The following is a 57,671-nucleotide window of genomic DNA, read 5'->3' on the forward strand; positions in this document are numbered from 1 at the left end:
GCCGTCAAGGGCCCGTCCGCCTGGCGGGACAGCAGGACCGTGCTCATCGGCATTGTTGTCCTTGGAGCCACGCTGACCGAAGGCGCAGGCAACGACTGGATCGCCAAAGCGTCAGTGGACGGCCTGGGCACCTCCGAATCCACGGGCGCGCTGATGTTCGCCCTCTTTGTCCTGGCCATGACGGCGATGCGCTTCCTGGGCGGCCGCGTCATCGACAAGTACGGCCGGGTTGCCGTGCTCCGGGCGAGCATGGCCGCAGCTGCGGCCGGACTGTGCCTCTTTGTGCTTGCCGGAAACCCATGGCTGGCCGCAGTGGGTGCCGCGCTCTGGGGCATAGGGGCTGCCCTGGCCTTTCCGATGGGTATGTCCGCTGCTGCCGACGATCCCCAGCACGCTGCAGCACGGGTCTCGGTAGTGTCCACCCTGGGATACATTTCCTTCCTGGCAGGTCCTCCCCTGTTGGGTTACCTGGGCGATCTCACGGGTATCCACAACGCATTGCTGGCAATTCTTGCCCCCATCCTGGTGGCGCTCCTGCTGGCTGGCGCTGCCAAGCCGTTGAAGGCCAAGTAGGCCGCAACGCCGGGAACAGCCGCTTCCGTCCCTTGTCCGCGGCGGTAGGGTGAGGGGCATGCAGAGCAAATGGCGGACGAGCCATCGATGGATCAGCCGCACAGATAGATACCTCGTACGGCATGTTTCGCGTTTGCCGGGCGGAAACCATGACGAGTTTTTCCGCAGGCTTTCGGCTGCCGCCAACCACGGAAAACTCTGGATGGGAATTGCAGCGGCCATCGCCATAATTCCCGGCAGGACGCGCCGGGCCGCCCTCCACGGACTCATCGCCCAAGCGGTGGCTTCGGCCGTTACCAACGGAATTTTCAAGACGCTCTTGCCCAGGGCCAGGCCCCTTCCGGAGCACCTTCCGGTATTCCGGTTCGTGCATCCGCAACCCAAAAGCTCATCCATGCCATCGGGCCACTCGGCCTCGGCTGTAGCATTCGCCGTGGGGGTGGGACTGGTGAAGCCGTCCATCGGTGTTGCGCTGGCCCCGGCGGCGCTGGGAGTGGCCTACTCCCGCGTTCACACCGGAGCGCACTGGCCCTCAGACGTGCTTTTTGGGTCTGCGATCGGGGTGGGTGCGGCGCTGATAACGCGGCGGTGGTGGCCTGTCCGTCCGCCCTTTCCGCAGACCAGCAGGACGTGGACCTCTGCCCCCGAACTGCCAGAGGGAGACGGGCTAAGCATTGTCGTAAACACCCTCGGCGGGTCCTTTAAGGAAGAAACGGCCGAGGCCCTCCTGCAGGTATTCCCAAAGGCGTATATAAGAACAGTGGAGCCGGATGAGGACCTCCGGGTAGCGATTGACCAGACGGCAGCCCGGCCGGCGACCCGCGCGCTGGGGGTGTGGGGCGGTGACGGAACCGTCGGAGCCGCGGCCGCGGCCGCCGTCGAACGTTCCCTCCCCCTGCTGGTGCTGCCTGGCGGGACACTCAACCACTTCGCCCGTGACGCCGGTACCGGGAGCCTGAAGGAGGCCCTTGCCGCAGCATCAAAGGGCGAAGCTGCCTTGGCCGACGTCGGCACTGTCACCGTGGAGCGCGGCCTGGCGGGCAAACCGGAAGCAGCAGAAGTGATCATGCTGAACACCTCCAGCATCGGGCTCTATCCCAACCTTGTGCGCCGGCGCGAACACCTGCAGCCGGCATTGGGAAAACCCCTGGCAGGAGTAGTTGCCATGTTCCGCACCTTCGCCGCCGGCACCCCCACCACCCTGACCGTGAACGGCCGCAGCCATAAGTTGTGGATAGCCTATGTAGGACGCGGCCGGTACTACCCCCGCGACCACGCACCGCTGTTCCGGCCCGTTCTCGACGACGGCGTCCTTGACGTTCGGATGATCACGGCAGATGAGTCCTTCGCCCGGCTCCGCCTGCTCTGGTCCGTGCTGACCGGCACAGTGGCCACCTCACGCATCACCCACCTGAGCGAGGCGACGAGCGTGCGGATCGAGGCAGGCGGGTCACCCATGTCGCTGGCCGTGGACGGTGAGGCGGTGGCGGGCGTACGCAGCGTGGAATACAGCGTCCGGCGCCAGGCACTCACGTACTATTCCCCGCGCCCCTAAGACGGCGGTCCGAGGAGGCTGTCATCCAGGGGGACTACCCCGGTTTACCCCTGAATCATCCCTGAGACCGGCGAATTCGGGCAGTTGGATCGGTAGCGTGGGGGGTACACCACCGTCCCAGCAACCTCTCCCCCGCAGGGCACGCTGCCGTCCGAAGGAAACATCCATGATTGAGGCAAAAGGCCTGACCAAGGTTTACGGCGGAAAAACCGCCGTGGCCGGGGTCAGCTTCACCGTGAAACCAGGGCTCGTCACGGGCTTCCTGGGGCCGAACGGTGCCGGCAAGTCCACCACCATGCGCATGATTATGGGGCTGGACCGGCCGACGTCGGGTTCGGTCACCGTCAACGGCCTGCCCTACGCGCACCACAGGGCTCCACTGCACGAGGTGGGCGCACTGCTGGACGCGAAGGCCGTGCACACGAGCCGCAGCGCCTACAACCACCTGCTCGCCATGGCTGCCACGCACGGCATTCCCAAGGCCAGGGTGCGGGAAGTCATTGAAATGACCGGCCTGGAGGCGGTGGCGCGCAAGAAGGCGGGCGGCTTCTCCCTGGGCATGGGCCAGCGGCTGGGCATCGCCGCGGCCCTGCTGGGCGACCCCCAGACCCTCATCCTGGACGAACCAGTCAACGGCCTGGACCCGGAAGGCGTGCTGTGGGTCCGGAACCTGGTCCGGTACTTGGCCAACCAGGGCAAGACCATCTTCCTGTCCTCGCACCTGATGAGCGAGATGGCCCAGACAGCGGACCATCTGATCGTCATCGGCCGCGGCCGGATTATCGCCGACGCACCGGTGAAGGAAATCATTGCCGGAACCCGGCAGGCCAAGACGCTGGTCCGCACCGGCGCCGCCCTGGAACTCTCCGCCCTCCTGGCCGGCGACGGAGTCACCGTTGACCAGAGCGAGCCGGAAACCCTTGAAGTGACCGGAATGGATTCACGGCAGATCGCCCGGATCGCCCTGGACAACCGGGTGCTGCTCTACGAGCTGACGCCGCAGCTGTCCTCACTGGAAGACGCGTACTTCGACCTCACTAAGGACGAAGTGGAATACCACTCGCACCTGGCCGGCGGGCCCGCAGTATCCGCCCCGGCAGCGGCAGGAAAGTAAGGACGATGAGCACCATGACTGAAACCCGTACCGCCCCCACCCGTTCCTCCGCAGGTTCGCGGGGAGTGACCTTTAGCGGCGTCCTGCGGTCCGAATGGATCAAGCTGTGGTCCTTGTTGTCCACCCGCATCCTGCTGCTGCTGACGCTGCTTGCCATCGTGGGCGTGGGCGCACTGGCAGTCCTGATCCGCTACACCTACCTGGACGAGATGATCCGCCGGGCCAGGGACCAGGGGCAGACGATGACCCCCGACATGCTGGAAAAATCGTTTCCCCCAGGCTCCGGTTTTGACCTGTACAACCTGCCCAACGCTGGGCTGCAGATCGGCATCCTGATCCTCGGCTCACTCGCGGTCCTTTTTATGTCCTCCGAATACGCGACTGGAATGATCCGTTCCACCATGAACGCCGTCCCCCGCCGTACCCCCGCCTTTGTGGCCAAGGCGATCATCCTCGCCGTCATCTCCTACGTCATCACCACCATTGCCGGGGTTGCAACCTTCCTGATCGCCATGCCGGTGTTCCAGGGGATCGGCTTCGACCTGGACTGGTCCACCGACGGCGTGCTCTACAGCATCTTCACCGGCGGCCTCTACGTGGCCGGCGTTGCCCTGATCGGACTGTCCCTGGGAACGCTGCTGCGCAATTCGGCCGGCGGCATCACCGTCCTGGTAGCGATGTTCTTCGTCCTCTCCATCGCCGCAAGCTTTATGACCCTCATTCCGGGTGAATTCTGGAAGTACGTTCCGCAGTACATTCCCAGCGAAGCGGGCGGCCGGTTCCTGTCCATCGGGCATACGGACGGCATCATCGACCCCTGGCACGGCGGCCTGATCTTCCTCGGGTACGTGCTGCTGTTCCTGATCCCGGCGATGATTGTGCTGAAGAAGCGCGACGTATAACCCAGCAGGAATACAGGCAGGAATGACAGAAACGGCAGTAGGAAGGGACGCGCCGGCCGGCCAGGCCGACGCGTCCTTTGCCGAGCTCACCGCCAGGCGAAGGGGACTCATCCGGCGCTACCTGCATGACCACCCGCGGGTTATGGATACGGTGGTGGTGCTCAGCTACGGCCTGCTGGTGGCACCCACGGTGGTGGACGCCGTCGGGTCCGGCAAGTGGATTGCCGCACTCCTGCTGGCGGCCGTGGCGGGGGCGTTGTTCCTCCGGCGTTCCTACCCGGTAAGCCTCGTTGCCTTCGTGGCAGTGGCGGAGGTGGCGGTGACGCTGCTGCATCCATGGGGTTCCAACGTCTCGGCGGGGCTGTGGTTTTCGCTCTACGCCGTGGCGGTGGCCCGCACCCGGCGCTTCGCAATCATCGCGACGGCCGCGGCAACCGCGCCGCTGGCACTCCTCTACCTCCTGGCCGCCGTGGGGCCGATGCAGGTAGAGGTTGTCCACAGCCACGTCAATCCGGACGATTTCCACCTCCTGACCAGCATTGCCACCGGTGCAACGATCGCCCTGTCCAACGTTATTGCCACGGGGATCGGCATCTCCGTGCGGCAGCGGCGTGAACACGAACAGGAGATCGCCGCCTGGGCGGCGAGAACCGCGAGCCTGGCGTCCGTCAGTGAACGGAACCGGATCGCCCGGGAAATGCACGACGTCGTGGCCCACTCGCTGACAGTGATGGTCAGTTTGTCCGATGGTGCCGCCGTCGTGGTCCGGAAAAGTCCGGAGCGCGCCGGCGAGGTGCTCCGTGAACTGTCCCGGACGGGCCGCACGGCCCTCGCCGATATGAGGCGGGTGCTGGGGGTCCTGCGCGACGACGGATCAGCGGCACCCCGGCTGCCGCTCGCTTCAGGGGACAGCCTGTCCAAGCTTCTTGAGGGGTTCCGCACCGCAGGCCTGCCCCTGCATTTCTCCCACACCGGGCCCGCGTTGCCGGACGACGCCGCCTTCCAGCTCACGGTGTACCGGATCGTCCAGGAATCGCTGACCAATGTGCTCCGCTATGGCCGTTCACTGGGCCGGGTGGACGTTTCGATCATCCGCTCAGGTTCCACGGTCACCATTGACGTGCTCGACGACGGTGCGGGAGTTCCCGGGGATGTCCCACCCGACGGGGTCATCATTTCGGCCGCCGGGAACGGCTCCTACGGCACCTCTTCCGCCACCTCCTATGGCACCGGCCAGGGAATCACGGGAATGACCGAGCGTGCCCGCATTTATGCCGGCAGTGTGGAAGCCGGCCGCAGCGGCCGCGGCTGGCGGGTGCACGCCGTCCTTTCCTGGCCCGGCGACGAGGTTACCGAATCCATCCGCCCGCACCAACTGCAAGGGAAAGCATGACGATCAACCCGGCCATCACGGTCCTGCTGGTGGACGACCAGCCCCTGCTCCGGATGGGGTTCCGGCTCATCCTGGAAGGCGAAGAGGATCTGCGGATTGTGGGCGAAGCTTCAGACGGCGCCGAGGCCGTCCGGCTGGTCCGTGAACTCACTCCGGACGTGGTGCTGATGGACGTTCGGATGCCCGTGCTGGACGGCATTGAGGCGACACGGGCCATTACGGCCGCCGGAGCGGGCTCGAGGATCATCATCCTGACCACCTTCGACGTGGACGAGTATGCCTTTGCCGGCCTCCAGGCGGGCGCGTCCGCGTTCCTCCTGAAGGATGCGGCGCCGCAGGACCTGATTAGTGCCGTGCGGGTGGTAGCCAGCGGTGATGCAGTAGTGGCACCCAGGGTTACCCAGCGGCTGCTCGAAACGTACGTGCGCGGCAACACCAGGCCGGCGCCGGTGACAACTGCGCCGGATCCCCTCCTGGCGGACCTGACACCCCGGGAAACCGAGATGCTGGAAGCGATGGCGGAGGGACTGTCCAACGCGGAGATCGCCCACCGGTACTTCCTGTCCGAGGCGACGGTGAAGACGCACGTGCGGCGAATCCTCACCAAGCTCCATCTCCGCGACCGGGTGCAGGCAGTGGTGTATGCCTACGAGACCGGCCTGGTGGTGCCGAGCAACCCGGACTACTGATGCACAGCCTGCGCACAGGAATGCCCTATGCAGGTGACAGGCGGGGACGGTTGGATGGTGGCATGGCAAACAAACTCCCCCATCCCGATCACGACCGCGGATTGGAGTTCGACCTGTCCACGATGATGAGCCGCCGCTCCCTGGGCATGTTCCTTGGCGCGGGCGGCGCGGCCGCAGCCTTGGCTGCGTGCACGCCAGGCGGATCAAGCACAGCCGCCAGCCCGTCGGCGTCGTCCGCTGCAGCCACTGCCAGCGCAACGGCATCCGCGTCTGCTTCGGACACCGCCACACCGGGGCCCACGTTGACCCGGGCGATCGCCGAATGCGGAGTGGAGATTCCGAAGGAAACGGCCGGCCCGTTTCCGGGGGACGGCTCGAACGGACCAAACGTCCTCGAAGCGTCGGGAGTGGTACGGCAGGACATCACCTCCAGCTTCGGCACAGGCACGGCCAAGGCCGAGGGGGTACCGCTGACCTTCACGCTGACGCTGCTGGATAACGCAAAGGGGTGTGTGCCGTTGGCCGGTGCTGCCGTCTACGCCTGGCACTGCGACAGGGAGGGGAGGTACTCGATGTACGACTCCAGCCTTGAGAACGAGAACTTCCTCCGCGGGGTCCAGGAGGCTGACGCGAACGGCCAGCTCACGTTCACGTCCATATTCCCTGGCGCGTACATTGGCCGTTGGCCCCACATCCATTTCGAAGTGTTCGAATCGATGAGCAACGCGACGGCGGCGGGCCAGGTGCTGGCCGTCTCGCAGATTGCCCTCACCGAGGCCGCATGCGAAGACGTGTACGCCACGGCAGGCTACGAGTCCAGCGCACAGAATTTTCCCAGGACCACGCTTAAGTCGGACAACGTCTTCAGGAACGACGGCGGAATCTACCAGCTGGCCACTATGACCGGTTCGGCCGCGGCCGGCTACACGGGGGGCCTGAACGTCACCATCTAGACTCGGGAGCATGCCTTCTCTTTCCTCCGCCGCAGACCACATCCAGGACCTTGGCGCGTATGTCAGCGCGTCGCCGTCGAGCTTTCACGCTGTGCACGAAGCGGCGCGGCGTCTGGTGGAGGCCGGCTTTGTCCGGCTGGATGAACTGGAGCCCTGGGAAGGCGGCGCCGGTTCGTTTTGTGTAATCCGTGACGGTGCGCTCATCGCATGGATTGTACCTGAGGGTGCCGGCCCCACCACGGGGTTCAACATCCTGGGGGCGCACACCGATTCGCCGTCCTTCAAGCTCAAGCCAAAGCCCACCACCGGTGCACATGGCTGGCTGCAGGCGGGGGTGGAGGTGTACGGCGGGCCGCTGCTGAATTCCTGGCTGGACCGGGAACTGCAACTCGCCGGGCGGCTAATGATGCTGGACGGCACCGAGCACCTGGCTGCCACTGGACCCCTGCTGCGCTTCCCGCAGCTGGCCATCCACCTGGACCGGGCGGTGAACGAGGGACTGACGCTGGACAAGCAGCGGCACATGAACCCGGTGTGGGGACTGGGGAACCCTTCTGATTTTGACCTGCTGGCCGTGCTGGCTTCTTCCGTTTCCGGAGCCTCCGTGGATCCCGGGCGGATTGGCGGGTACGACGTCGTGATAGCGGACACGCAGGCGCCTGCGGTTTTCGGGGCGAAGCGGGAGTTTTTCGCGTCCGGGCGGCTGGATAACCTTTCGTCCACGCACGCGGGGCTGGTGGCGCTGATAGCGCACGCTTCTTCGGCTTCCTCTGGCGGCCCAATCGCCGTTCTGGCCGCCTTTGACCATGAGGAGATCGGGTCCAATTCGCGTTCGGGGGCCTGCGGGCCCATCCTCGAGGATGTCCTGGTGCGCATCTCTGACGGCCTTGGCGCCACTGTGAGCCAGCGGCGGCAGGCGCTGGCGGCGTCGTTCTGTGTTTCAGCCGATGCGGGGCACGCGGTACACCCGAACTATGCCGAGCGGCATGACCCCACGAACCACCCGGTCCTCAACGGCGGGCCGTTGCTGAAAATCAACGCGAACCAGCGGTATGCCACCGACGCGGCCGGCGCGGCCCTGTGGGCGCGGCTGTGTGCTGAGTCGGAGGTGCCGTACCAGGAGTTCGTGTCCAATAACGCGATTCCGTGCGGTTCCACCATCGGGCCGCTCACCGCTACCCGTTTGGGAATCCGCACGGTGGACGTGGGGGTGCCGCTGCTTTCCATGCACTCAGCGCGGGAGTTGTGCGGTGTGGAGGATCCGCGGCGGCTGGCTGCCGTGGCGGAGCTGTTTTTCCGGACTGCTGTGTAGGTTCTGGCCGGCTTCCGCCACAAAGGTGGTGCGGAAAGCCACACAGGTAGGCCCCAAGGCCCCGGTGAGGGGTTCCTCCGGCCTACGGTTGGGAAACACGGATGCCGTCGGGTATCCGGCCCATGGTTCCGGGCCGGGTGCCAGCTCCTCGCAGTCCTGCCAACCGATGGCATCCGTCGACAACTGACGGATGCGACAGGTGCCGTGCCGGGTGACCGGTGTGCGGCTGAGACGGGGAGTGCAGACCCCTTTTCCAGCTGATGTGCTCCTGCGCTGTGACTATGGAGCCGGAATGACATCTGCACTTGGACGCCTGCCCCGCAGCATCCACAAACTGGGAATGGCCGGCTTGGTGGCATCGCGGGGAGCCGCAGCCCTCAAGGGCCCACTGAAACGGACCGTCACCCTCGGTGGCGTCAGGGTGGATCTGATGAGCCGGGACGACGCCTTGGCGGTCATCATGGAGCATGCCGCAGGCGACGCCCATGTCCCCTTGGGGGTGCTGTCAGCGAACCTTGACCACGTTAACCACTTCGGGACCGGCAGCCGTTGGCAAGGCACGCTTGAGATTCCGCCGCTGCACTGGCTGACCCTGCTGGACGGGGCCCCCCTTGTGGCCAAGGCGGAGGAGCTCACGGGCCATCGGTGGCCCCGCCTTGCAGGAAGTGACCTGATGGGGCAGATTCTCGACGACGCCGCGGCGCAGGGGCGGTCCGTCGGGTTCCTGGGCGGGAGCCGGGAAGCACAGCAGCTGGTTGCCGCGCGACTCGAAGCAGAGCGGCCGTCCCTTCGGGTGGCCGGGTGGTGGGCTCCGCCCCGCCAGGTGCTAACTGATTCCGCCGCCTCCTCGGAGTTGTGTGCGGACATACGTGCCGCGGGGGTGGACATCCTGGTGGTCTGCTTGGGTAAACCACGGCAGGAACTCTGGATCGGGCAGCACGGAGAGCTAACCGGTGCCAAGGTTCTGCTTGCGTTCGGCGCCGTCATCGATTTCCTCGCCGGCCACATACGGCGCGCTCCTGCCCGAGTAAGCAACTTGGGCCTTGAATGGGCATGGCGGCTGACTTTGGAGCCGCGACGGCTTGCCAAACGGTACGTCGTGGAGGGGCCGGAGGCTTTCCTGAAGCTTCACCGGCACAGTGCCGACAGTGCGCCCGAAGCTACTGTGGGCCGTACCCCTGAACCCGCTTCCGCTGCCTTGCAGGGGGCCCGCGCCGCCGCCAACGGCTTCACCCCTACGGACGTACACGCCGACGTTGCCGCGCTGGTGGTGACCTACAACAATGGCGCGGATGTGTGTGGCCTGCTGGAGAGCCTCCGGCTCCAGACCGGGGATCAGTCCATCAAGGTGGTGGTTGCGGATAACTCGCCGAACCCGGAGACACTTTCCCGCCTGAGGGAGTTTTCGGGTGTGGTCGCCTTCGCTACGGGTGGAAACCTTGGGTACGCGGGGGGAATCAATGCGGCCTACTCGAAAGCGGGAAGCGCGGACGCATACCTGGTCCTGAATCCTGATCTCAGGCTCTGCCCGGGGGCAATCCTGGCTTTGCGGAGGTCCATGGAGAGTACGGGCGCGGGAGTGGTGGTGCCGCTATTGCGTGACGATGACGGAAGCATCTACCCCTCCCTCCGCCGGGAGCCCAGCATTTCGCGTGCTCTCGGTGACGCCGTTCTCGGAAGCAGGTTACAAGGGCGTCCGGGGTGGCTTTCGGAGATGGACTTCGACGCGGAAAGCTACGCCCACGCGCACAAGGTGGACTGGGCCACGGGGGCCGCGCTGCTGATCCGCGCCGACATCGCGGAGCAGGTTGGGGGCTGGGACGAGTCCTACTTCCTGTACTCCGAAGAGACCGATTACCTGCACCGGGTCCGGGACCTCAAGTCAGCCGTTTGGTTCGAGCCCGCGGCAGCCATGGTCCATTCCCGCGGTGCGTCCGGGAGTTCGCCGTCCCTCGATGCGCTCATGGGTGCGAACAGGATCCGATATGTCCGCAAATTCCATCACGGAAGCTACGCGCGCGCTTTCCGTGCCGCCGTCCTGCTCTCTGCCCTGCTGCGGGCACCGCTGCCGGCCCATTGGGGAATCCTGGGACTCATTGCCAGGGAATCCCGCTGGGCCGACCTGCCCCACGCTGTTGCCTATCCGGGGCGCCCGGAGCGGGACGAAGAGGAATTTCCCTCCGGCGCCGTCATCATTCCGGCCCACAACGAGGCTTCGGTGCTGGGACGGACGCTGGAAGCACTCAAAGCGCCCATGGCCAGCGGGAACGTGGACGTGGTCGTTGCCTGCAACGGATGCACTGACGGGACAGAGGCCGTCGCCGGTTCCGTGCCCGGCGTCCGGGTAGTTCACGTGGAGGAGGCGTCCAAGACTGCTGCCCTCAACGCCGGCGACCAAGCCGTCAACTGCTGGCCGCGGCTATATGTTGACGCGGACATCGAGGTGCCTGCAGCGGCGCTTCGCGCAACACTGGAGGCACTTTCCGGTGATGACGGGCCCCTGTGCGCCCGGCCCGCCTTCACCTACGACACCGCTGGCGCCTCATGGACGGTTCGCGCCTACTACAGGGCACGCAGCCGTCTTCCACAGGCATCAGCGTCGATGTGGGGCGCCGGCGTCTACGGCCTGAACCGCAAGGGCCATGAACGGCTGGTTGAATTCCCGCCCGTCACCGCCGACGACTGTTACATTGACCGACTATTCGCTGCCTCCGAAAAGGAGACCATCGCCTGCCAACCGGTGACTGTTCGCACACCGCGGACCGGCAGGGCACTGCTGGCCACGCTGAAGCGCGTGTATCGCGGGAATAGCGAACTCCGCGATGTTCCAGGTGCCCACGCCGGAAGGACGGTATGGCAACTGGCACATTCAATCAAGAGCCCCGGCTCTGCGATGGATGCCATCGTGTATGCCGCCTTCGCCCTTGCCGGCCGTGCGGCCCAACGCCGAAAGAACCCCGTATGGGAGCGGGACGACAGCAGCCGCAATTATGAATTGCGGCCACGGGGAGTGGGCTGTGGCTGAATTACAGGAATTACTCTGAATAGTTTTTTATTCCGTTTCCTAAAAGGCCGCCTATTTCCTTGATTCGGGTAGTGGCAGGCACCTGGCACCCAATGGCTATTCACGTCTCGAACTGGAGTTAAAGTGTTTGCAAAATCAAAGCCCGCTGAAGGCAGGCTACGTGCCGCAGCAAGTTTTTCCGTACTATTCCTTATCGCCGCGATGCTGTCTTTCAGTTCCACGCTTTCCCAGGCGCCTGCGGCCCATGCCGACGCCTGCACTCCCCCTGTTGCCAGCGCCGTCGCCTGTGAAAATTCCCTGCCCGGCACGCCTAACTCGGACTGGGAGGTCACCGGATCCGGCGACTCGTCCATCCAGGGGTTCGGAACGGCAATGAGCGTCAACCTGGGCGAATCCATCAGCTTCAAGATCAAGACCACCGCCAGCGCCTACCGCATCGATATTCTTCGGTTTGGCTACTACCAGGGAAACGGGGCGCGGAAGATAGCCGCAAGCATTCCACTGACGGCAAAGCTGCCCCAAGCCCAGCCCGCTTGCCTGACCCAGTCCGGCACGGGTCTCGTTGACTGCGGAAATTGGGGAGTTTCGGCGTCCTGGACTGTGCCGGCATCCGCTGTCTCGGGCGTGTACTTCGCCCATCTCGTTCGGAACGATACCGGCGGGGACAGCATGATTCCGTTCATCGTCCGCAATGATGCCAGCAGGAGTGGCATCGTGGTGCAGACCTCGGATACGACATGGCAGGCCTACAACACATACGGCGGGAACAGTCTTTACCAATGCACCGTGGCGTGCCCCACCGGCAACCCGCAGGCCTACAAGGCAGCGTTCAAGGTGTCCTACAACAGGCCGTTTCTTTCAACGGGCGACCAAGGCCACAGCTGGCTGATGGACACCGAGTACCCGATGATCCGGTTCCTTGAGGCGAATGGTTATGACGTCAGCTATATAAGCGGCCTGGACACGGCAACGCGCGGTCCCCTGCTGCTCAATCACAAGATGTTCATGTCCTCCGGACACGACGAATACTGGAGCGGAACGCAACGAACCAATGTGGAGGCCGCCCGGAATGCAGGAGTCAACCTGGCGTTCTTTAGCGGCAACGAAGCGTTCTGGCGCACACGTTGGGAGGCTTCGATTGATGGCAGCCAGACTGCCGGCCGGACAGTGGTGTCCTACAAAGATACCCACTACAACACGCCGGTAGACCCCGTGGAATGGACCGGCACCTGGCGTGACCCGCGTTTCGGCACCGCGTCCGGCGGCGGAAACCCGGAGAACTCCTTGACCGGCCAGTTCTTCCTGGTCAATTCCGGCTCGGCGGACATCAAAGTCCCTGCCCAGTACGCCAGCATGCGGCTATGGCGTAACACCGCGGCTGCCAAACTGACCGGAACGCAGTCACTCACCCTCGGAGCCGGCTTGGACACGCTGGGCTACGAGTGGGACATCGACGCCGACAACGGATTCCGGCCCGCCGGCGCCTTCAAGCTGTCGTCAACTACCGTTTCCGTGCCCGAGGCGTTCACCGACTATGGCAGCACCACTGCCGCATCCACGCAAACGCACAATCTGATCATGTACCGCGCTCCCAGCGGCGCGCTTGTTTTTGGCGCGGGTACAGTGCAGTGGGCCTACGGGCTGGACAATTTCACCATTCCCAACAGCACTCCGGACAAGAACATGCAGCAGGCCACCGTCAACCTGTTTGCCGATATGGGCGTGCAACCGACCACATTGTTGACGGGACTCGTGGTTGCGTCAAAGACCACCGACACAACCAGCCCGGTATCGACCATCACGCCGGGACTGAACGGCCAGACCCTGGCCGACGGCTCCAGCGTCACCGCGTCAGGAACGGCGTCGGACGTCGGCGGGGTTGTCGCCGGCGTCGAAGTCTCCACTGACGGTGGAACTACGTGGCGCCCGGCGACCGGCACCACCAACTGGTCGTACACCTGGACAGCCCACGGCAGTCCGGCCGTTGCCGTGAAGACCCGGGCAACGGATGATTCAGGCAATATCGAGGTACCGGGGTCCGGGGCTTCTGTCAATGTTTCGTGCCCTTGCTCGATCTTCGGGTCCAGTATGGTGCCTGCTACACCTGACTCCGGTGATGGCGGAAGTGTGGAAGTCGGTATGAAGTTCACGGCCCAGGCCGCGGGAACCGTCACCGGCGTCTCCTTCTACAAGTCAAGCCTGAACAAGGGAACGCACGTTGGCAGCTTGTGGACGTCGAGTGGAACCCGGCTGGCCACGGCAACTTTCACCGGCGAGACGGCGACCGGCTGGCAAACGGTCAACTTCGCCAATCCCGTGGCCATCACGGCAAACACCGTTTACGTGGTTTCCTACTTCGCTCCGCAAGGCCACTATGCGCAGGCTGCCGGATTCATGTATCCAAACCCCTCGCCCATGCCAGCCGGACACTCATCCCTGGACAGCGGAGTGCTGCACGGGCTGAGAAACACTCCCAGCACGGGCAACGGGGTCTACACTTACGGCGCAAGCAGCGTGTTCCCGCAGTCCTCGTTCAACGCTGAGAACTACTGGGTCGACGTCAAGTTCGTTCCGTCGGCATCAGTGCCGCCGGCAGTGTCTTCAACCGATCCTGCCAATGCAGCCACCAACGTCGCAATCACCAAAGCGCCGTCGGCCACCTTTAACCAGGCCGTTACGGCCGGCAGCATCAGTTTTACGCTCAAGAAGCCGGACACCACGGCAGTAGCGGGCGGCGCTGCCTACAGCTCAGGGACCGTAACCTTCACGCCCTCTGCCGCCCTGGCGTATAACACCACGTACACGGCCACCGTGAGCGGTGCCACGAATGCGGCAGGACAAACAATGGCCAGCCCCTACAGCTGGACGTTCACCACCGGGGCGCCACCTCCCGCCCCGGCCGTTAGCAGTACGTCGCCGGCAAACCAAGCTGCCGGAGTGCCCATCTCCGCGACACCATCGGCCACCTTTAACCAGGCCGTTACGGCCGGCAGCATCAGTTTTACGCTCAAGAAGCCGGACACCACGGCAGTAGCGGGCGGCGCTGCCTACAGCTCAGGGACTGTAACCTTCACGCCCTCTGCCGCCCTGGCGTATAACACCACGTACACGGCCACCGTGAGCGGTGCCACGAATGCGGCAGGACAAACAATGGCCAGCCCCTACAGCTGGACGTTCACCACCGGGGCGCCACCTCCCGCCCCGGCCGTTAGCAGTACGTCGCCGGCAAACCAAGCTGCCGGAGTGCCCATCTCCGCGACACCATCGGCCACCTTTAACCAGGCCGTGGTGCCCACCTCGGTGGTCTTCAATGTGCTGGATCCGTCGCTGAACTCGGTTCCGGGGACAACCAGCTACAGCTCCGCAACCAACACCTCCACTTTCGTGCCCAGCAGCCCGCTGGCCTACAACACCACCTACAGGGCAACTGTCAGCGGTGCCGCAAGCAGTTCCGGCCAGGCGATGGCAAGCCCATACTCTTGGACGTTTACCACCGCAACCGCCCCTGTTCCGCCCGCAGTGGCGTCCACGCTGCCTGCAGACAAGGCGGCGGCGATTGGCGTGAACACGTCACCAAGCGCCACGTTCAACCAAGTGGTTACCGCCAGCAGCATTACTTTCACCCTCCAGGCCGGGACCACAAGGATCACGGGCAGCAGCAGCTACTCCGGCAACACCGTGACATTCACACCGGGCTCCGCCCTGGCCTACAACACCACTTACAGTGCCACTGTCAGCGGGGCGACGAATGCGGCGGGCCAGGCAATGACCGCACCGTATACGTGGACCTTCACCACAGCGGCCCAACCCACGCCCACTTGCCCATGCAGCGTGTTTGCCTCAAGTGCACTGCCCGGAACCATTGACCAGCCGGACGGATCTTCGGTTGAACTCGGCATGAAATTCCGGTCCGACATTGCCGGGAATGTCACCGGTGTCCGCTTCTACAAGAGTTCCCAAAACACCGGGACGCATACCGGAAAGCTCTGGACAAGTGGAGGCCAGTTGCTGGCAAGCGTGACCTTCACCGGAGAGTCGGGGTCCGGCTGGCAGCAGGCAAACTTCTCCACCCCCGTGGCCATCCAGGCGAACACGACGTACATCGTCTCTTACTACGCACCCAACGGCCACTACTCGGCGGACGGAGCGTTCTTCACGAACGGCGTGGACAACTATCCGCTCCACGGCCTCGCCAGCGGGGTGGACGGACTCAACGGCGTGTACCGTTACGGCACCTCCGCGTTCCCTTCCAGCAGCTACAACAACGCCAACTACTGGGTCGATGTGGTGCTGAACGGGTCCTCTTCGGTCAGCGTGCCGACGGTCTCATCCACCTCCCCGGCTCCCGGTGCCACGAATATCGCCGCCACCACAACGGTGAAGGCGACGTACGACAGGGCAGTTGACCCAAGCACCGTGGCCTTCAACGTCAAGGACGCTGGGAACACCAACGTGTCCGGCACCCTCAGTTACGACACGTTGACCAATACCTCGGTGTTCACCCCCACCGCCGCACTGGCCTACAGCACAACATTCACGGCCACTGTATCCGGGGCCAAGGGAAGCAACGGACAGGCCCTGGCATCGCCCTACACCTGGTCGTTCACGACGGTCCCGCAGCCGACGGCCGGCTGCCCCTGCAGCGTCTTCGCACCCACGGCGGTTCCATCAACCGTCACCGCCCAGGACAACTCATCCGTGGAACTGGGCATGAAGTTCTCGTCGGATACCAACGCCACCGTGACGGCCGTCCGGTTCTACAAGGGACCGCAGAACACGGGTACGCATGTCGGCAAGCTCTGGACCTCAGGTGGCCAACTCCTGGGATCGGTAACGTTCACCAATGAGGGCGCGTCGGGATGGCAGCGGGCAACGTTCGCGACGCCGATTCCCATCAGCGCCAACACGGTCTATGTGGTTTCCTACCTGGCGCCTAATGGCTATTACTCCGCAGACGGTGGATTCTTCGCGGGGAAGTCGGCGGACAGTGGCATCCTCCACGGCTTGGCGGACGGTACCAGCGGTCCTAATGGCGTCTATGCCTACGGCGCAGGAGGGTTCCCCGGCAACACTTGGAATGCCACCAACTACTGGATGGATGTGGAAGTCACCACCCCCTAGCAGGCGAGGACTGGAGGCAGGTTGTTTTGAGGGCCCGCGGCGCACTCGGCGTCGCGGGCCCAACCCTGCCGGGGATAGATGAAGAGGATCGTTGCGACCAACCTTCGCCAGATGTTCTCCAAGATGCTGGAAGATGCGGCCTCAGCCAAGACCGCAGGTGTTTCCACCGTCGAGGCGGTAGATGTGCACCGCATCAGCGTCGCTGAAGGTGTCTGCAAAGGCGTGGTTTGCCACTGCTACTGAGCGGTTTTCATCCAGTACCTCTGCCTGGTTTGGCCTGCCACAGGCTACAGAGAAGGTTACCGTTTGGGGACCGGGACGCGTAGATGCCGCAAAGACATAGAAGTGGCCCATACTGGCTTTCACGGAGTACTCGATGTCCTTGCTGCTCGCGGTAACGAGTCCGGTTATCGAATCTGAGTTAAGCACCGGAGCAAGCTTGGTGATGAGGTTATTCACCGCCGTCACTGTAGGACGAATGGCGGTTCCACATTCATCCCGCAGCACATGTTGGGACTGGCACTGGCCACCAAAGTTGTGGTTGAAATAGACGATTCCCCGGGCACCATGGATGAGGCTGCTCCACACCGCCGACCGAAGCTGGGCGGGACTGATGGTGAGCGAATCACTTTCGGAGAACGGGTGGCCCACCTCGACAAACGCCCATACCGGCTTCGAACCTGCGGGCTGGACAAGGGACCGTACCCGGTCAACCGTCCAGCCGTAGTGGGCGCCGGTACGGCATTCCGCGTCGCTCAGGTCGCGCCCTTCTGCGAAGACGGCCCCGCCCTCCACGTGGCTGCAAATGTAGGGATCCGTGAACCAGTAGTTATCCGCGGAGACGACATCCTGGTAGCCGTTGACAAACTGGGCGGCCTGCGGATTCTTCAGCTGGAACGTGACGCCCTTGCCGTAATTGGAATAGAGGAGGGCCTGGGGCGGGAATAGTTTCACCAGGGCCTCCTGGATGGTGTAGCCGCATTCGGAGCCGGCGGGATCACAGATGACACCTTCGCCTTGTGACCTGCCGGTCCACGTCGAGTGCCCCCCACCCGCCCACATGTCCACTTCATCGGAGACCAGGAATCCGGAAGCATCTGGAACCACCGTGGAGGGGAGGGCATGAAGGCCGCTGCTTCGCACGAGCTCCACATTCGAGTCCTCGGTGAGTTGTACGTAGGTGTTCAGGCCGGCACCCCGGTCCGCCGCGACATCCGATTCCTGCAGGACGCTTTCAAACCAAACCCCAATGGGAAAGAAATTTCGGTCAGCCGGCAACGTTGGTGAGAACCTCCCGTAAAAGCCCGGCCCGCCGTCCACGCCCTGGACGCTGATTCCCTCGGGAAGGGGATCTTGGACTATTCCTGAGGGCGCCGTGAAGGCGCTCGACGACATGCATGACGCTCCTAAGAGACAAGTCAATAGAATTGCGGTTTTCTTGAGTAATTTTGTGGAATTGCGCATGTCCTGAGCGGTTAATCCGGGTGCTGCGAACCGGTTTTTCATGGCATTTCCTGTCGTAAAATCATGGGACAAATGGCATACTGGATAAAAGGGAATTATGCGGCGACAAATAACGAATTTTGAAGCTACGCTATCACCCTGAACATTGCGTGTATAAGGTATTTCAACCCCGGCAGGAAGATTGGGGGGTCATGGGAAAACATCTGCCAGCTCCATTCGTGCTGGGCCCGGAAGTCCGGCTGGAGGCCCCCCTGCGTCTTGAAGACCCGGACCAAAATCCACCACTGCTCCTGCGGGTGACGGCGTTGGCCTGTTTTGTTTTTCCCTCCAACTTGGTGTTGGAACCGCTGGGTGCCGCCGGCTATGTGGCACACATACTCGCGTTGCTTGTTTTCGCGTTGTGGGTAACGTCCGTGATGCTGGGCCTGCACAAGACCATCGACCGGGAGCATCCAGGCCGTTTCGTGCTGATCTTTCTCTTCGTGATGTCCTGTGCCTCCTACGCCGCGATGTATGTCGGTATCAGCGGGGAAACCACGGATGCAATGCGGGCGAGTGCGGACCGCTGGATGTTACTGATGGTCGCCTCGTCCGGTCTTGTGCTGGTGACGACTGAAACGACGCGGACGGTTGACGCCGCGATGGTGCTGGTCCGCGCGCTCTTGCGCGGTGCCGTGTTCTGCAGCATCGTGGCGGCATACCAGTTCACCGTGCACGTGGATCCCATGGAGTGGTTCCAAGGGGTACTGCCCGGTTTCAAGGACAACGGCGGAAACCAGCCTTTCCAGGAGCGGGGAAGCTTCCTCCGGGTTGCCGGCAGCACGTTCCATCCCATCGAGCTGGGGGTCCTGGCTTCCATGCTCCTTCCACTGTCCCTGTGGCGGGCGCTGTATGACAGGGCGGGCCGCAAATGGATGCACTGGGCAGGGACTGGATTCATCGTGTTCGCCATCGCAGCGACGGTCTCCCGCTCCGCGGTCCTGGGGGTCCTCACCGTGGCGTTGGTCTTCTTGCCCTTCCTGCCGTCCAAGTCCAGGCAGTGGACAGTCCTGGGGTTCGGAGGGGCTGCCACGCTCATGTTCCTGGCGGTGCCCGGATTCGTTGCAACGCTGTTTGGATCCGTAACAGCGGGAACGGCAGACCCCTCCATCACCGCAAGGCTCGAGGATTATCCCAGGGTGGAAGCCATGGTGTCCGCCCGGCCCTGGCTTGGAATAGGTCCGGGGGCGTACCTGACGCGGAACGCCATTGAGGTGCTGGACAACCAGTACTTGAAAACGATCGTCGAAATGGGCGTACCGGGATTCCTGGCGCTCCTTCTGTACATGGTCGTTCCGGGGGTCGCGGCCTGGCTGGCAGCGTTCAACGCCAAGGAAGAACGCCTCAAGACACTCGCTGCAGCAGCTGCGGCCGCCTGCCTGGCGGCCGCCCCTGCGTCAGCCGCTTTTGACTCCCTGGGCTTCCCTGTGCTCGCACTCGTATACCCGATTTGCGTCGGGCTCTCCGGGACGGTCTGGTTGCTCGTCGCCGGAGAACGGCGCGCGCTTGGCCCGACTACCAAGGAACAAGGCCCCCGCCTTGCAGAATCTGAAAGGCTCCCATGACTCCCGTCTCGGTTCTCAAAATCCTGTGGCGCCACAAGGTCTCGATGATTACCGTCCTGGTGCTCACCCTTGTAGCGGCCGCCTACGTCTTCTTCTACGCACCCCGAAGTTACATGGCTTCCACTGTCTACGTCCTGGTGACGCCGCGGGTGCCCACCGTGGAGGAAATGCGCACCGACCCCGCACTCGCCGCCGCAAACTCGGACAACCCGTACCTGCGCTCGGCGGACAGCTCACTGATTACGCAGGTGATGGCGACGAAATTGAGTTCGACCGACGTCGTTGACTCGCTCAAGGCCACCGGGCTGTCACCGGATTACACAGTGACCCTTCCGGCCACCACTGGTGCGGGCCAACTCGTCCGGATGGAGGCCACGGGATCCAGCCCGCAGTCGGCCATCACAACCGTGGAAGCTTTGGGCCAGCGTCTCACCACCACATTGCGGGACGCACAGAAAGTTAACGGGGCCGATGACCGCTACCTGTTCACAGCCCTTCAGATCGACCCGCCCAGCAAAGCAACAGAACAGTTCTCCAGCCGCCTCCGTTCGATGATTGTGGTGCTGATTGGCGGGGTCATCCTCCTGTTTGGCGCTGTCTCGATTGCCAGGATGCTGGAAGCTTCGCGGTCGGCCAGGAAGGACGCCACGCCCAAGCCCAGGCCCGCTTCCCGGCGCAGGCGCTCGGAGGACCGCCACGTCGCTCCGGCCGGCTCCGGCCAGGATCACGAAAGGGAACCAGATATCAGCACCCCTGTGACGCCGCGGCTGGTGGAGGACCGGAAACCCAGGAAATACACGGCGGCAACGGTGCATGATTCACCCTTCCTGATGCCACAGCACGAGCTACAGGACCATTCCTTTGAGGAACGAGGCTCTGATGTCCCCGTCAAACGTTGACCGGAAGCAGCGGATTCCGGTCTCTGTTGTCTGCGTCTTCAATAACCCCGCAGTACTCCAGGAGTGCCTTACGGCTTCCGTTGAGGCAGGCCTTCCCGAGGCGGTGGACCTAGAATACCTGCCCGTGGATAATACGGAACGGCAGTTTTCCTCCGCCGGCGCCGCTTTGAACCATGGCGCGGCGTTGGCACGGAACCCTGTGGTGGTTTTTGTCCACCAGGACGTATTCCTCCACTCCATCCCCGCGCTGGAGAAGGTCGCCGCCGCCCTCACGGAAGATCTGTCCCTGGGCATGGTCGGGGCAACCGGAATGACCGGAGACGGCCGCCTCCTGGGGCTGATTCGCGACCGGATCGTTTTATCCGGTCGCCTGGAACCCGGCCTTGTTGATGTGGACAGCCTGGATGAAGTCCTTTTCATGGTCCGGCGGGACCAAATCCGCAGGCAGCCGCTCAGCGAGGAGCCGGACCTGTCATGGCACGCCTACGCTGTGGAGTACGGAGCCCGCCTTCGATCCACCGGCAGCCGGGTTGCTGTGGCCAATATTCCCCTGACCCATAACAGCCTCACCGTGAATCTGGACCGGCTGGCTGAGGCACACCTGTGGATAGCGGAAGCGTATCCCGAACAGCTGCCCATTGTGACTACGTGCGGCACAGTGCAGCACCGCGCAGGAGTACCCTCCATCCTTGCCGGCCTGGTGAACGCGCAGAAGTGGCGGTACCGGTGGCTCCGGGAATCCATGTCCGCGCATAAGCTGCGCAGCCGATCCCCGGTGCGCCCGGTGACGGTCCTCGGCGACCTTCGCCGGGACATAGATGACATCTGTAGCGCCGCCGGTGTCAGCACTGCAACCGTGATTAATACGCTTCCCAGCAGTGGCGGAGGGCACGAACTGGACAACCCCTTGGAGCTGAACCGGCGGGGAGTCCTGTTCAGCTTCCTGGCAGTGTCTGAGGGGACCGTAGCTGCCAAGGTGGCCGGTCAGGCGCCGGATTCCACAGTGGCCGTGACCAACATCAGCTTCGACATGGTCGGCGAGGTGGTTGGTGCCCTGGCGGGACGAAAAGTCATGCTGGGATTCCACGAAAATACGGGACCGTGGCTGCTCACCGGGCCAGCTGTCGATGCCGCGGAGGCCCACTACCGCACCCCCCGGTCGACACCTCTGGCTATGAAAATTGGATAAGGCGCCGGCGTGCGTCCGATACCCACGCGCGGCTAGGGTCCGGAACCAACTGTGAGAGGCCCATATGGGGTGACTTCCGCCAGGCCGCCCACTGTTTGATGCGCTGTGACGTTCCAAGGAAGGGCATGATGTCAGCCCACGCCGCGTCTAATCCGGCAAAGCCGGTTTCCTGCTGCACCAAACCCACCAACCGGTCAAGAGGTCCCTCTCCCCAGGGAGTCGGACTTGGTGCAACCCGTGCAGTTCGCGCCAGGGCGGCTTCGGTGTAGACCAGTTCCGCCGTCTTCCGCCAGGCTGAGGGGCTGTGGCCCTCGACGATTGCCTTGCGAGTGGCTGCCCCCCGAGCCGTCCTGGTGGAACCGGAATCAGCCAGTTCCGTCAGGGCGGAGACGAACCCTGCGGGCGTCGAAGGCGCGAGTAGAAGGTCTTCCAGCCCCGGCGAATCGGAGCCAAGGACTGCACATTCGGCGGGATGGCCCCTGAACGTCACCAGCGGCAGGCCATGTGCTCCGGCCTCCAGCATTGATGTCAGCGAAGCGAATGGAAATGAGTCCACGTAGGCATCGGCGATGGACAGAAGCGTTGTGATGTTGGCGAGCCTCCCAACAGCCCGGATCCTTCCGCCGGTGGCAGCAGCCGCGTCGGCCCAGGCTCCGGTGGGGGATGGCCCCGCGACGAGGAGGCGGGCAGTCGGCCGCCGGAGCAGGAAGGACCGGAACAAGTCGATGAGCGAGTCCGGACCGACGGGGTCGTACTTGCTGCCTGCTGCGGCGGACACCACCACGAAATCCTTCTCCGCGACACCCCAGGAGATCCGTGCAGCCGCCGGCTTCGGCAATTCCTCAGCTGACGGTGCGGGCGCGAGTTCGAGCGGCCGGTTGGCCACCAGGCAGCGTTCGGCATTCACTCCCCGGCGGTGGACGGTCAGGTCGCGTCCGCTCGCACGCAGGCACAAGACGATGGCAGCCGCGGATGTCCCCTGCCAAAATACGTGGTCGGCATGGTTAACGTAGACGGCGGGAGGCGCACCCGGTACGCCCAGCGCAAGGGAAGGGACGACGTCGTGCGGATGGGCGTGCACAATAACGACGTCGGCCGCAACAATGATCCGGCGCAATGCTGCTGCCCTCTTGATGAGCCCACCGGGCCGGCGGTCGAGGAGGAGCAGGTCCCGCCGACTGGCCAGGCAGGCCGCGATCTTGGCCGGACATTCGGTGCTGCCCTGGCGGGTGACCACAAGTTGATGGCGGGAGTCCGGATCCTGGCGGATCCAGTGGGCAATGCTCTGCGTGTGGCCGCCGGTTCCGTACAGTTGCGTGGCAACGTGGACCACAAGCCGCCTGGCCGCCTTCCCTGGCAGCGCGGGTGGGGGCTGTGCAATCGAGGACCGGAGCTTGCCCAGGACTTCTTCCAGCCCCTGGTGGCCGAAGTACCCGGTGTGGTCGGTCCAGGCGAAGCGGGCGGCGAGCTGCGCCTGCACCGCCGCCCGCTCCCACAACCCGGCTGCCGCCAGCAGGCCCGCCGTCCCCACCAGGCCTTCAAAGGTTTCCCGGTTACTGCTGATGGTCTGCAAGGCCACCGCTCCTTCCCAGTTTCTTCAAAATGGCGACGTCGCCGCGCTTGAACCACAGCAGGCCCACTGTGACGGAGGCGGCAGCCGTTGCTGAGAGCAGTAGCGCGAATGGAACAGCCAGTTCCATTCGGTTGAACAGGGCAGAAGCGGCGAACAGCAGTGCCGAGGCGCATGCAGGCAGCAACAACTGACGGAGCAGCCGGAGCGGCTGGACACCGACGGCCCGCAGCCGCCAGAGGTACAGGGGCAGGACCAGCGCGGCGACGACGACGAATTGGGCCATAGCAACGCCGGCGATGCCGGCGGTAGCGCCGAGGAACAGGGCCGGCATAAGGGCAATCAGCCAACACACCTGAATGGACATGATGGAGCCTGTCATGCCCGCGACGACGAGATAGTCGTAGATCAACTCGAAGAGGATACGGAGTCCCGCCACCATGGCAAGCCAAAACAGGGCGGCGCTTGCACCTGCCCAGACGTCGCCGTACACAATCCGAACGATGGTTTCGGACTCTGCTGCCAGGAACGTGATGGCGGGGAAGGCAACGCAGGCCAGCACGCCGATCAGGGCCATGACTGTGGACCGCATTTTTTCGGGGTCATGCTGCAGCCGGGCCAGCACCACGGGAGCCACACTTCGCAGCGGCTGGGAGAACATGGTTACCGGCCAGCTCGACAAGTTGAACGCCAGGACGTACATCCCCAACATGACCGAACCGAGCATGCTGCCCGTAACCAATTGGTCCAGGTAGCCGACGCAAAACACGATGATGCTGGTCCCTGCCAGTGGCAGTCCGAACCGCAGCAGCGGCATCAGGACCCGCCGATCCAAGCCCAGGCGCAGGGGCAGGGGAGACTTGAGGACGAAAAGTAGTCCGCCGGCCAGGGTCCCTGCCAGCCGGCCCAGAGCCAGGCTCATCGCACCCATGCCAATCAACACCAGGCAGATCGAGACGATGGCCCCCACCCAGACATTCACCTGGTCGATGAACATCTTCGTTTTCTGGTCAAATGCCCGCTGCATCAGGGCGGCCGGGGTGGCGACGACACCGCTCACCAGAACACAGCACACCATGACGCGGACCACATCAGTCGCTCCGGGGTCGCCCATGCGGTCCGCAAACCAGGGGGCGACGGCAAGGCCGGCCACGCAGAGCACTGCGCTGGACAGGATCGAGATGGTGGTCACGGTCGGTGCAATCCGTGCGGGATCCTCAGGCCACCGCACGATTGCGAGGCTGACGCCCAGTTCGTTGATGGTCAGGACGGCGAGCAAGGCCACCATGGCGACCGCAAAACTGCCGTACGATTCAGGACCCAGCAAGCGGGCCAGGACAATTCCAATACCCAGCGTGCCGAATCGGGCAACAGTGGTGTTCAGCACGCTCCAAGCCAGTGCGGAGGTGGCACCGGACGTGTTCTGCCGGCCGCCGGGCGGCTGCCCGGCCTCCTGGACGGACGCCTGGCCCAGGCGCTTCATCGACTGCCCCGCACGGACGTCCTCAAAGGACTACGGCTTCGTCAGGGCACATAACAACTCCTCAACTACCCGCTCCTGCTGCTCTGCAGTGATATGCGGGTAGAGCGGAAGTGACAGGATGCACCCGGCAGCCTCTTCGGCTACCGGGAAAGACCCCTGCGGAAAACCACATTCGGCGTAAGCCCCGCTGACGTGCACTGGCACCGGATAATGGACTCCAGCCTGGACTCCCGCGGCGTGAAGAGCTGCCAGGACGGCGTCACGGTCAGGAACCCGCACCACAAACAGGTGCCACACATCAACGTTCCCGTGCGCCTCACGGGGGACAACAACACCGGGAACATCGGCAAGCAGTTCTGTGTATCGTCCAGCTGCCGCCCGCCGCCGGAGATTCCAGGACTCCAGCCGGGCCAGCTTCGCTTTGAGCACCACCGCCTGGACGGTGTCGAGCCGCGAGTTCATGCCAACAGCATCATGGCGGTACTTCTCCAAGCTGCCGTGCGCGCCCAGCATCCGAACCCGGGCGGCAACGGAAGAATCGTCTGTCAGGACCGCACCGGCGTCACCGGCGGCCCCAAGGTTCTTCCCCGGGTAGAAACTCGTGCCCGCAGCAAGGCCGAATGTCCCGGCACCACGTCCAAAGCGCGTAGCTCCCTGGGACTGGGCAGCATCCTCAACAATTACGGCCCCGCAGGCCTCGGCGATCGGAACCAACTGCTCAACAAACGCCGTCTGCCCAAAGAGGTGGACTGGAACAATGGCCTGCGTCCGGGAGGTTACGGCCGCCGCGACAGCAGGGGGAGAGATCAGCAAATACTCCGGGTCCACGTCCACAGGTACGGGCACCGCGCCGATCCGGCTGACGGCCTCCGCGGTAGCGATAAAGGTATTGGCCGGAAGAATGACCTCCCCGCCCGGGGTCACGCCGCCGGCCCGCAGGGCCAGCTCCAAAGCGTCGGTCCCGTTGGCAACGCCAATGCAGTGCCGTGCCCCAAGGAAGGACGCGTACGCCTCCTCGAACTGCGCGACGGCGGGACCCCCTATGAACGACGCTCGCTTAAATACGTCCGCCAGTTCCGCCATGACCTCTTCATGGACTTCAGCCTGCTGCGCGGCAAGATCCACCAGCGGCACAGGGCCAACAGCAGCCCGAAAATCAACATCAGCACTCACCGCACACCCCCAAAATGAAAGCTTTCCCGGTCAATTTCGTGCGCCGGCACACCCACCCAGGTCTCGCCGTCGGGCACGTTGCTGAGCACCGCGGCACCCATGCCTACGGTGGCGTAGGCACCCACCGAAGTCCGCTCGCGGACGCTCGCATTCATGCCGAGGTACGCTGCCCGGCCGATCCGGACTCCGCCGCCCAACGACACTCCCGCAGCAAACGTCGCAAAGTCAGCCACGTCATCGTCGTGCGTGAAGGTCACGGACGGCATGGCCACAACGTGGGACCCCAAGGTGACTGCCGCGGTCATGGTCACGTTGCGCAGCAGGATGCTCCCCCGCCCGATGCGGCACCCCTCGGGGTACTGCACGGTGGGGTCCACCGCCGTGGCATACCGGGCCTCGTTCAGCCCCATCGCGGTGAGCCGCTCCACCACGGCCTCCCGGGACTTTCCCGAGCCAATGCACACCAGGATCAACGCGTGAGTGTACCTTGCGGCGTCGTCAATGGTCCCCAGCACCGGGGCGCCGTCCACCGTTACGCCGGCCATTTCCTTGTCGTCATCGAGCAGGCCCACCACGTCGTACTGCCCGCTTGCCCGCACCATTGCCAGGACTTCACGGGCCAGTCCGCTAGCCGCAATCAGGATCAACTCGCTCATGTGGCCACCCCTGCGGCGGCGCCGCGGATGGTGCTGATGATCCGGTTGAGGCTTTGGTCGTCGAGTTCGTGGAAGACCGGGAGGATCAGGGTCCTGTCGTTGAGCCGTTCGGTGTGCTCCAGCAGGGAATTGCCGGTGTCCCGCCAGCGGTACGCCGGTTGCCGGTGGGCGGCCATGATGCCGCTGCGGGCAGAGATGCCGGCCTCCGCCAGGCGGGCCAGCAGGCCTTCGCGGGTTGTGCCGAAGCCGGGCAAAACTTCCAGCCACAGAGACTGGAAGTTGCTGGTCCCATACGGCGGGTCCGACACGAGCCGCAGCCCACGCAGCCCGGCGAGTCCGGCAACGTACCGCGCCGCGATTTCACGGCGGCGCTGCACCACCCCGGGCAGCCGCCCCAGCTGGACAATGCCGACGGCGGCCTGCAGGTCCGTCATCCGGTAGTTGAACCCCACCTCCAGGTAGACCTCCGGCGGGGCGAGCACCGATCCATGCCGGTCCGCGGCGGACACACTCATCGAGTGCTCGCGGAGCGCACGCGCCCGGGCGGCCCAGTCGGCGCGGTTGGTGGTCAGCATGCCGCCTTCACCGGTGGTGAGGATCTTGCGCGGATGGAAGGACCACACGGCCACGTCCGCCTTGGCGCCTACCGGCTTGCCCTTGTAGGTGGATCCAACAGCGCAGGCGGCATCTTCGATGACCGTGATTTCATGGCGGTCACACAGTTTGCGGATCGGATCCATGTCCAGCGGCACACCACCCTGGTCCACCACGATCACCGCCCGGGTATCAAGGGTCAGGGCCGCGTGGATGGTCTCTGCGGTCACGTTCCCGGTGACCGGATCCACGTCGCAGAAAACAGGGCGGGCCCCCACATAGGTGACGGCGTTCGCCGTCGCGATAAATGACAGCGACGGCACCACCACGTCGTCACCCGGGCCGATGCCCGCCACCACCAGTGCCAGGTGCAGTGCCGTAGTGCAGTTGGAGGTTGCGACGGCGTGCCGCACCCCCTGCGCGGCGGCGAACGCGGTTTCGAACTCCTTGACCTTCGGCCCCTGCGCCACCCAGCCCGAGGCAACCACGTCGGCGAGGGCCCGGGCTTCCTCTTCCCCAAGCCAGGGCTTCATGACGTTGATCCGGGCAAGGACCGCTTCCGTGCTCATTTGGTACCGGCTTTCCGTGTCGCCGCGATCTCGTCCCGGAGCGGCTTCCACCAGGTGACGAGCTCCCGCAGTCCTTCGTCGAGGTCCACTTCGGCCTTGAACCCCAGGTCACGCGCAGCCGCCGATGTGTCCGCCAGGCGCCGGACCACGCCGTTGACCTGCCGTGCCTCCCCGTGCTCAACGGCCAGGTCCGAGCCCATGACGCGCAGCAGCGCCTCCGCCATCTCGAGCAGGCTCGTCTCGGTTCCGCTGGCGATGTTGTAGATGCCCTCCCGGACACCGCTGGCGGCCGCGAGGACATTGGCCCGTGCCACATCGGCCGTATAAACGAAGTCCATCGTCTGCTGGCCGTCCCCAAAGACCAGCGGCGGCCGGCCATCCATGATCCGCTCCATCCAGCGCACCAGGACTTCGGTGTAGAGCCCGTGGACATCCATCCGCGGGCCATAGACGTTGAAGTAGCGGAGCATCACGAAATCCAGCCCGGTCATCGCGTGGAAACTGCGCGCCATCCCTTCGTTGAAGGATTTGGCGGCCCCATAGAAGGTGTCGTTATTGGCGTGGTGGTGGCTTTCGCGGGTGGGGAATTCCTCAGCCATTCCGTACACCGAGGCACTCGATGCAGCCACCAGCTTGTCCACCTTGTGCTCGGCCGCGGCCTCAAGGATGTTGAAGGTTCCGTCCACCATGACCTCCAGCGCCAGCCGCGGTTCCTCCGCGCACTGCGTGATCCGGATGGCCGCCTGGTGGAACACCAGGTCCTTGCCCCTGGTCAGGTCATGGACCAGGTCGCGGTCCCCGATGTCCCCGTGCACCAGCTCCACCTGCCCCCTGGCCAGGGCTCCGGCCAGGTTGTCCAGGCGCCCGCGGACCAGGTTGTCCAGGACCTCCACACGGCTTACGCCCGCTTCCAGCAGCGCATCCACGAGCGTGGAACCGATGGTTCCTGCTCCGCCGGTCACCAGGATTGTTGCCCCTTCCAGCTGGCTCACCGCGCACGCTCCAGTTCGACGCCGGATGCCGCGGCTTCGGCGGCGCCTGTACCTTCCACCGGGGAGGCTTGGCCGTCCAGGCTGAGGCTGCGCGTCACCGCTTCGAGGACGGAAAGGACCCGGAGGCCCGATGCCCCGCCGGTCCGCGCCTCCTGGCCGTTGCGGATGCAGAAGGCCAGTTCGGCCACCACCTGCCCCAGCGCCTCGCGCTCGGGAAGTGCGGGGGACCAGGTGTCACCAAGCCGGTAGGACACGGCGTCGGACGCCTTCTCGCCGGCTGACTTCGGCTGCCGGTCCAGGCTGACGCCCCGGTCGTACACGCTGAGCCGCTGCTGCGGGTTCAGGTCATCCCACACGAGGGTCCGGAGGGATCCTCCGATCACCATCTGCCGGATCTTGGTGGGACTGAGCCAGTTCACGTGGACGTGGGCCGTGGCATCGTTGGGGAGCCTGAAGTTCAGGTGCCCCACGCAGTCCCGCCCGGTTCCGAGCGGGTCGGCGCCGAAGGCCGAGACTTCGGCCGGGTTCAGTCCGCCGGGGAGGACAAAATCCAGGATGGACAGGTCGTGCGGAGCGAGGTCCCAGAACACGTTCACGTCGGGCTGCACGAGCCCCAGGTTGATCCGGGTGGAATCCACGAAAAGGATCTCGCCCAGGGACCCGGCCTGCACCAGCTCCTGCATCTTCAGCACGGCCGGCGTGTAGCAGTAGGTGTGGTCCGCCATCAGCACCAGACCCCGTGCCCGCGCTTCGGCCACCATTTCCAATCCGTGCGCCCGGCTGTCCGCCAGCGGCTTTTCCACCAGGACGTGCTTCCCGGCACGCAGGGCCGTCATCACCGTGCCGTAGTGGGTGCGCGCCGGCGTGGCGATGGCCACGGCGTCCACATCGAAGGTGTCCAGCAGCTCGTCCAGGGACTCGACCGCCGGGATTTCCCCCAGCGTTGCGGCCAGCTTGCGGGCCCGTTCGAGATCCAGGTCACAGATGGCTGCCAGGTCCCAGTCGGCGCTTGCCTGCAGGTTGCGGGCCAGGTTCGGGCCCCAGTATCCGGCTCCGACGACGGCGATCCTGAGTTTGGGGGCAGGCTGGCGGTGGGTGGGGGTGTGGAACGGATTGGGGAATGTCCTCATGTCACTTTCTTTCGGGCAGGGGTTTGTTAGTAGGCGCCGGACGGCTGGATGACCGCGCGGAAGGTCCGCCACAGGATCAGCAGGTCCCCGGCGATGGACCAGTTTTCGACGTAATAGAGATCCAGCCGGACGGCTTCATCCCAGGAGAGGTCGGAGCGGCCATTGATCTGCCACAGCCCCGTGATTCCGGGCTTGATCAGCAGCCGGCGGCGGGTGTGGCGTTCGTAGGCGCTTACTTCGCGGTCCAGCGGCGGCCGCGGACCCACCATGCTCATGTGGCCCAGCACCACGTTCCAGAGCTGCGGGAGCTCGTCGAGCGAGTACTTGCGCATCCAGCGCCCGCACCGCGTCACCCGCGGGTCATCCTTCATCTTGAAGAGGACGCCCGCGCCCTGGTTCTGTGCGTTCAGCTCCGCCAGGCGTGCTTCGGCGTCCACCACCATGGACCGGAACTTCACCATTCCAAAGACCCCGCCGTTCTTGCCGATCCGGTCTTGGCGGAAGAACACCGGGCCCGGGCTGTCCAGGCGCACGATCAGGGCAAGGACCAGCAGCAGCGGTGACAACACCAGGGCAGCGGCGAGGGCCATGGCCACATCCATGACGCGTTTGAGTACATGCTTGGCGCCGCTGTACTGCGGAATGTCCACATGCATCAGGGGCAGGCCTTCCACGGGCCGCCAGTGGATCCGGGGCCCCGCCACGTTGGTCAGGGTGGCCGCCAGGACCATCTCCGCGGAGCATTCTTCAAGCTTCCAGCCGAGTTCGCGGATGAACCGGTTGCCGCCGGGAAGCGGTCCTGCCACGATCACCGAGTCGGCTTCCACGAGGCGGACAGTGCGGGCAATGTCGTCGGTGGAGGACAGGATTGGCACCTGGGTGGCGTCCACGCTGAGGCTGGTGCCGCGGCGGGCTCCCGGGAGGCAGACGCCAAGGATGTGGTAGACAGGTCCGGACTTCCGCGCGACCTGCCGGACAACGTACCTGACGTCTTCCGGGTCGCCCACAACAACTGCCCGCGAGAGGTGGCGTCCCTTCGCCTTCTCAGCCGAGAGCCGCCGTCGGAAGAGCCAGCGGTTGGCGGTCAGGGACACCATGCCCAGCGGGAGGGACGCGGTGACGAAGGCTGCGGCGCCGTGGACGGAGAAAACCACTGCGGCGATGGCGAGCAGTCCGAAAATCCGCAGGCTTGCTGATGCGACGCGCTTATATTCATCTGCCCCCACCCCCAGTACCTTCGCGTCGCGGGTGCGGTAGATCTCCAAAGCCGAGGGCCACAAAAGGGCGATGGCGGCAGCGGTGACCAGGGTGCCGCCGTCGCCGGGTTCTCCGGAAGCCAGCCCCACACTGGAGAGCTGGTAGCCGGCGAATACTGCGCCCAGGACCAGGAGAGAGTCAGTGGTGCGGAGGAAGTTGATGTGCCGGGCGAGCCACGAGGCGGTGGCCTTGCGCGCTGGGACGAGGGGTTCCGGCGCTCTGCCGGCTGTTGCTGCCGGGGATATGGGTGCAGCTGCTGGAGCGCCCGTTGGCGGCAGCAGGAACCGGGTTCCTGCGGTTTCCGCCGCCGCCAACGGCGCTGTTGACATCCGCTGTGCAGCAGCGGGTGCAACGGGCCAGTTGAAAGCAGTGCCCCGGGTCTTGGCCACTGGTATCTCTGCCATGATGTCCCCTTCCCGGCGTATCCGCCTTGTGTACTGGCCGTGAAGCAAAACTAGGGTCAGAACAGCTGCCGTGGCGGGGAATGGAAGGGCTGTTGTGGATGCAGCGGACGCACAGTGTGGAAAATGCGGGTACCTGCAAAAGCCGGAATCGGCCCTACAGTACGGGCAATACGTACGGCTCGCGGGCCGTATTGTCCTTGCCGGCGGCAAGGGCAGTGAGCTGCGCGCGCGACTCCACTCCGAGCTTGCGGTAGATCGCGGTGAGGCGCACTTCGACGGTCCGGACGGACACGTAGAGTGTGGCCGCGATTTCCTTGTTGCGCATGCCGCGAGCCACCATCTGCGCCAGCGACCGTTCATGGTCGGCAAGCATCAGCATGGCCGGATTGCCCTTGGGCCGCGACGGCTCCACCCGCTCATCCAGCAGCAGCGAGTCAACGTGCTGTGCCCAGGCGTCGGCTCCGGCCTCGTCAAACATGACCTTCGCGCGGAGCATCGCATCGCGGGCCTCCCGCAGCCGTCCAAAGGCGCCCAGCCGCTCCGCGTAGCAGAGCAGGGTCCGGGCCCGTTCCTGCAGCGAGTCGTGACCGTTCCGGCTCTCAAGTGCCTGGCAGAACAGCTGAAGTGACTGATCCCCGTCGGCAAGCATGGCCCGGCTCCGCGCCACCACCATCATGAGCCACGGCGACCGCAGCCCCACCGATCGGCTTTCCAGCCGGTAGAGCGCCTGGCTGGCCTCACGGTGCCGGCCCAGCCGCACAAGGACCTCCACCAGGTCCGCCTCGCACCGGAGCAGTGTGGGGTTGCCGAATTCCAGGCCCAGCTCGGCCGCACGCGAGAGTTGGGCCAGTGACTCCGCGAGGTTGCCGCGCATCAGGGCGAAGTGGCCTTGGATGGCGGCAAGCTGCGCGGTGATGGACGGGTGGCTTTCCGCTCCGGAGAAGTGCTGGGCGTCCGCTGCATACACCCGCGCCAGCTCCTCATCCCCGAGGGCGTGTGCCCGCCACACCCGGAAAACGGACCGCATCCCCCGGTGGTATTTCATCTCCGGTTCGTCGAGTTCCAGGTCTTCAATGAGTTTCACGGCAGTCCGGACGTTGCCGGCGCGGATCTCGTTGTCCACGGCAAGGAAGGCTGCGGTCTCACGCCAGTTGATGTGGCGCGGTTCTGCGGAATTCCGCACCATCGCGAAAGCTTCCTGGGCAAGGCCATGATGCTCGGCATAGCTCAGGGCGCGGCCGTGCACCAGCAGGCCGGCCACCCAGGCATTCCCCGCCTGATCGTTTTTGCGCTTGAGGTTTTCGGAATTCCCGCCGATCGCTTCCGCCAGCAGTTTGGCCTTCTCGGCCACGGCAAGGCACTCCGCAGAAGCTGCGCCCTGGAACTCTTCGGCGTAGCGCAGCAGCGCGGCGGCATCCTTCAGTTCCCAGCGTTCGGCGAAGTACAGCGCACCGGCGGCCAGCAGTTTGGCCGAGTACGCCGGGTCATGCTGTCCGAACTCCTTGACCAGGCGCAGCACCATATTTGCCCGCACTGAGGCACCTTGAATGAACTCGATCTCAAAGGACAGCCCGGTCAGCCGAAGGATCAGTGCAGGATTCCGGGTCACCCGCCGGGCCCAATCGAGGTAACGCCTGGCGTAAACGAATTCGCCGCGGTTGAACAGCAGTTCGGCGACTGTAGTCAGCCGTGCGGCCGTTTCCGCCTCCCATGGATTAATGGTCAGGGCCCGCTCGATGTATTCGACGGCGAAGGGCACTTCCCCCGTCCTGATGAGCTCCACCGCGTAGCGGAGGAGGCCAAACGGCGTTTGCCGCTCCAGTGCAGTGAAGCTCAAGTGCCATCTGCGGGCGTACAGGTCCGAGTCGCTGGCCGCTTCGGCCAGCGCCCTGTGGCTGGCGGTCCGCATGGCAGGCGTCATTGCCGAGAACACGTAGCCGCGGAGCAGCTGGTCCCTGATCCCCAGATAGGGGCCCGACCGGCTGATCATGCCGGCGGCCAGGAGCTCATCCACGCCGGCCCAGACGTCGCTGTGGACTTTCTCCAAGGTGGTGATCCCGCTCCGGAAGGACAGCGACAACAGATCAAGGGCCTGCCGCGCCGCCGGCGATAGTCCGCCCAGGATGGCAGCAAATTCGGCTTCGAAGCTGCCCCTGGACGGCAGCGGAACCGGGAGGGCGTACTTTCCCTCCGCCTGGCGTTCCAGCAGGGCGGAGTAAAGTTCGACGGCGGCCAGCGGGTTCCCCTGTGACGCTGCGGCAACTGCGTGTACTGCCGCCGTCGCGGCCTGCCGCGCGGGAATGGCCTCCAGCATACGGACGGTGTCGTTGTAGCCCAGTGCCCGCAGTGGCAGGACGGGCAGGCTGGAGAAAGGGCTGTCTGCTGTGTCTTCACGAAGGCTGACGAAAACGGCAAGGTCGGTTCCGGCAAGGCGCCGGGCGAGGTAGCCGATGATGGCTTGGCTGCTCGGGTCCAGCTGGTCTGCGTCGTCAATCACCACTATGGTGCGGGACGAGGAACGCTGGTGCAGCCCGTTGAGAAGCATGGTGGAAACGGCCGCCACGTCCAGGGCCCCGGAAGTATCGCGGAGAAGTTCATCGGCGATCCGGTTCAGGACCGGATCATCCATGCCGTTCAGGAGGGCCGTAATACCGGACAGCGGCCAGTCCGATTCAGACACGCTGGCCCGCAGGAACACCGAGCGGTAGTCCGAAAGCCGGGGGATCTCACCCAGCAGCGCTGACTTTCCCATGCCGTGTGGACCCACAACGGCCAGGGCACCTTCCTTGGGGCCCCTGATCACCGAAAGGATCCGGCCAAGTTCCTTGCTTCTGCCTAATAACGACATGGGACCCCATCCATAGAAGAAGGAGACCACTTTCTTGCCTTATCGGTTCCAGCATTGATGCACTGCACCAGCCGGTCACGGTGACCGGCGATGCAGCAGACTGTCCGCTCGAAAGCGTCCACCCCGGTACCCAGCCGTGGAGTCAATATAGCCTTACCTCAAAAAGGGGCACTACCAATTAGGCGCTGGATTTCATCAAGATTTCTGAGATGCCCCTCAGAAATCAGCTGGTGCACAACAGGCGCTCCAAGTAGAGATACGTCCGGTTTGAAGGCACCGGATTTGTGCTGATGCACAGCCTTTGGCCCTTTGCCCGACGTCTAGGGTGGGAGAAAACGTGTGATCAAACGCACCCGATGGTTACCCACTCCGGCGCGCGGGGCACAGCCTGCTGCCGGCCTTGATCCATCCATTACCCAGAGAACCAAAGGACGGCGCACCATGCCCGCTGACCAGCAATTAGCCAAGTCGCTCAAGCCGCGGCACCTGTCAATGATCGCAATAGCCGGCGTGATTGGCGCCGGTCTGTTCGTCGGCTCCGGTGCCGCCATTCAGCAGGCCGGCCCCGGAATCCTGTTGGCCTACATGGCCGCGGGTGTGGTGGTCATCCTGGTGATGCGCATGCTCGGCGAAATGGCCGCAGCGAACCCCGAGACGGGCTCGTTCTCCACCTACGCGGACAAGGCACTGGGCAGGTGGGCCGGCTTCAGCATCGGCTGGCTCTATGCGTGGTTCTGGATCATCGTGCTCGGCATCGAAGCCACTGCCGGCGCCGCGATCATGCACCGCTGGGTTCCCGGCATAGACCAATGGGTCTGGGCCCTGGTCCTGATGGTCCTGCTGACCCTGACCAACTTGGGCTCCGTGAAGTCGTACGGCGAATTCGAGTTCTGGTTCGCCTCCATCAAGGTCGCGGCCATTGTGCTGTTCCTGCTGTTCGGCGTGGCCGCCATCCTGGGGCTTGTGCCCGGCGTCCCGGCGCCCGGATTGAGCAACCTCATGGACAACGGCGGGTTCCTGCCCAACGGCCCTGGAGCGGTGCTGGCTGGCATCCTGGTGGTGGTCTTCTCCTTCTTCGGCGCCGAAATCGCCACCATCGCGGCCGGCGAATCCGAAAACCCCGTTGACGCGGTCAAGAAGGCCGTGAAGTCAACCGTCTGGCGCATCCTTGTTTTCTACATCGGGTCCATCGCCATCGTCGTCACCCTGCTGCCGTGGAACGATGCCAGCGTTGCCAAGAGCCCCTACGTGGCAGTGATCGAGCTCTTCGGAATCCCGGGCGCCGGAACCATCATGGACGTTGTGGTTCTTACTTCCGTGCTCTCCTGCCTCAACTCCGGCCTCTACACCGCCAGCCGCATGCTCTTCTCCCTCTCCCGGCGCGGCGACGCCCCCGCAGCGTGGACAAAAATATCCCGGCGCGGGGTGCCCGCAGCGGCAGTGCTCGCGTCTACGGTGGTGGGCTTCATCACTGTTGGCCTTAATTACATTGCTCCGGACACCGTGTTCCTGTTCCTGGTCAACACCTCCGGTGCCATCGCCCTGTTTGTGTGGCTTGTTATTGCCTCCTCCCAGCTGGTCCTGCGCAAGCGGATGGGAGCTTCCGCCAAGGACCTGGCGCTCAAGATGTGGCTGTTCCCGTACCTGACCTGGGTGGCGATTGTCAGCATCGTGGCCCTGCTGATCGGGATGGTCATCCTGGAGTCCACCCGCGAGTCCCTGTTCCTGTCGCTGGCCCTGGCCGGCGTGGTGGTGGGCATCGGAGTGTGGCGGTACCGAGGCCGTGGCACCGGGCCGGAAGCAGGCGACGACGACAGCCGTGACATTCCCGTGGGGGCCGAACCAACGGCTTGAGCGGCACACCCGGACGGCGGTTTTCCACATAGCAGGCTTTATGCTCCCGCCCGGGCAACCACGGGCATAGCCTTGGAGTCAAGCGCGAATCGCCTATCCGTTCCAAATGCACTAAGATATTGAAGTCTGTGCTGCGTCCTGCTTCCGTTCCTGGCGGCGGGGTATCGCACAGCATCGCAAATGAACCTCCTGTTACGGAAATGCCGTAACCGCTTAGCCCAAAGGAGGTGGGTTCACATATGCGTCCTTACGAATTGATGGTAATCATCGACCCCGAGGTCGAAGAGCGTACCGTTGAGCCGTCGCTTCAGAAGTTCCTGAACGTCATCACCAACGATGGTGGAACCATCGAAAAGGTTGACATCTGGGGCCGTCGCCGGCTGGCTTACGACATCAAGAAGAAGTCCGAAGGTATCTACGCCGTGGTGAACTTCACCGCCAAGCCGGAAACCGCCAAGGAACTTGACCGCCAGCTGTCTCTTAACGAGACCATCATGCGCACCAAGATCACCCGCCCCGAAGAGCAGAAGGTTGTTGCTGAGTAATTTCAGCACCGGTTTTCATTCTTTACCCCGCAGGAAACGCACTCTTCACCCAGGATCGAACAAGGAGGCAGTAGATGGCAGGCGAGACCACCATTACGGTCATCGGTAACCTCACCAATGACCCGGAATTGCGGTTCACACCGTCCGGTTCGGCAGTAGCGAACTTCACCATCGCTTCCACCCCCCGCACCTTTGATCGCCAGTCCAACGAGTGGAAGGACGGGGAAACCCTGTTCCTCCGCGCCGCTGTGTGGCGTGAAGCAGCCGAGAACGTCGCCGAGTCCCTCACCAAGGGCATGCGCGTGATCGTTACCGGCCGCCTGAAGAGCCGTTCCTACGAAACCAAAGAAGGCGAAAAGCGCACCGTTATCGAGCTTGAGGTCGATGAAATCGGCCCGAGCCTGCGCTACGCCAACGCCAAGGTCAACCGCACCCAGCGCTCCGGCGCCGGCGGGCAGGGTGGCTTTGGCGGCGGCAACAGCGGCGGCGGCTTCGGTGGAGGCAACTCTGGTGGAAACCAGGGTGGCAACACCGGCGGAGGCTGGGGCGGCGGCAACCAGCAGGCTGCACAGGACGATCCCTGGGCTACGCCCGGTGTCTCCAACGCAGGCGGCTGGGGCAACGGCCCCGATTCCGAACCTCCCTTCTAATAACCAATTAAGGTCCGACGCCGGGACTGCCGGAAGTGCCATATGGCACCAAGGTGACTGCCGCCGTAGGACCACCACCATCCCGTGGATCAATATCCACGGGCTCCCTAGAATAGGAGCTCCACGATGGCTAAGGCTGAACTCCGTAAGCCCAAACCAAAGTCCAACCCCTTGAAGGCCGCTGACATCACTGTCATCGACTACAAGGACGTAGCATTGCTGCGCAAGTTCATCTCCGACCGCGGAAAGATCCGCGCCCGTCGCGTCACTGGCGTCACGGTGCAGGAACAGCGCAAGATCGCACAGGCAATCAAGAACGCCCGCGAAGTTGCCCTGCTGCCTTACTCCGGCGCTGGCCGCGGCTAAGGAAGGGATTAACTAACATGGCAAAGCTCATTCTGACCCACGAAGTAACCGGTCTCGGTGCTGCTGGCGATGTTGTAGAGGTTAAGGACGGTTACGCACGTAACTTCCTGCTCCCCCGCAACTTCGCCCTGACCTGGTCGAAGGGTGGCGAGAAGCAGGTTGAGTCCATCAAGGCTGCCCGCGCCGCCCGCGAGCACGCTTCCCTGGAAGACGCTCAGAAGCAGGCTGCTGCACTCTCGGCCAAGCCGGTCAAGCTCGTTGTCAAGGCTGGCGAGACCGGACGCCTGTTCGGCACCGTCAAGCAGGGCGACGTTGCTGACGCTGTTGAGGCCGCAGGCCTTGGCCGCATCGACAAGCGCAAGGTTGAACTGCCGGCGCACATCAAGTCTGTTGGTTCCTACCAGGCCAACGTCCGTCTGCACGACGACGTTGCTGCTGTGATCGAACTCGACGTAGTGGCTGGTAAGTAGTTTCTAACTGCTGCATGGACCCCCGTGGCCGGATACCGGCGACGGGGGTCTTTTGCTTGTGCGGGCCACGCCGAGATGGCACTTGAGGGCAGTGTCGGCCCTCCGAATTGCCGTTAAGTGCCATCTCGCGCGAAGGTCAGGGGCTGCGCCGCCGCGGATGCTCCACGGATGCCAGGAACTCCTCAACAGGCACTGAGGTCGGCTGGGTTTTGTTCTCTGCCATGGACGTAGTGTCGCAGACCCGCCTGGCGCCCGCCAGCACCGGTGATAGCCTGCAGCGGTGACTTCACCATCCCCGTATTCGCGATCCCTGCGCAGCCGTCCCTTCCATCAGGTCGACGTTTTCTGCCGCGAGCCGTACAGGGGCAACCCGCTGGCCGTCGTCCTCGACGCCGAAGGCATGGCAGCGGAACAGATGCAGCAGTTTGCCAATTGGACCAACCTGTCCGAGACAACATTCCTGCTGCCCCCGACAGACCCGCGCGCCGATTACCGGGTCCGGATCTTCACAGGCACCGAGGAGTTCCCGTTTGCCGGGCACCCGACACTCGGCTCGGCACACGCGTGGCTGGAATCCGGGGGAGTGCCGAAGTCTGACGGGTTCGTGGTGCAGGAGTGCGCCGCTGGACTGGTCAGGGTAAAGCACGACGCCGGGCGGCTGGCTTTCGCGGCACCGCCGCTGACCCGCTTCGGGCCGGTGGATGCTTCTGTCCGCCACCAGTTGGCGGCCGGCCTCCGGCTGCCGGGATCCGGCATCGTTGACGCTTCATGGCTGGTCAACGGACCTGAGTGGATCGGGGTCCTGCTGGAATCCGCGGAGCAGGTACTGGCCATCGAGCCCGACCTCGCGGCGATGGGCGGGCTGAAGGTGGGCGTGATCGGCCCGCATGCACCAGGCGCCGGCGCTGACTTCGAGGTCCGTACCTTCATCCCCGGTGACGCCATGACGGAGGACCCGGTGACCGGCAGTTTCAACGCCGGAGTGGCGCAATGGCTGATCGGCAGCAGCCAGGCCCCCGCCGAGTACGTGGCGGCCCAAGGTACGGTCCTGGGCCGTACCGGGCGGATCCACGTCGCGGCCGAAGGCGATGAGATCTGGGTCGGCGGATATTCCACCACCTGCATCCGCGGCACGGTGCAGCTCTAAGGCACCGGGAATACTCCGGCACCCGGCCCTGTTCACAAGATAGATGCAAATGCATGTATGATGAATGAACGAGCAACAGGAGAAATGCCATGGAATCCCGCCGCATCACAGTCCTATCCGCCGGGCTTGGCGTACCGTCGTCGAGCCGTCTGCTCGCTGACCAGCTGGCAGCCTCAGCGGAGGGGCAACTCCGCGCGGCTGGCTACGACGTGGCCGTGGACATCGTTGAACTCCGCGACCTAGCGGTGGATATCGCCAACAACTTTGTGACCGGCTACGCGGCACCCCGCCTGGCAGAGGTCATTGCGGGTATCGAGGCCTCGGACGGCATCATCGCCGTGACGCCGGTCTTCAGCGCATCCTACAGCGGTCTGTTCAAGTCCTTCATCGACGTCCTTGACCCGAAATCGCTGGACGGCAAGGCAGTCCTGCTGGGCGCCACGGGCGGCACCGACCGCCACCAGATGTTGCTGGACTACGCCCTGCGGCCCTTGTTCAGCTACCTCCGCACCAGGATCGCCACTACCGGTGTCTTCGCCGGCCCCCAGGACTGGGGTACGTCGGACGACGGCGGTTCCACCCTTGCCGACCGCATCGACCGTGCCGCCGGGGAGTTCACCCGACTGCTGGAAGGACCCCAGCCCGGCCGGAAGCCCGCGCCGATGGAGTCCCTTCCCTTCGAGCAACTCCTGGCCGGAATCTCCGGAAACAGCTGACCTCCGCAGCACGGTAGCGGCACCGGCGGAACATCACAATAGGGGTTTCCACAGGCCTCACATTGGGGGGGCCCGGGGGTTGTTTTTGATGTTCCCACCGCTGACACTGAACGAACTGGGGATTGACTGTTGGATTCAACTCCGGGGAGCAAAGTTAATGGACTATCCTTTTTTTCAAACCGGCGAGCGTGGCCGCAGGAGTTCCTGGCTTTTCACAAGGCCGGGCGCTGAACGCCCGGCTGGTTTTCGTCCACGGCGGTCGCGGAGTCTGAAGCTCCACGCATTGCTGACGGCACTGCTGGTTGCGCTGGCCGCTCTGGTGGTGCCAGGGGTGGCTTCGGCTGCTCTGCCCGATGTTGGAGTCCAGGGTCCCTCGCACACGGGCACGTTGGAACCAACGGGTACCAAGCGGGCCACGAGTGCCTTGTGGTTCAACGATGGGTCCTGGTGGGGAAACCTGTGGGACACTGCCAGCCAAGATTTCCATATATTCCGGTTTAATACCGCGACGAGCACGTGGGCCGACACCGGTGTGGTCACGGAAACCCGGGCGGACACCCACCATGATGTGCTGTGGGACGGGAACACGCTGTACGTGGCGAGCTACAAGTTCGTCAACGACGGCCTGCCGGCCCAGGCCGGCTTCCCGACGACAATGCGGCGTTACAGCTACAACACGACTACAGATAAGTACACGCTGCTGGGTTCAGAAAAAATCAACGATAACAAAGTTGAGACCCTGACCATCGACAAGGATTCCAAGGGTCGGCTGTGGGCCACCTGGCAGCAAGGGAATCGCATCTATTTGAACGCCACTGGCACGGATGGCGTCACATGGGGGACGCCGTTCCCGCACCCCGATGCTTCGCTAAGTTCCGTTTCAGTCGACGACACGTCAGCTGTGATCGCGTTCGACGGGAAGATCGGTGTGATGTGGAGCCGGCAGGTTGGTAACTCCACCGATGGTATGTACTGGAGCATTCACGAGGACACAGCAGCACCCAAGGATGGATGGAGCAATGCGAAGCCGGCGGTTAGCGGGCTGCGCACCGGTGACGACCACATGAACCTGAAGTGGCTGGACTCCACATCGAATGGAAAGGTTTTCGCCGCCATCAAGACGTCGAACACAAGCTCGTCCCTGCCGCTGATACAGCTGTTGGCGTTGGATACAACAACCGCGCTGTGGTCGAAGCACACCATCGCGACAGTGGCCGAATGCCCGAACCGCGTGATCGTCTTGATCGACGAGGCCGCGCAACAGATCCGTACCTTCGCCACCTATCCAAAGAGCGGGACCGGTATCACGAACGCTGGGGTTTGCACCAGTTCGGGAGGTGCGATCTACGAGAAGTCAACATCATTGACCAACATCAGTTTCAGTACTGCGAAGACGAAGCGAATCATGGACGCCGACCAGTACGTCCACAACGTGACGTCCACAAAGCAGAACTTGAATAATGCGACGAGCACAGCCAACAGTGGCCTCCTGGTGCTGGCCGATGTGAATGCCACCAAGACGTACTGGCACTTCTACGAAGAAGGCCCCGGCGGTACGGGCGGTGGGACTGCTGACACCACGCCTCCGACGGTGACTTCCACGTCTCCGACTCCTGGTGCGACTAACGTCGCGGTGAACACGAACGTGACGGCGACGTTGTCAGAAGCGGTGGACCCGTCCACGAACTGGCCGGCAAGTTTCACGTTGACCGGGCCGACGGGGGCGGTGCCGGCTGGTGTGACGTACAACAGTACGAGCAGGATTGCTACCTTGGATCCCACTTCGGACCTGGCCGCCAATACGATGTATACGGCGAAGATCAGTGGGGTGAAGGACGTTGCCGGTAACGGGATGGCGGACAAGACGTGGACCTTCACCACGGCTGCTGCAACGACTCCGCCGCCAACCGGCACTCCGGACACCGTGACACTCACGGCCACCGCTGACACCTATGCATCGAGCGCGTCGCCGACGACGAACTTTGGCACGAGCACGATGCTGGGCGTGGATTTCAGTCCGGTGGAGGTCGCGTACCTGAAGTTCAGCCTGCCTGCTGCTCCTGCAGGCAAGACGCTGCAGAGTGCGACATTGCAGTTGAAGAGCGCCGGGAGCGGGTCGACTGGTACACAGAACATCAAGCTGGTTGCTGATGATACCTGGACGGAAACCGGGATCACTTCCAACAGCCGTCCGGCGCTGGGTGCCAGCCTCGGCAGGCTGGGCCCGACCTCAGTCAACACCGACTACAACGTGGTGCTGGACGCCGCAGCCGTCGGCGGGGAGCTCGGCCAATCGCTATCGCTTGGTCTGGACTCCGCCAGCAGCGACGGCCTGGACCTCAACTCCAGGGAGACCGCTAGCCCTCCCAAGCTGGTGCTTACCTTCCAGTAGATCAGGCAGGAAGCGAAACTAAAGTGGCCGGGACTGGCATCCGCAAGGATGCAGTCCCGGCCACTTCCGTGTCTACCGCCATAGGCCAGCGGGCGACGGGCTCACTAAGCCAAGGGCCCGGCCCGCAAGACAGAGGCCCCGCCGCTACGCGCCCCAGGCAATGCGGGTCCTGCCGAAGCTTAGTCTTCCAGCAGCTCGATGAACTCCCGGGCCTGCTTCATGGAAATGTCCGAATGCCGGGTGAGCGCCGTGGCGGCGGCCTCGGTGTCGCCGCTGCGGGCCAGCGTGCGGATCCTGCCGTAGATTTCGTCGTTGAGCATGTTGCTGCTGACCTCGCGGGTCACATCGCCTTTACTGGCGATGGCCCGGTAGCGGTAGGGGAACCGCTGAGGCTCGTCCTCATCGTCATCTTCCGCGGCCGCCGGGGACGCCTCAGGACCCCTATAGGGCTGCGGGTGGGCTGCCAGCGCACCCACCGCGTCGCGGGACGCCCGCAGGCCCTCTCCCGTGGCCTCGTAGTACAACTTGATCGCAGCCATCGCCTGCCCCTGGGCAATCAGGGCATAAAGCCTGCGGTGTTCCTCTTCCGAAAGCTTGGCGGCGGCGGTGCGCGCCAGTTCGGCGGGAGTGGGGGCAGGCCCGGACGGCACAGCGCTGCGGGCAGCCTTCCGCCGGCCGAGGGCTCGGACGGCCAGTGTTCCGCCGGCAACCACTGCCAGGAGGATAAGGACCGGGGCCACAAGCGATTCCATGTCTAACGCCGTTCTATGTGCTTCCTGGCAGCAGCCAGGTCCGATGATGCCTGGCTGTTCTGGCTGGGCCTGGTGATCCGCTCGAGTTGGGCCCGGGCAGCCGTGGCAGCCTGGACTTGGGCAGCGTAGTGCTGAGCCGAGCGTTCTGCCAGGTCACGCTGGTATTTTTCGGCGTCCGATATTCCCGAGTCGCGCGGCCTCAGGGCCGTAATAAGGCCCCAAATGAGCGCCACCAGTACGATCGCAGGCAACAGGACCAGCAGTAGTTCGCCCATGCATAGAGCTTATGCCAGATCCGGGTTATCCACAGCAATATTCGCCTCGGCGCATGAAGGGCGGGTGGCAGCACGGAGCTGGCGTCCCGAAGGGAATATGAGGGCTGCCACACAGCACCCGCACGGTCTCTAAGATGTCGTGCGGGTGTTGCACCGGGCACCTCCGGGCGACACGCGCTGTGGATTAAATTCCACAGAAGAAATATTTACTCCACACGCAGCAAAGAACGTTTTCGCAGGCCAGAGCCCTCTCGCTGCCAAAACTTTTTTTGTTTCCACAGGTTTCCCCACAGGCTGTGCACAAGCTATGCCCGGTAGTGCACAGGTTATCCACACCCTTCAACGCATTCTGGCTTTGAGGCTGGACTCCTGGCGGCTAGCGTAGCGGGGTACCTGTTCTTCGGCCCCCGGACGGCTTATGGGAGGGCCATTTGGTGCTGCTGGACAGAACCGCTGATCCACCCGGCACTGTCCGTTGTGGAAAACCTGTGGATAGTGGGGATAACTCCTGCTGACAGTCACGCGAAGGCTGTCTGGGCAGGATTGTCAGAGCCCACGGGTAGACCTGGACAGGTGGCGGAGCGGGGTTTCCCCGCAATGCGTTAGCAGGATTGATCGTCACCGGGCACCTGGTTCCCGGTGTACACAACGGAGGACGGCAGCTTTGTCTATAGCGCATCTGGACCCGGTCGAGGCCACCCGAGGATCGGACACGAGCCGGAAACCTCCACAGGATATCGCCGCGGAGCAGTCTGTCCTCGGCGGCATGATGCTGTCCAAGGACGCCATCGCGGACGTCGTGGAGATCCTCCGCGGCCAAGACTTCTACCGCCCGGCACACGAAACCATCTACGAGGCCATCATCGACCTCTATGGCCGCGGTGAACCGGCCGATGCTGTCACCGTCTCCGATGAGCTCACCAAGCGTGCCGAGATCAACCGGATCGGCGGGCCCGCCTACCTCCATGAGCTGATCCAGACCGTTCCCACCGCAGCGAACGCCGGCTACTACGCCGAGATTGTGGCCGAGCGCGCCGTCCTGCGCCGGCTCGTTAATGCCGGTACCAAGATCGTCCAGCTGGGCTACGGCTCTGACGGCGAGGTGGAGGACCTGGTCAACCAGGCCCAGGCCGAGGTCTACGCCGTGGCCGAGCGCCGCACCGCCGAGGACTACGTGGTGCTCAAGGACGTGATGGAGTCCACTGTGGACGAGATTGAGGCGTCCGGCCACCGCGGTGAAGGCATGACCGGTGTGCCCACAGGCTTTTTTGAACTGGATGAGCTCACCCACGGGCTGCACCCCGGACAGATGATCGTTATCGCCGCCCGCCCGGCCGTCGGCAAGTCAACCTTCGCCCTGGACTTCGCCCGGTCCGCGGCAATCAAGAACAACCTGGCCACCGTGATGTTCTCGCTCGAAATGGGCCGGAACGAGATTGCCATGCGCCTGCTCTCCGCCGAGGCAACCATCGGCCTGCAGGACCTCCGCAAAGGAACCATCAAGGACGAACAGTGGTCCAAGATCGCCACCACCATGGGCCGGATGAACGATGCGCCGCTGTTCATCGACGACAGCCCCAACATGTCCCTGATGGAAATACGGGCCAAGTGCCGCCGGCTCAAGCAGCAGCACGATCTCAAGCTTGTGATCCTCGACTACCTGCAGCTGATGAGCTCCGGCAAGAAAGTGGAGTCGCGCCAGCAGGAAGTCTCCGAGTTCTCCCGTGCGCTGAAGCTGCTCGCTAAAGAGCTCCAGGTCCCCGTCATCGCGCTGTCCCAGCTGAACCGTGGGTCCGAGCAGCGCTCGGACAAGCGGCCCATGGTGTCGGACCTCCGTGAATCGGGCTCCATCGAGCAGGATGCCGACATGGTGATCCTGCTCCACCGCGAGGACGTCTACGACAAAGAATCACCGCGCGCCGGTGAAGCGGACATCCTGGTGGCCAAGCACCGTAACGGCCCCACCAAGGACATCGTGGTTGCGTTCCAGGGCCACTACTCCCGCTTTGCCAACATGGCGGCCGACGCCGGCGGCGGCGGCTTCTAAACGCCACCCCGGGTTGGGTCCTTGTCGCCTCAGCCCTGGGCCAGCAGGTGGTTTGGCAGCCGGTTCCCCGGCGCCCGGCCCCGGATTTCCAGCAGCTCCCGCGCGTGCGCGTGGAGCCTCCTGTCCTCGTCGCTGACCGGCACCCAGGCGGGTACAGGCACTGAGTTGCCGTCGGCGTCGCGCGCCACCATCACGGTGAGGCAGTACGTGGTGAGGTTCATTTCGCGGCTCTTGGGGTCGCCGGAGCGGACGTGGACTGCGATGTGCATGCCCTTGGTTCCGGTGTACACCAGCCGGGCCTCCACCTCTACCACATGGCCGATCAGGAGCGGACGGTAGAACCGGACGCCGCCGGAGAACACCGCCACGGTATCCATCCCGCAGTAGCGGGAGGCGCAGACGTAAGCGGCCTCATCGATCCACTTCATCACGATGCCGCCATGGACCTTTCCGCCCCAGTTCACGTCCGTGGGAGCGGCCATAAACCGCAGGGTCACCCGCTCCGCCGTACCCGCATCCGTATATTCCTGCCGGTTCATGGCTTCCACGATTTGCTCGCGGATCTTGATCCGGGCCAGCGCATGGTCCCGCTGCTCAATTTCTTCTGCCGTGACGGGCTCAAACTGCTTGACCGGGATCGGTTTTCCGTCTTCCCCCACGGCAACAAAAATCACCATGCACTGGCTGCGCATGGTGGCCGGGCCCCCCTTCGGGTCCCCAGAGGAGACTACGGTGCGGATATGCATGGAGGACCGCCCGGTGTACACAATGGTGGCTTCAACCTCCACCATGTCCCCGCTGTTGACCGGATCCGCGAAATGGATATTTCCCACGTAGGCGGTGACGCAGTAGGACTTGGCCCAGCCCACAGCGGCAGCATAGGCCGCCTTGTCCACCCACTCCAGGACGGTTCCCGCATCCACCGAGCCGCTGTGGCCAACGTCCATGGGGGCGGCCAGGAAGCGGAGGGTCACGGAGTTGGCAGTGCCGGCGTCAGTCATGGTGCGATCATACTGACGCAGCCGGTTACCGGCCGGTTGGAACGGCTGGGCGGCAGGGCGGGCAGCTGTACCAGCGTTAAACACAGCTGGCCCGTCCGCTGGAAGGCGGGCGGGCCAGCTCATGCTGGATAAGGCTAGCCGGCGCGGGTGTAGACGATGTCCGGCTGCGCAGGAAGCTCCATGTCCTTACCGATGAAGAAGCCGGGGTGCGGCGGCTGGTTGTAGGCGATGTTCTCGCGTGCAACGGAAAGCCGGTACGCCGGATCGTGCATCAGCGTCCGGAGCCGGACGTCAGTGGACGCGGTGGTGGTGTAGATCCGCAACTCAGTGCTGTCGGCCGACGGCCACGCGAGTTCCTCCCGCCAGTCACCCAGGAGGTCTGCCTGGATGGCAGGCGTGCCCTTGGTGCTGTTGTTGGACTTGGCGCCGGTGGCCGTCAACAGCCTGTCACTGGATTCCGTCTCCCAGTTCCACTTGGCAATGCTGGGCGTCCCTGTACTGGTGGCAGCATTCCAGTCATGGTCCACAATTTCGCGGAGCACGTCGCCGTCCCACCAGGCCAGGAAGTTGGCTGCCGGGATCTTGTTGGCTATCAGCTGCCCCTTGGCGGAGCGCAGTTCACCAACAGGCGAGTTCCAGGCGGCGTCGCCCCCAATCGCCCAGCCTTCGGCACCAGCGTAGCGCGGATCGATGTCGCCGGCGGCCGCGCGGCCGGTGTCCTTGGTGGCGGGGATGCTCCAGAGCACCTCGCCGGTCCGTGAATCCCGGAACGTGGCGCCCCTGTTGCCGCTTGAACCCATATCCTCGTGGGCGGCAAACGTCTCCAGTCCCGGCCGGGACGGGTCCAGGTCGCTGGTGTGGATGGCGTCGCCGTGGCCCAGGCCGGTGGTGTACAGCGGCTTGCCGTTGTCATCGATGGTCATGGAACCGAAGACAAACTCGTCCTTGCCATCGGCGTCCACATCCACCACGGACAGGTTGTGGTTGCCCTGGCTCCGGTACTGGGCGCCGGAGATGTCCGAATCGAAGACCCAGCGCTTGGTGATCTTGCCGCCCACCAGGTCGTAGGTGGCCAGTACGGCGCGGGTGTAGTAGCCGCGGCTGAACATCATGGACGGGCGTTCACCATCCAGGTAGGCCACCGCGCCCAGAAAGCGGTCCACACGGTTTCCGTACGTATCACCCCAGGCCCCCACGTCACCGCGGGGCGGATCATAGGCAACGGTGTCCATCACGGTGCCGCTGGCCCCGTGGAACACGGTCAAGTACTCCGGTCCAGTGAGCACGTATCCGCTGCTGTTGCGGTAGTCGGCGCTGGGGTTGCCGATCGCTGTGCCGGCGGCGTCACGCGTGCCGTCGGCCGTCTTCATCGCAACTTCGGCCTTGCCGTCGCCGTCGAAGTCGTAGGCGAGCAACTGGGTGTAGTGGGCGCCGGCACGAATGTTCGGGCCCATGTTGATGCGCCAGAGCTTGGTTCCGTCCATCCTGTAGGCATCCACATAGACGGTGCCGGTGTAGCCTGCCTGCGAGTTGTCCTTGGAGTTGGACGGGGACCACATTTGCAGGACTTCGTACGTGCCGTCACCGTCCAGGTCTGCCACGCTCGAGTCGCCGGCGGAGTAGCTGTACGGCTGGCCGTCCTTGGTGTAGTCATCGGCAGGCTTGTCCAGCTTGATGGCAAGGTAGTCCCGGGCCAGCGGCGTGAACTCCGCGGTGAGCTGGTCCCCGCCGTTGCCCACGGATTTGATGACGTACCTGGAGGACGCCGTTCCGGTCGGATCGAGGAACGTGGTGCTGTTGCGGATCGGCTCATCGGTGAGCTGGACGCCGTCGCGGATCACATGGAAGCCGATCTGCTCCGGGTCAAGGCCCAGCATCCGCCAGCCCACCCGGACCCCTTCGCCGGTCAGCAACGCAAGGGGGGCGCGGTCCAGCTTCTCCATCTGGCGGTTCACCACGGTGACCTTTTCAGTCCCCACCACCGGGGACGGCGCGGATTCGCCGCCCCTATTCACGGTGGTGACGCGGTAGTAGTACTTGATGGTGGTCAGGACTGTGTAGTCCGTGTAATTGACCTCGCTGGCACGGCCCACGTACTCAAAAGGACCGTCGGGGGAGGTGGACCGGTAGACCTGGTAGGCCGCAGCGCCGGAAACCTTCTGCCACTTGAGCGTGACACTGGTCTTCTCGACTGCCTTGACGTCCACTTTCGCTGGGGCTGCCGGGACGGGAGTGCCGGGGTCCACCAAGGCGGTCTCCACCGTATTGGAGGGCACCGATTCCAGCCCGGTGTTGTCCAGCGCGGTGACGAAGTACTTGTACTTCAGTCCGGCGAACGCCGTGGTGTCCTGGAAGGCCGCGGTGGTGACGTTCTCCGCAATCAGCCGGGGTTCGGCGTCGAACGAGGCCTGGCGGAACACCTTGTAGCTGGCGGCATCCGCCACCGCATCCCAGGCGAGGTCAACGGTGGGTGGTTCTGCCGCGGCATCGACGGCAGCCGTGTGCAGGTTGGTGGGGCCCACCAGCAGTGGGGTGACCTCCAGGCCGTTAAGCCGCTGCCCGGAGCCGCTGATGGCGAGGTTCAGCTGTCCGTCCGAGACCAGGACCTGGTTGATGATTTTTGTTGCTGACGACGCCCTGCTTGAGGACACCTGTCCGAAGGAGGTTCCTTCTGCAGCGACGTCGGTGCGGGTGGAGCCGATCCAGTCGCTGTGGTAGGTCTTCAGGGCGTAGGTGCCGTTGGGGACGTCCAGCTGGAATTCGAAACTGGAACCACTAAGGACGAAGTCGCGCAGCAGGTTGCTTGTCACGGCGCCGCGGTCCCGGTCGCTGAGCACCGAGATGTCCTTGAAGCCGAAGCCGCGCTGGGCCGTGTAGCCCATGGTCCGGTTGACCTCGGTGTAGCCGGGTTCAACAGGCGCTCCCACAGGCCCGAAGTCGAACTTGTACTTGGCCTGTTTGGTGGTCACCGTGAGGGTGTCGCTGGGCTCGGAGAGGCCCTTGCCGTTCATCGCGGCCACCCGGACGTTGTAGGCAGTCCCTTCGGTCAGTCCGGAGAGGTTGACCGTGGGGACGGTGGAGGTGGTGGTGAGCTTGTAGGCGCTGTCCGGTTCGGAGGCCAGCTTGCGGTACACCTTGTAGATGTCCGCGCCGTCCACCGGCTGCCACTTGAGGAGTGCCCCGGCGTTGGAGACACTGCCGGCCACCAGGCCCTGCGGCTTGGCTGGAACGGACGACGGCGGAGCGATTTCCTTGACGCGTGCGGCCAGCGGAACGCTGAGCTGCTTCACTCCGCCTGCCACGAGGCGGGCGATCTGGATGGCGCCGTATTCCTGAAAGTGGGTGTTGTCCACGGTGCCGGTGGGCCGGTTGGGGTAGATGCCCGCATCGACGTGGAGGAAGACCGACTTGGTGTCCTCCGGGCCGATGGCGTCGTAATAGGCGCGGCTCGAGGCGGACAGATCCACCAGGGCCACGTTTTCCTCGGCGGCGAGTTCCTGCATCTTGGCCACGTACTCGGGGAAGCTGACGTTGAACTTTCCGGTGGCTTCGTCATAGTCCCGGCGGCCCACGGGGGTGACCAGGACGGGTGTTGCGCCCCGCTGCCGCGCGCCGTTCACGTACGTGCGGAGGTATTCCTTGTAGTCGGCGGGGGAGGCATAACGGTCATCCACGCCGATAGTGGCATCATTGTGGCCGAACTGGACCATCAGGTAGTCGCCGGGGTTGATGACCCGCAGGATCTCGTCCAGCCGGCCCTGGCTGATGAAGTTTTTGGAGCTGCGGCCGCCGATGGCATGGTTCTTGAACGAGACCTTTTCATCGAAGTAGCGCTCGATCATCTGGCCCCATCCGGCCTGGGGAGCGAAACCGGGATCATAGGTCTGCACCGTTGAGTCGCCGGCGAGGTAGACGCCCGGGTCCGTGGTGGCGGTGCGCGGAGCACGGGCGGCGATGACCAGCGAATTGATCTTGGCCGCGGTGCCGCTGAAATCGAGGTTGAGCTGGCCGTCAACCAGCGAAATGGGGAATTCCATTTCCAGGTACTGGCCGGCGGGCTTGTCTGTTGCCTGCACCTTCGCCATGGCCTCGGCGGTGATGGCGATGTTCGTGGCCTCCGTGGCGTCGCCGGCAATGAGCTTGACCGTGTAGTCGCCGTTGGGCAGGTCCACCAGGAAGGTGCTGCCCTGTGCCTGCACGAAGTCGGAGCGCAGCGCATCCCCCGTGTCTCGGTCCGCGCCGGAGGTGACCGCGGTGTCGGTGAAGCCGAACTTCGTGGCCGGCGAGTACTGGGTGCCGGCGGCAACAGCCGTGTAGCCGTCCGCTGTGGCACCGGGACCGAAATCGAACTTAAATCCGCTTCCCACCGGGGGCAGCGCGGTATCCGCCTGGACTGCGGGGAGACCGGTGAAGGCGATGGCAGCTGAGGCCACGGCGGCTGTCACGGCTTTTGCGGCGGTGGGGATCCGGCGGCCCCGGGGTGGAGGTGGTTGCTGGGATTGTGGGGCTACTTGCGGGGATTTGTTCACGGACATCTCCTTCGATGAGCGGTGGCAAAGCGGTACCCAGGAAGGTTGGAACGATTCAAAACCGCAATGCACCGACGATGGCGCATTACGGGCTTGAGGGTTTCCGAGTGAAGATTCGAAGTAACTGAGACCTGGGATAGTGATGCAACTCTCGTTGCAGCAGTTATTGGTTTATCGGCCTGCGACGGACTCTGGCAAGCGTTTTCCCAACTTTCCCGTGACTTTATGGTGGGACATGTTCTGCTTTGTTCCCAAGCGCTTGCATTGCCGGCAGTGCCTCACCCGCTTAAACGCTCGACGGCGGACGGGCACCAGGGTGCCCATCCGCCGTCGGGCGGTTTCCGGCTGACAGCTGTCAGAAGCCGGGGGAACTGGGGGTTAGGCCAGGATGGCCAGTTTCGAGTTGCTGCGGCCAAAGAGCGCGCGGTCAACGGACAGGCGGCCGGCGCCGGTCAGCGCCAGGGCGAACGCGGCCGCCGCCAGGAGCAGGACCAGTTCGTATCCACCGTTGGCGGCAAATACTCCGGCGGCAGCGTGGACCATAAACAGGGCGCCCAACATGTCCAGGACCAGGAGTGCTGCCACCACGCGGGTGAGGATGCCGAGGATCAGGGCGATGCCGCCGGCCAGTTCCAGCACGGCAATGGCGGGCGCGACTGCTTCTGCTGCGGGAACGCCCATCTTGGCGAAGGAGGCCTGCGTGCCGGCGATGGTCCACTCGTTGAACTTCTGCCAACCGTGCGCTGCGAAGAGGAAGCCCAGGATGATCCGAAGGGCAGTGATTGCGGTTGTTGTAAGTCGTGACTGGTTCATGGGCATTAACTCTCCCCGGAACTTGGTTGAAGTGTCAACTAATATCGTCATAATGTGGGCTTTGTCATGCCGGCGTGGACACAGCCGGACCCCCGATTAGGCTGGCAAGGTGCCCCACTTACCCGCGCCGGCGCCGGCCGCCCCGCCGAAAGGACATACCCGCCAGATCCTTCGGCTGGCGGTTCCCGCCTTTGGCGCCCTCGTTGCCGAACCCCTCTTCCTGCTCGCGGATTCGGCGATTGTGGGCCACCTGGGCGTGGCCGAGCTCGCCGGCGTCGGGCTGGCAACGGCAGTGCTGCACACCGCCGTCGGCCTGATGGTCTTTTTGGCCTACTCCACCACCCCTGCGGTGGCCCGCGCCATGGGGGACGGGCAGCCCGGCAAGGCCCTGGCAGCCGGGCGCGACGGCGTCTGGCTGGCACTGCTGCTGGGTGCTGTCCTGGCCGTGGCCGGGTTCGCGGCAGCCGATCCGCTGATCGGCCTGCTGGGCGCGGGCGGCGAGGTGCGTTCCTTCGCCGTTGATTACCTCCGCTGGTCCATGCCCGGACTGGTGGCCATGCTGCTCATCTTCGCGGGCACCGGACTTCTTCGTGGCCTCCAGGACACCCGGACGCCCCTGGTGGTGGCCACGGCCGGTTTTGGCCTGAATATCGTCCTGAACCTGTGGCTGGTGTACGGGCTGGGCTGGTCCGTCACGGGTTCCGCCATGGGCACCAGCGTGGCCCAGTGGGCCATGGCCGCGGTCTACCTGGTGATGGTGAAGCGCAACGCCGCGGCGCACGGCGTGAGCCTGCTGCCCAGCTGGAGCGGTATCAGGAGCATGACGCGTGTCGGATCGTGGCTGATGCTGCGCACGCTCAGCCTGCGCATTGCCATCCTGGCCACCGTCCTTGTGGTCACTGCGCAGGGAGCCGTGAACCTGGCGGCCCACCAGCTGGCCATGACCATCTTCTCCTTCCTGGCCTTCGCCCTGGATGCTCTCGCCATTGCTGCCCAGGCATTGATCGGCAAGGAGCTGGGAGCCTCCAACCCGCGCATGGCCCGGCTGCTGACGGCCACCATGACCCGATGGGGACTTGGTTTCGGGGTGGTGACGGGGGCACTGCTGGCGGTTGCGGCGCCTTGGGCTGGCGCACTTTTTACGTCCGACCCGCAGGTTCAGTCAGCCCTTGCCGTTGCTTTGTGGGTACTCGCAGCGGGCCAGCCGATCGCGGGATATGTCTTTGTGCTTGATGGGGTGCTGATCGGTGCCGGCGACGCCAAATACCTGGCGTTGGCCGGTGTGGTGAACCTGGCCGTGTACGTGCCGCTGCTGATTGCGGTGGCACTCTCGCACACTGCGGGCGCGCCGGGACTTGGCTGGTTGTGGGCCGCCTTCGCGCTGGGTTACATGGCTGCCCGTGCCATCACTCTTGGCGTCCGTGCGCGTTCAGACCGCTGGATGGTGCTGGGTTCGCCCTAGCGCGGACCGCCACTAAACTGGACCGGTGACCCAACCGAAAACCCCCGCAGGTACCGCTCCCGGAACGGCTCCCAGGGTTGACCTGTGGAAGCCGGTCCTCCTCCGTTCCGCAGCTGCACTGGTGTTCGGCGCTGTCACTATTTTCTGGGCGGCCCCGTCCATAGAGGTTATGGGCTGGTCCGGCGGGCTCTACCTGCTGGCCACGGGCGTCCTGCTGGTCTGGGGTATCCGGGCATCGGGGTTTCCGCGGGAGAGCGCCCCGGACAAACTGCTTTCCGCTGCCGGATCCGTGCTTGCCGGCGCAGGCGTGGCGCTGCTTCTGCTGCACGGGGACCTGCTCTTTGGCGCCATCGCTGCCCTTGGATTGGCTGTGGCCGGAGCGATTGAGCTGTTGTGTGGCCTGAAATTCCGCGGCAGGCACGTGCTGGCCCGCGACTGGATTGCCTCGGGCATCATCGGCCTGGGCACCGCAGCCATCCTGCCCTTCTTCATCAGCCTGGGCGCCCATGCGCTGCTCGGCGTGGCTGGCGGCGGTGCCATCATCTCCGGCGTGCTGTGGGCGCTGGCAGGGCTGAGCATCCGGCACGATGCCCGCAGCGCGGCAGGAACGCCGTAAACTAGGAAGTGTCCGGTTCTACTGCTCGTAGAAAATTGGTCCGGACGCACCACCGCACTATGCAAAACCAGGCCGGCCGGCACGCCGCCTGCAGGGAGGAATCACCGTGGCAGACCAGCAACCAGGACATCCGCGCAAGGTGCGGACCTCGGTGAAGGGCCCGCTGATGTTCTCCGCATTCTGGGCCGTCGTGGCCTTTTTGGCAGTGGTGATCTTCGCTTCCGGCGGCAGCGCGCGCGTCCCCCGTTTCGACCTGGCTTTCACCGCAGCCGGTATCGCCTTCATTGTCACTCTGGTGATCGCGGCGATGCTCTCCATGAGCCACAAGGAGAACGCCGAACACCTGGGCAAGGGCTCGGGTGTAAACCTCAGTTCGGCCCCCAAGCCGTCCCACGGCTTCGGCGGTCCGGGCCCGCAGGGTCCTGTCTCCTCTCCCGATGATTTGGAGAACCCCGGCGACCGCTGAGCGCCCCTGGCCAGGCATCATCGCAGGGTGGGCGCCGTCATTAGGCGGAGCTGCCCTTAGGCAGACGCAGCCTGCCGGGCCCGGTAGGCGGCCACATGCGCCCGGTTGGCGCAGTTTCCCGTATCGCAGTACCGCCTGGACCGGTTCCTGCTGAGGTCCAGCACGGCAGCATCGCAGTCCTCGGCCTCGCAGATGCGCATCCGGTCCATCTCTTTGCCGCGGATCACGTCTGCTAACGCCATGGCGGCTTCCGTGCTCATCCTGTGCACGAGCGGGGCTTCAGGGGTGGTCGCGTGGAGGTGCCAGTCCCAGTCATCGTGCTTGACCAGCTGCGGCAGTGCGCTGGCGTCCCGCAGCAGCCGGTTGACTGTCTCGACGGCGGATCCTTCGTCCGCTGTCCACAGCGCCGCGAGCTGTTGGCGAAGCTGGTGCACGCTGGCCAGTTCGCTGTGGTCCCGGGTGCGGGAACCGGTGAAGCCCTCCGCTGCCAGGAAGCGGTCCAGATCTGCAGTGGACGCCAGTCCCTCACTTCCGTTGGCAGCCGAATTGATCAGATTGACCACCGTGCGCAGGGCCACCTCAGTGTCAGGGGCAAAAACCATCTTGACTCCTTACAGTGCTGTCCCGTACTGTCATGACCATCACCCTACTTTACTCCTGACAGGAGGCGACGATGCCTGCCGCACCCAGCCGCACCCCGAAGCTTGGGGCGCAGGCCAGCAAACGCAACTTCCTCGCATCCGGCGTGGGCATTGCGCTGTTCTCGTCCGCCGTCTTCGGCACCTCCGGATCCTTTGCCAAGGCCTTACTGGAAACGGGATGGTCCCCGGGCGCGGCGGTCACTGCGCGGCTCACTGGCGCGGCCCTGATCCTCGCCGTCCCGGCGGTTTTCGCCCTCCGCGGCCGCTGGCACCAACTCCGGACCAACTGGGTAACCATCCTGCTGTTCGGGCTGATCGGCGTTGCGGCGTGCCAACTGTTCTACTTCAACGCCGTGGCGAGGCTGTCGGTGGGGGTTGCCTTGCTGCTGGAATACCTGGCACCGGTCATCATCGTGCTCTGGCTCTGGGCGGCCAGCCGGAAGCGGCCCCGGATTCTGACTTTCGGGGGAACCCTGCTGTCGCTCGCCGGCCTGGTCCTGGTCCTTGATCTCACCGGCGCGGTCAAGATCGACGTCGTGGGTGTCCTTTGGGGCGTGGCCGCGGCGGTTTGCCTCGCCATCTACTTCTTTATTACCGCTAAAGAGAACGACTCGCTTCCGCCGATCGTCCTCGCCTCCGGTGGACTGCTGGTGGGGGCAGCCGTGATGTGGCTCTCGGCAGCCACGGGTCTGCTGCCCATGACGTTCAGCACGGCGGACACCCTACTGGGTCCCTGGGTCACGCCATGGTGGATATCGCTGGCCGGGCTGATCATCCTGGCCACCGTGCTGGCGTACGTTTCCGGGATTATGGCGGCGCGGGCGCTGGGCTCCAAGGTGGCGTCCTTCGTATCGCTTACCGAAGTCCTTTTCGCCGTGATCTGGGCATGGCTGCTGCTGGGCGAACTTCCCTCCGCCATCCAGCTCCTGGGCGGCGCGCTGATCGTGGGTGGCGTCATCCTGGTCCGGCTCGACGAACTGCGCGCACCGGTTGCCGGGCCAGCGGCTGGAGCCATGGCGGCACCTAAGGCGGTGTCGCCACTGGAGCACGCGAACGACGTCGAGCCTGTTCCTTAGTGGAGGCTGTTCCTTAAAGACGAGGGCCCGAACACCTTGCGGTGTCCGGGCCCGTCCGGGCGTTTTCCCGTGGAAGGCGTTAGTTCTGCGAAGCCTGGGTCTGCTGCTCGGCGTTCTGCTTTGCCCGGTTGCCGGCATCCCTGAGAGCCTCTGAGATCTGCTTCAGCTTCGAGGTGTGCTCGCCGCGCCACTGCTCCTTGAACCTGTCCGCGTCCGGTCCCTCCCACTGGGTATTGTCCAGTGCGGTGTTGAGGCGATTCCGCTGCGAATCGATTTCGCTCGCACCCGCCTCAAGCTTGCCGCCGAGCTCGCGAAGCTGGTCAACGTCTGCACCCCAAATAGCCATGAGTTTTCTCCTTGTAAATCGTGGATCCGAACCAGGTCGGCGTCCCCAGCGGCCCCCCGGCTTCTCCGGAAGATCCAATGCCTCAAACCTATCCCGGCCCCCAAAACAGTGTCGATGGGCACCCCTGCCCATGCCGTACTCCCCATGGACGGGAGTTTCACCAATGTTTGTGGAGGGGTCGATCCTTGGCGATCCAGAGCCTAGCATGGCCGTATGTGCCGGAATATCAGAACCCTCCACAACTTCGAACCCCACGCCACGTCTGAGGAAGTGCATGCCGCGGCGCTTCAGTACGTGCGTAAGGTCAGCGGCAGCACCAAGCCGTCCAAGGCCAACCAGGAGGCCTTCGAGGAGGCAGTCCACGAGATCGCCCACATCACCCAGCACCTCCTGGATTCCCTGGTCTCCCAGGCGCCGCCCAAGGACCGGGATGCCGAGGCCGCGAAGGCACGGGCCCGGGCGGCTGTGCGCTACGGCGCTGCCTGAGTCCTAGGCCTTCGCCCCAAAATTCCGCAGCCGCAGCGAATTCGCAACCACCAGGACTGAACTGGCTGCCATCGCGGCGCCGGCGATCATGGGGTTGAGCAGGCCCAGCGCGGCCACCGGAATGCCTACCGCGTTGTAGAAAAAGGCCCAAAACAGGTTGGTTTTGATCGTGGACAGGGTCCTGCGGGAGAGTTCGATGGCTTGGACCACCTGCGACAGGTCGTTGCCCATCACGGTCAGGTCCGCCGCCTCGATGGCAACGTCAGTGCCTGATCCCATGGCGATGCCCAGATCGGCCTGCGCCAATGCCGCAGCATCGTTGACGCCGTCGCCGGCCATTGCCACCGTGGCGCCGCCCGCCTGAAGTGTCTTCACCACTTCCACCTTGCCCTCGGGCAACACCCCTGCGTAGACATCTGCGGGATCAATGCCGACGGCGGCTGCCACCTGCGCGGCCACGGCGGCGTTGTCGCCGGTCAACAGGAGGGGCCGCAGGCCCAGGGCCTTCATCCGTTCCACGGCTGCGGCTGAGCCGGGCTTGACGGTATCGCG

Annotated in this window: 45 protein-coding genes (2 of these 45 cut by a window edge); 27 read left to right on the plus strand and 18 right to left on the minus strand. The window is 64.3% G+C overall.

Annotated elements, in window-relative coordinates; translation table 11 throughout:
* The 10 genes from QF038_RS21240 to QF038_RS21285 form a co-directional block, all read left to right on the plus strand.
* Positions 1-573 carry the 3' portion of an MFS transporter gene (locus tag QF038_RS21240; protein ID WP_307613054.1) on the plus strand. The gene continues 615 nt to the left of window position 1, outside the view, so only the last 573 of its 1,188 coding nucleotides appear in the window; its start codon lies beyond the left edge, outside the window; it ends in the stop codon at positions 571-573.
* A 58-nt stretch (positions 574-631) separates the two neighbouring features.
* Positions 632-2,128: a bifunctional phosphatase PAP2/diacylglycerol kinase family protein gene (locus tag QF038_RS21245; protein ID WP_307613056.1), complete on the plus strand. Its 1,497-nt coding sequence runs from the start codon at positions 632-634 to the stop codon at positions 2,126-2,128.
* A gap of 166 nt (positions 2,129-2,294) precedes the next feature.
* Positions 2,295-3,242 carry an ABC transporter ATP-binding protein gene (locus tag QF038_RS21250; RefSeq protein WP_307613058.1) on the plus strand — a complete coding sequence of 316 codons (948 nt, stop codon included), beginning with the start codon at positions 2,295-2,297 and terminating at the stop codon, positions 3,240-3,242.
* A gap of 5 nt (positions 3,243-3,247) precedes the next feature.
* The gene (locus QF038_RS21255) at positions 3,248-4,144 is read left to right on the plus strand and encodes an ABC transporter permease (RefSeq protein ID WP_373461607.1); all 897 of its coding nucleotides are present in this window, start codon (positions 3,248-3,250) and stop codon (positions 4,142-4,144) included.
* 22 nt (positions 4,145-4,166) lie between these two features.
* The gene (locus QF038_RS21260; RefSeq protein WP_307613063.1) at positions 4,167-5,537 is read left to right on the plus strand and encodes a sensor histidine kinase; all 1,371 of its coding nucleotides are present in this window, start codon (positions 4,167-4,169) and stop codon (positions 5,535-5,537) included.
* The gene (locus QF038_RS21265) at positions 5,534-6,226 is read left to right on the plus strand and encodes a response regulator transcription factor (protein ID WP_307613065.1); all 693 of its coding nucleotides are present in this window, start codon (positions 5,534-5,536) and stop codon (positions 6,224-6,226) included. The genes QF038_RS21260 and QF038_RS21265 overlap by 4 nt, the downstream gene beginning before the upstream one ends.
* A 62-nt stretch (positions 6,227-6,288) precedes the next feature.
* Entirely contained in the window at positions 6,289-7,179 is an 891-nt protein-coding gene (locus tag QF038_RS21270; RefSeq protein ID WP_307613067.1) for an intradiol ring-cleavage dioxygenase, read from the plus strand.
* Between the two features lie 10 nt (positions 7,180-7,189).
* Positions 7,190-8,491 carry a M18 family aminopeptidase gene (locus QF038_RS21275; RefSeq protein ID WP_307613069.1) on the plus strand — a complete coding sequence of 434 codons (1,302 nt, stop codon included), beginning with the start codon at positions 7,190-7,192 and terminating at the stop codon, positions 8,489-8,491.
* A gap of 292 nt (positions 8,492-8,783) precedes the next feature.
* Positions 8,784-11,516, plus strand: coding sequence for a WecB/TagA/CpsF family glycosyltransferase (locus QF038_RS21280; protein WP_307613072.1), 2,733 nt, complete (start codon positions 8,784-8,786; stop codon positions 11,514-11,516).
* 123 nt (positions 11,517-11,639) lie between these two features.
* The gene (locus QF038_RS21285; protein WP_307613074.1) at positions 11,640-16,637 is read left to right on the plus strand and encodes a DUF4082 domain-containing protein; all 4,998 of its coding nucleotides are present in this window, start codon (positions 11,640-11,642) and stop codon (positions 16,635-16,637) included.
* A gap of 141 nt (positions 16,638-16,778) precedes the next feature.
* On the opposite strand, the gene QF038_RS21290 is transcribed toward QF038_RS21285, so the two are convergent.
* Positions 16,779-18,032: a hypothetical protein gene (locus QF038_RS21290; RefSeq protein WP_307613075.1), complete on the minus strand. Its 1,254-nt coding sequence runs from the start codon at positions 18,030-18,032 to the stop codon at positions 16,779-16,781.
* 260 nt (positions 18,033-18,292) lie between these two features.
* Here QF038_RS21290 and QF038_RS21295 point away from each other — a divergent pair, with 260 nt between their 5' ends.
* From QF038_RS21295 to QF038_RS21305, 3 genes are read left to right on the plus strand one after another with little or no spacing between them, the layout of a single operon-like run.
* A complete protein-coding gene (locus QF038_RS21295; protein ID WP_307613077.1) occupies positions 18,293-19,705 on the plus strand; it encodes an O-antigen ligase in 1,413 nt (470 codons plus the stop codon).
* Complete coding sequence (locus tag QF038_RS21300; RefSeq protein WP_307613079.1) at positions 19,702-20,604, plus strand: chain-length determining protein; 903 nt, start codon at positions 19,702-19,704, stop codon at positions 20,602-20,604. Before QF038_RS21295 ends, QF038_RS21300 begins: the two co-directional genes overlap by 4 nt.
* Positions 20,585-21,793, plus strand: a complete 1,209-nt coding sequence (locus tag QF038_RS21305; RefSeq protein WP_307613081.1) for a glycosyltransferase — start codon at positions 20,585-20,587, stop codon at positions 21,791-21,793. The genes QF038_RS21300 and QF038_RS21305 overlap by 20 nt, the downstream gene beginning before the upstream one ends.
* On the opposite strand, the gene QF038_RS21310 is transcribed toward QF038_RS21305, so the two are convergent.
* From QF038_RS21310 to QF038_RS21350, 9 genes are all read right to left on the minus strand, one after another.
* Positions 21,777-23,366 carry a glycosyltransferase gene (locus QF038_RS21310; protein ID WP_307613083.1) on the minus strand — a complete coding sequence of 530 codons (1,590 nt, stop codon included), beginning with the start codon at positions 23,364-23,366 and terminating at the stop codon, positions 21,777-21,779. The two genes, QF038_RS21305 and QF038_RS21310, sit on opposite strands and share 17 nt — an antisense overlap.
* On the minus strand, positions 23,347-24,846 hold the full coding sequence (locus QF038_RS21315) for a lipopolysaccharide biosynthesis protein (RefSeq protein WP_307613085.1): 1,500 nt from the start codon (positions 24,844-24,846) through the stop codon (positions 23,347-23,349). Before QF038_RS21315 ends, QF038_RS21310 begins: the two co-directional genes overlap by 20 nt.
* Before the next feature lie 30 nt (positions 24,847-24,876).
* Positions 24,877-26,019, minus strand: coding sequence for a DegT/DnrJ/EryC1/StrS aminotransferase family protein (locus tag QF038_RS21320; RefSeq protein ID WP_307613088.1), 1,143 nt, complete (start codon positions 26,017-26,019; stop codon positions 24,877-24,879).
* The gene (locus QF038_RS21325; protein WP_307613090.1) at positions 26,016-26,675 is read right to left on the minus strand and encodes an acetyltransferase; all 660 of its coding nucleotides are present in this window, start codon (positions 26,673-26,675) and stop codon (positions 26,016-26,018) included. The genes QF038_RS21320 and QF038_RS21325 overlap by 4 nt, the downstream gene beginning before the upstream one ends.
* The gene (locus QF038_RS21330; RefSeq protein WP_307613092.1) at positions 26,672-27,838 is read right to left on the minus strand and encodes a DegT/DnrJ/EryC1/StrS aminotransferase family protein; all 1,167 of its coding nucleotides are present in this window, start codon (positions 27,836-27,838) and stop codon (positions 26,672-26,674) included. The genes QF038_RS21325 and QF038_RS21330 overlap by 4 nt, the downstream gene beginning before the upstream one ends.
* On the minus strand, positions 27,835-28,830 hold the full coding sequence (locus QF038_RS21335; protein WP_307613094.1) for an NAD-dependent epimerase/dehydratase family protein: 996 nt from the start codon (positions 28,828-28,830) through the stop codon (positions 27,835-27,837). The genes QF038_RS21330 and QF038_RS21335 overlap by 4 nt, the downstream gene beginning before the upstream one ends.
* Positions 28,827-29,960 (minus strand): Gfo/Idh/MocA family protein, encoded by a 1,134-nt coding sequence (locus QF038_RS21340; RefSeq protein WP_307613096.1) that lies wholly within the window; start codon positions 29,958-29,960, stop codon positions 28,827-28,829. The genes QF038_RS21335 and QF038_RS21340 overlap by 4 nt, the downstream gene beginning before the upstream one ends.
* 26 nt (positions 29,961-29,986) lie before the next feature.
* The gene (locus tag QF038_RS21345; protein ID WP_307613100.1) at positions 29,987-31,621 is read right to left on the minus strand and encodes a sugar transferase; all 1,635 of its coding nucleotides are present in this window, start codon (positions 31,619-31,621) and stop codon (positions 29,987-29,989) included.
* A 154-nt stretch (positions 31,622-31,775) separates the two neighbouring features.
* Complete coding sequence (locus QF038_RS21350) at positions 31,776-34,469, minus strand: LuxR family transcriptional regulator (protein ID WP_307613102.1); 2,694 nt, start codon at positions 34,467-34,469, stop codon at positions 31,776-31,778.
* A 441-nt stretch (positions 34,470-34,910) separates the two neighbouring features.
* On the opposite strand from QF038_RS21350, the gene QF038_RS21355 reads away from it, so the two are divergent.
* The 8 genes from QF038_RS21355 to QF038_RS21390 all read left to right on the plus strand — a co-directional run bounded on the left by QF038_RS21355 (position 34,911) and on the right by QF038_RS21390 (position 42,609).
* Positions 34,911-36,323 (plus strand): amino acid permease, encoded by a 1,413-nt coding sequence (locus QF038_RS21355; RefSeq protein ID WP_307613104.1) that lies wholly within the window; start codon positions 34,911-34,913, stop codon positions 36,321-36,323.
* Positions 36,324-36,562: 239 nt separating this feature from the next.
* Positions 36,563-36,868: a 30S ribosomal protein S6 gene (rpsF, locus tag QF038_RS21360; RefSeq protein WP_015939036.1), complete on the plus strand. Its 306-nt coding sequence runs from the start codon at positions 36,563-36,565 to the stop codon at positions 36,866-36,868.
* A gap of 74 nt (positions 36,869-36,942) precedes the next feature.
* Positions 36,943-37,518: a single-stranded DNA-binding protein gene (locus QF038_RS21365; protein WP_307613107.1), complete on the plus strand. Its 576-nt coding sequence runs from the start codon at positions 36,943-36,945 to the stop codon at positions 37,516-37,518.
* 126 nt (positions 37,519-37,644) lie between these two features.
* Positions 37,645-37,884, plus strand: coding sequence for a 30S ribosomal protein S18 (gene rpsR / locus QF038_RS21370; protein WP_003800144.1), 240 nt, complete (start codon positions 37,645-37,647; stop codon positions 37,882-37,884).
* 17 nt (positions 37,885-37,901) lie between these two features.
* A complete protein-coding gene (gene rplI, locus QF038_RS21375) occupies positions 37,902-38,354 on the plus strand; it encodes a 50S ribosomal protein L9 (RefSeq protein ID WP_091419442.1) in 453 nt (150 codons plus the stop codon).
* Between the two features lie 310 nt (positions 38,355-38,664).
* On the plus strand, positions 38,665-39,501 hold the full coding sequence (locus tag QF038_RS21380) for a PhzF family phenazine biosynthesis protein (RefSeq protein ID WP_307613554.1): 837 nt from the start codon (positions 38,665-38,667) through the stop codon (positions 39,499-39,501).
* Positions 39,502-39,590: 89 nt separating this feature from the next.
* A complete protein-coding gene (locus QF038_RS21385; protein ID WP_307613109.1) occupies positions 39,591-40,217 on the plus strand; it encodes an FMN reductase in 627 nt (208 codons plus the stop codon).
* Positions 40,218-40,500: 283 nt separating this feature from the next.
* The gene (locus QF038_RS21390) at positions 40,501-42,609 is read left to right on the plus strand and encodes an Ig-like domain-containing protein (protein WP_307613111.1); all 2,109 of its coding nucleotides are present in this window, start codon (positions 40,501-40,503) and stop codon (positions 42,607-42,609) included.
* 179 nt (positions 42,610-42,788) lie between these two features.
* Here QF038_RS21390 and QF038_RS21395 read toward each other — a convergent pair whose 3' ends face one another.
* Positions 42,789-43,361, minus strand: a complete 573-nt coding sequence (locus tag QF038_RS21395; protein WP_307613113.1) for a hypothetical protein — start codon at positions 43,359-43,361, stop codon at positions 42,789-42,791.
* 2 nt (positions 43,362-43,363) lie between these two features.
* On the minus strand, positions 43,364-43,636 hold the full coding sequence (locus tag QF038_RS21400) for a hypothetical protein (RefSeq protein ID WP_307613115.1): 273 nt from the start codon (positions 43,634-43,636) through the stop codon (positions 43,364-43,366).
* A 664-nt stretch (positions 43,637-44,300) separates the two neighbouring features.
* Between QF038_RS21400 and dnaB the strand changes: the two genes are divergently transcribed.
* Positions 44,301-45,683, plus strand: coding sequence for a replicative DNA helicase (gene dnaB, locus QF038_RS21405; RefSeq protein ID WP_307613117.1), 1,383 nt, complete (start codon positions 44,301-44,303; stop codon positions 45,681-45,683).
* 29 nt (positions 45,684-45,712) lie between these two features.
* On the opposite strand, the gene QF038_RS21410 is transcribed toward dnaB, so the two are convergent.
* The 3 genes from QF038_RS21410 to QF038_RS21420 all read right to left on the minus strand — a co-directional run bounded on the left by QF038_RS21410 (position 45,713) and on the right by QF038_RS21420 (position 52,026).
* The gene (locus QF038_RS21410) at positions 45,713-46,684 is read right to left on the minus strand and encodes an acyl-CoA thioesterase (protein WP_307613119.1); all 972 of its coding nucleotides are present in this window, start codon (positions 46,682-46,684) and stop codon (positions 45,713-45,715) included.
* A 134-nt stretch (positions 46,685-46,818) separates the two neighbouring features.
* The gene (locus tag QF038_RS21415; protein ID WP_307613121.1) at positions 46,819-51,213 is read right to left on the minus strand and encodes an SGNH/GDSL hydrolase family protein; all 4,395 of its coding nucleotides are present in this window, start codon (positions 51,211-51,213) and stop codon (positions 46,819-46,821) included.
* A gap of 378 nt (positions 51,214-51,591) precedes the next feature.
* Positions 51,592-52,026 (minus strand): DoxX family protein, encoded by a 435-nt coding sequence (locus QF038_RS21420; RefSeq protein WP_307613123.1) that lies wholly within the window; start codon positions 52,024-52,026, stop codon positions 51,592-51,594.
* A 109-nt stretch (positions 52,027-52,135) separates the two neighbouring features.
* Here QF038_RS21420 and QF038_RS21425 point away from each other — a divergent pair, with 109 nt between their 5' ends.
* From QF038_RS21425 to QF038_RS21435, 3 genes are all read left to right on the plus strand, one after another.
* Positions 52,136-53,488: an MATE family efflux transporter gene (locus QF038_RS21425; protein WP_307613125.1), complete on the plus strand. Its 1,353-nt coding sequence runs from the start codon at positions 52,136-52,138 to the stop codon at positions 53,486-53,488.
* A gap of 25 nt (positions 53,489-53,513) precedes the next feature.
* A complete protein-coding gene (locus QF038_RS21430; protein ID WP_307613127.1) occupies positions 53,514-54,104 on the plus strand; it encodes a hypothetical protein in 591 nt (196 codons plus the stop codon).
* A 106-nt stretch (positions 54,105-54,210) separates the two neighbouring features.
* Positions 54,211-54,570 carry a hypothetical protein gene (locus QF038_RS21435; RefSeq protein ID WP_307613130.1) on the plus strand — a complete coding sequence of 120 codons (360 nt, stop codon included), beginning with the start codon at positions 54,211-54,213 and terminating at the stop codon, positions 54,568-54,570.
* A gap of 56 nt (positions 54,571-54,626) precedes the next feature.
* Here the strand turns inward: QF038_RS21435 and QF038_RS21440 are convergent, their stop codons facing one another.
* Positions 54,627-55,172, minus strand: a complete 546-nt coding sequence (locus QF038_RS21440) for an ABATE domain-containing protein (RefSeq protein ID WP_307613132.1) — start codon at positions 55,170-55,172, stop codon at positions 54,627-54,629.
* 71 nt (positions 55,173-55,243) lie between these two features.
* On the opposite strand from QF038_RS21440, the gene QF038_RS21445 reads away from it, so the two are divergent.
* Positions 55,244-56,287, plus strand: a complete 1,044-nt coding sequence (locus tag QF038_RS21445; protein WP_307613134.1) for a DMT family transporter — start codon at positions 55,244-55,246, stop codon at positions 56,285-56,287.
* A gap of 79 nt (positions 56,288-56,366) precedes the next feature.
* On the opposite strand, the gene QF038_RS21450 is transcribed toward QF038_RS21445, so the two are convergent.
* A complete protein-coding gene (locus tag QF038_RS21450) occupies positions 56,367-56,633 on the minus strand; it encodes a WXG100 family type VII secretion target (RefSeq protein ID WP_307613136.1) in 267 nt (88 codons plus the stop codon).
* Between the two features lie 213 nt (positions 56,634-56,846).
* Here QF038_RS21450 and QF038_RS21455 point away from each other — a divergent pair, with 213 nt between their 5' ends.
* The gene (locus tag QF038_RS21455) at positions 56,847-57,119 is read left to right on the plus strand and encodes a DUF2277 domain-containing protein (protein WP_091419467.1); all 273 of its coding nucleotides are present in this window, start codon (positions 56,847-56,849) and stop codon (positions 57,117-57,119) included.
* A 3-nt stretch (positions 57,120-57,122) separates the two neighbouring features.
* On the opposite strand, the gene QF038_RS21460 is transcribed toward QF038_RS21455, so the two are convergent.
* Positions 57,123-57,671, minus strand: partial view of a cation-translocating P-type ATPase gene (locus tag QF038_RS21460; protein WP_307613138.1) — the 3' end only. It continues 1,719 nt past the right edge of the window; 549 of the gene's 2,268 nt are visible here — the last part of the coding sequence; its start codon lies off the right edge, out of view — the gene reads right to left on this strand; it ends in the stop codon at positions 57,123-57,125.

This window comes from Pseudarthrobacter sp. W1I19 (genome assembly GCF_030817835.1).
Classification (GTDB): Bacteria; Actinomycetota; Actinomycetes; order Actinomycetales; family Micrococcaceae; genus Arthrobacter.

Coding starts and splice junctions, on each gene's coding strand:
- QF038_RS21445 (WP_307613134.1), top strand. CDS start 55,244: ATGCCTGCCGCACCCAGCCGCACCCCGAAGCTTGGGGCGCAGGCCAGC.
- QF038_RS21250 (WP_307613058.1), top strand. CDS start 2,295: ATGATTGAGGCAAAAGGCCTGACCAAGGTTTACGGCGGAAAAACCGCC.
- QF038_RS21315 (WP_307613085.1), bottom strand. CDS start 24,846: ATGAAGCGCCTGGGCCAGGCGTCCGTCCAGGAGGCCGGGCAGCCGCCC.
- QF038_RS21325 (WP_307613090.1), bottom strand. CDS start 26,675: ATGAGCGAGTTGATCCTGATTGCGGCTAGCGGACTGGCCCGTGAAGTC.
- QF038_RS21410 (WP_307613119.1), bottom strand. CDS start 46,684: ATGACTGACGCCGGCACTGCCAACTCCGTGACCCTCCGCTTCCTGGCC.
- QF038_RS21400 (WP_307613115.1), bottom strand. CDS start 43,636: ATGGGCGAACTACTGCTGGTCCTGTTGCCTGCGATCGTACTGGTGGCG.
- QF038_RS21345 (WP_307613100.1), bottom strand. CDS start 31,621: ATGGCAGAGATACCAGTGGCCAAGACCCGGGGCACTGCTTTCAACTGG.
- QF038_RS21440 (WP_307613132.1), bottom strand. CDS start 55,172: ATGGTTTTTGCCCCTGACACTGAGGTGGCCCTGCGCACGGTGGTCAAT.
- QF038_RS21290 (WP_307613075.1), bottom strand. CDS start 18,032: ATGTCGTCGAGCGCCTTCACGGCGCCCTCAGGAATAGTCCAAGATCCC.
- QF038_RS21355 (WP_307613104.1), top strand. CDS start 34,911: ATGCCCGCTGACCAGCAATTAGCCAAGTCGCTCAAGCCGCGGCACCTG.
- QF038_RS21365 (WP_307613107.1), top strand. CDS start 36,943: ATGGCAGGCGAGACCACCATTACGGTCATCGGTAACCTCACCAATGAC.
- QF038_RS21280 (WP_307613072.1), top strand. CDS start 8,784: ATGACATCTGCACTTGGACGCCTGCCCCGCAGCATCCACAAACTGGGA.
- rpsF (WP_015939036.1), top strand. CDS start 36,563: ATGCGTCCTTACGAATTGATGGTAATCATCGACCCCGAGGTCGAAGAG.
- rplI (WP_091419442.1), top strand. CDS start 37,902: ATGGCAAAGCTCATTCTGACCCACGAAGTAACCGGTCTCGGTGCTGCT.
- QF038_RS21385 (WP_307613109.1), top strand. CDS start 39,591: ATGGAATCCCGCCGCATCACAGTCCTATCCGCCGGGCTTGGCGTACCG.
- QF038_RS21245 (WP_307613056.1), top strand. CDS start 632: ATGCAGAGCAAATGGCGGACGAGCCATCGATGGATCAGCCGCACAGAT.
- QF038_RS21295 (WP_307613077.1), top strand. CDS start 18,293: ATGGGAAAACATCTGCCAGCTCCATTCGTGCTGGGCCCGGAAGTCCGG.
- QF038_RS21270 (WP_307613067.1), top strand. CDS start 6,289: ATGGCAAACAAACTCCCCCATCCCGATCACGACCGCGGATTGGAGTTC.
- QF038_RS21255 (WP_373461607.1), top strand. CDS start 3,248: ATGAGCACCATGACTGAAACCCGTACCGCCCCCACCCGTTCCTCCGCA.
- QF038_RS21340 (WP_307613096.1), bottom strand. CDS start 29,960: ATGAGGACATTCCCCAATCCGTTCCACACCCCCACCCACCGCCAGCCT.
- QF038_RS21265 (WP_307613065.1), top strand. CDS start 5,534: ATGACGATCAACCCGGCCATCACGGTCCTGCTGGTGGACGACCAGCCC.
- rpsR (WP_003800144.1), top strand. CDS start 37,645: ATGGCTAAGGCTGAACTCCGTAAGCCCAAACCAAAGTCCAACCCCTTG.
- QF038_RS21420 (WP_307613123.1), bottom strand. CDS start 52,026: ATGAACCAGTCACGACTTACAACAACCGCAATCACTGCCCTTCGGATC.
- QF038_RS21450 (WP_307613136.1), bottom strand. CDS start 56,633: ATGGCTATTTGGGGTGCAGACGTTGACCAGCTTCGCGAGCTCGGCGGC.
- QF038_RS21305 (WP_307613081.1), top strand. CDS start 20,585: ATGTCCCCGTCAAACGTTGACCGGAAGCAGCGGATTCCGGTCTCTGTT.
- QF038_RS21350 (WP_307613102.1), bottom strand. CDS start 34,469: ATGTCGTTATTAGGCAGAAGCAAGGAACTTGGCCGGATCCTTTCGGTG.
- QF038_RS21330 (WP_307613092.1), bottom strand. CDS start 27,838: ATGAGCACGGAAGCGGTCCTTGCCCGGATCAACGTCATGAAGCCCTGG.
- QF038_RS21260 (WP_307613063.1), top strand. CDS start 4,167: ATGACAGAAACGGCAGTAGGAAGGGACGCGCCGGCCGGCCAGGCCGAC.
- QF038_RS21300 (WP_307613079.1), top strand. CDS start 19,702: ATGACTCCCGTCTCGGTTCTCAAAATCCTGTGGCGCCACAAGGTCTCG.
- QF038_RS21455 (WP_091419467.1), top strand. CDS start 56,847: ATGTGCCGGAATATCAGAACCCTCCACAACTTCGAACCCCACGCCACG.
- QF038_RS21275 (WP_307613069.1), top strand. CDS start 7,190: ATGCCTTCTCTTTCCTCCGCCGCAGACCACATCCAGGACCTTGGCGCG.
- QF038_RS21395 (WP_307613113.1), bottom strand. CDS start 43,361: ATGGAATCGCTTGTGGCCCCGGTCCTTATCCTCCTGGCAGTGGTTGCC.